General features: G+C 40.2%; 50 protein-coding genes, 1 tRNA gene and 1 pseudogene (1 of these 52 running past the window's edge). 18 read left to right on the top strand and 34 right to left on the bottom strand.

From position 1 onward, the window contains the following. The 4 genes from xerD to thrC form a co-directional block, all read left to right on the top strand. Nucleotides 1–33, top strand: the 3' portion of a protein-coding gene (xerD, locus tag IMO47_RS09950; protein WP_196077018.1) for a site-specific tyrosine recombinase XerD. The gene continues 885 nt to the left of window position 1, outside the view; 33 of the gene's 918 nt are visible here — the last part of the coding sequence; its start codon lies off the left edge, out of view; the stop codon is at nt 31–33. 125 nt (nt 34–158) lie between these two features. After that, a complete protein-coding gene (locus IMO47_RS09945; protein WP_196077017.1) occupies nt 159–971 on the top strand; it encodes a DsbC family protein in 813 nt (270 codons plus the stop codon). Nucleotides 972–1,096: 125 nt separating this feature from the next. Then, nucleotides 1,097–2,401, top strand: a complete 1,305-nt coding sequence (locus IMO47_RS09940) for a homoserine dehydrogenase (RefSeq protein ID WP_196077016.1) — start codon at nt 1,097–1,099, stop codon at nt 2,399–2,401. 154 nt (nt 2,402–2,555) lie between these two features. Beyond that, on the top strand, nt 2,556–3,695 hold the full coding sequence (gene thrC / locus IMO47_RS09935; protein WP_196077015.1) for a threonine synthase: 1,140 nt from the start codon (nt 2,556–2,558) through the stop codon (nt 3,693–3,695). Between the two features lie 225 nt (nt 3,696–3,920). Here the strand turns inward: thrC and pbpG are convergent, their stop codons facing one another. Continuing rightward, nucleotides 3,921–4,973 carry a D-alanyl-D-alanine endopeptidase PBP7/8 gene (gene pbpG, locus IMO47_RS09930; RefSeq protein WP_196077014.1) on the bottom strand — a complete coding sequence of 351 codons (1,053 nt, stop codon included), beginning with the start codon at nt 4,971–4,973 and terminating at the stop codon, nt 3,921–3,923. A gap of 232 nt (nt 4,974–5,205) precedes the next feature. Here pbpG and IMO47_RS09925 point away from each other — a divergent pair, with 232 nt between their 5' ends. The 3 genes from IMO47_RS09925 to IMO47_RS09915 are packed head-to-tail and all read left to right on the top strand — an operon-like array spanning nt 5,206 to nt 8,879. Beyond that, nucleotides 5,206–5,841, top strand: coding sequence for a response regulator (locus IMO47_RS09925; RefSeq protein ID WP_004718392.1), 636 nt, complete (start codon nt 5,206–5,208; stop codon nt 5,839–5,841). Between the two features lie 36 nt (nt 5,842–5,877). Beyond that, a complete protein-coding gene (locus IMO47_RS09920; RefSeq protein ID WP_196077013.1) occupies nt 5,878–7,446 on the top strand; it encodes an ATP-binding protein in 1,569 nt (522 codons plus the stop codon). A 17-nt stretch (nt 7,447–7,463) separates the two neighbouring features. Beyond that, entirely contained in the window at nt 7,464–8,879 is a 1,416-nt protein-coding gene (locus tag IMO47_RS09915; RefSeq protein ID WP_196077012.1) for a sigma-54 dependent transcriptional regulator, read from the top strand. Nucleotides 8,880–9,041: 162 nt separating this feature from the next. Here IMO47_RS09915 and IMO47_RS09910 read toward each other — a convergent pair whose 3' ends face one another. The 4 genes from IMO47_RS09910 to lptF all read right to left on the bottom strand — a co-directional run bounded on the left by IMO47_RS09910 (nt 9,042) and on the right by lptF (nt 14,116). Further along, on the bottom strand, nt 9,042–10,214 hold the full coding sequence (locus IMO47_RS09910; RefSeq protein WP_196077011.1) for a S41 family peptidase: 1,173 nt from the start codon (nt 10,212–10,214) through the stop codon (nt 9,042–9,044). Between the two features lie 28 nt (nt 10,215–10,242). Beyond that, nucleotides 10,243–11,790: a 2,3-bisphosphoglycerate-independent phosphoglycerate mutase gene (gene gpmI, locus IMO47_RS09905; protein WP_196077010.1), complete on the bottom strand. Its 1,548-nt coding sequence runs from the start codon at nt 11,788–11,790 to the stop codon at nt 10,243–10,245. A gap of 155 nt (nt 11,791–11,945) precedes the next feature. Next, nucleotides 11,946–13,016, bottom strand: coding sequence for an LPS export ABC transporter permease LptG (lptG, locus tag IMO47_RS09900; protein WP_196077009.1), 1,071 nt, complete (start codon nt 13,014–13,016; stop codon nt 11,946–11,948). Continuing rightward, nucleotides 13,016–14,116 carry an LPS export ABC transporter permease LptF gene (gene lptF, locus IMO47_RS09895; RefSeq protein WP_196077008.1) on the bottom strand — a complete coding sequence of 367 codons (1,101 nt, stop codon included), beginning with the start codon at nt 14,114–14,116 and terminating at the stop codon, nt 13,016–13,018. The genes lptG and lptF overlap by 1 nt, the downstream gene beginning before the upstream one ends. Before the next feature lie 144 nt (nt 14,117–14,260). On the opposite strand from lptF, the gene IMO47_RS09890 reads away from it, so the two are divergent. The 4 genes from IMO47_RS09890 to IMO47_RS09875 all read left to right on the top strand — a co-directional run bounded on the left by IMO47_RS09890 (nt 14,261) and on the right by IMO47_RS09875 (nt 17,169). Continuing rightward, nucleotides 14,261–15,709, top strand: a complete 1,449-nt coding sequence (locus IMO47_RS09890) for a leucyl aminopeptidase (protein ID WP_196077007.1) — start codon at nt 14,261–14,263, stop codon at nt 15,707–15,709. Next, nucleotides 15,702–16,109 (top strand): DNA polymerase III subunit chi, encoded by a 408-nt coding sequence (locus IMO47_RS09885; protein WP_196077006.1) that lies wholly within the window; start codon nt 15,702–15,704, stop codon nt 16,107–16,109. Before IMO47_RS09890 ends, IMO47_RS09885 begins: the two co-directional genes overlap by 8 nt. Nucleotides 16,110–16,139: 30 nt before the next feature. Further along, nucleotides 16,140–16,763, top strand: coding sequence for a hypothetical protein (locus tag IMO47_RS09880; RefSeq protein WP_196077005.1), 624 nt, complete (start codon nt 16,140–16,142; stop codon nt 16,761–16,763). A 187-nt stretch (nt 16,764–16,950) separates the two neighbouring features. After that, complete coding sequence (locus IMO47_RS09875; RefSeq protein ID WP_196077004.1) at nt 16,951–17,169, top strand: hypothetical protein; 219 nt, start codon at nt 16,951–16,953, stop codon at nt 17,167–17,169. Between the two features lie 259 nt (nt 17,170–17,428). Here the strand turns inward: IMO47_RS09875 and IMO47_RS09870 are convergent, their stop codons facing one another. The 7 genes from IMO47_RS09870 to lpxO all read right to left on the bottom strand — a co-directional run bounded on the left by IMO47_RS09870 (nt 17,429) and on the right by lpxO (nt 24,780). Beyond that, nucleotides 17,429–18,589 carry a hypothetical protein gene (locus IMO47_RS09870; RefSeq protein ID WP_196077003.1) on the bottom strand — a complete coding sequence of 387 codons (1,161 nt, stop codon included), beginning with the start codon at nt 18,587–18,589 and terminating at the stop codon, nt 17,429–17,431. A gap of 291 nt (nt 18,590–18,880) precedes the next feature. After that, the gene (pgsA, locus tag IMO47_RS09865; RefSeq protein ID WP_196077002.1) at nt 18,881–19,468 is read right to left on the bottom strand and encodes a CDP-diacylglycerol--glycerol-3-phosphate 3-phosphatidyltransferase; all 588 of its coding nucleotides are present in this window, start codon (nt 19,466–19,468) and stop codon (nt 18,881–18,883) included. Between the two features lie 106 nt (nt 19,469–19,574). Next, complete coding sequence (locus IMO47_RS09860) at nt 19,575–20,369, bottom strand: thioesterase family protein (RefSeq protein ID WP_196077001.1); 795 nt, start codon at nt 20,367–20,369, stop codon at nt 19,575–19,577. Nucleotides 20,370–20,491: 122 nt separating this feature from the next. Further along, complete coding sequence (gene uvrC / locus IMO47_RS09855) at nt 20,492–22,291, bottom strand: excinuclease ABC subunit UvrC (protein ID WP_196077000.1); 1,800 nt, start codon at nt 22,289–22,291, stop codon at nt 20,492–20,494. Nucleotides 22,292–22,421: 130 nt separating this feature from the next. Beyond that, on the bottom strand, nt 22,422–23,012 hold the full coding sequence (locus IMO47_RS09850) for a hypothetical protein (protein ID WP_242052638.1): 591 nt from the start codon (nt 23,010–23,012) through the stop codon (nt 22,422–22,424). Nucleotides 23,013–23,312: 300 nt separating this feature from the next. Then, a complete protein-coding gene (locus IMO47_RS09845; protein WP_196077034.1) occupies nt 23,313–23,732 on the bottom strand; it encodes a PH domain-containing protein in 420 nt (139 codons plus the stop codon). Nucleotides 23,733–23,835: 103 nt separating this feature from the next. After that, nucleotides 23,836–24,780 (bottom strand): lipid A hydroxylase LpxO, encoded by a 945-nt coding sequence (lpxO, locus tag IMO47_RS09840; protein ID WP_196076998.1) that lies wholly within the window; start codon nt 24,778–24,780, stop codon nt 23,836–23,838. Between the two features lie 587 nt (nt 24,781–25,367). On the opposite strand from lpxO, the gene fadB reads away from it, so the two are divergent. Both fadB and fadA read left to right on the top strand, forming a co-directional pair. After that, entirely contained in the window at nt 25,368–27,521 is a 2,154-nt protein-coding gene (gene fadB / locus IMO47_RS09835) for a fatty acid oxidation complex subunit alpha FadB (protein ID WP_196076997.1), read from the top strand. A 12-nt stretch (nt 27,522–27,533) separates the two neighbouring features. Next, on the top strand, nt 27,534–28,706 hold the full coding sequence (gene fadA / locus IMO47_RS09830) for an acetyl-CoA C-acyltransferase FadA (RefSeq protein WP_196076996.1): 1,173 nt from the start codon (nt 27,534–27,536) through the stop codon (nt 28,704–28,706). A 137-nt stretch (nt 28,707–28,843) separates the two neighbouring features. On the opposite strand, the gene IMO47_RS09825 is transcribed toward fadA, so the two are convergent. Together IMO47_RS09825 and IMO47_RS09820 are read right to left on the bottom strand one after the other, a co-directional pair. After that, nucleotides 28,844–29,353, bottom strand: a complete 510-nt coding sequence (locus tag IMO47_RS09825) for a hypothetical protein (protein WP_196076995.1) — start codon at nt 29,351–29,353, stop codon at nt 28,844–28,846. A 417-nt stretch (nt 29,354–29,770) separates the two neighbouring features. Further along, nucleotides 29,771–30,223 (bottom strand): nuclear transport factor 2 family protein, encoded by a 453-nt coding sequence (locus IMO47_RS09820; RefSeq protein ID WP_242052632.1) that lies wholly within the window; start codon nt 30,221–30,223, stop codon nt 29,771–29,773. Between the two features lie 49 nt (nt 30,224–30,272). On the opposite strand from IMO47_RS09820, the gene IMO47_RS09815 reads away from it, so the two are divergent. Continuing rightward, nucleotides 30,273–30,626, top strand: coding sequence for a MerR family transcriptional regulator (locus tag IMO47_RS09815; RefSeq protein WP_196075506.1), 354 nt, complete (start codon nt 30,273–30,275; stop codon nt 30,624–30,626). Nucleotides 30,627–30,793: 167 nt separating this feature from the next. Here IMO47_RS09815 and IMO47_RS09810 read toward each other — a convergent pair whose 3' ends face one another. Next, entirely contained in the window at nt 30,794–31,414 is a 621-nt protein-coding gene (locus IMO47_RS09810) for a hypothetical protein (RefSeq protein WP_227552258.1), read from the bottom strand. Nucleotides 31,415–31,498: 84 nt separating this feature from the next. Beyond that, on the bottom strand, nt 31,499–32,248 hold the full coding sequence (locus tag IMO47_RS09805) for a hypothetical protein (protein WP_196075505.1): 750 nt from the start codon (nt 32,246–32,248) through the stop codon (nt 31,499–31,501). 191 nt (nt 32,249–32,439) lie between these two features. On the opposite strand from IMO47_RS09805, the gene IMO47_RS09800 reads away from it, so the two are divergent. Together IMO47_RS09800 and IMO47_RS09795 are read left to right on the top strand one after the other, a co-directional pair. Then, nucleotides 32,440–33,141 carry a DsbA family oxidoreductase gene (locus IMO47_RS09800; RefSeq protein ID WP_196075504.1) on the top strand — a complete coding sequence of 234 codons (702 nt, stop codon included), beginning with the start codon at nt 32,440–32,442 and terminating at the stop codon, nt 33,139–33,141. Nucleotides 33,142–33,791: 650 nt separating this feature from the next. Next, nucleotides 33,792–34,943, top strand: coding sequence for a hypothetical protein (locus IMO47_RS09795; RefSeq protein WP_196075503.1), 1,152 nt, complete (start codon nt 33,792–33,794; stop codon nt 34,941–34,943). Nucleotides 34,944–35,023: 80 nt separating this feature from the next. Here IMO47_RS09795 and IMO47_RS09790 read toward each other — a convergent pair whose 3' ends face one another. The 6 genes from IMO47_RS09790 to IMO47_RS09765 form a co-directional block, all read right to left on the bottom strand. Further along, the gene (locus IMO47_RS09790) at nt 35,024–35,326 is read right to left on the bottom strand and encodes a hypothetical protein (protein ID WP_196075502.1); all 303 of its coding nucleotides are present in this window, start codon (nt 35,324–35,326) and stop codon (nt 35,024–35,026) included. 60 nt (nt 35,327–35,386) lie between these two features. Further along, nucleotides 35,387–37,318, bottom strand: a complete 1,932-nt coding sequence (gene htpG / locus IMO47_RS09785) for a molecular chaperone HtpG (protein WP_196075501.1) — start codon at nt 37,316–37,318, stop codon at nt 35,387–35,389. A 93-nt stretch (nt 37,319–37,411) separates the two neighbouring features. Beyond that, complete coding sequence (locus tag IMO47_RS09780) at nt 37,412–37,753, bottom strand: hypothetical protein (RefSeq protein ID WP_196075500.1); 342 nt, start codon at nt 37,751–37,753, stop codon at nt 37,412–37,414. 163 nt (nt 37,754–37,916) lie between these two features. Beyond that, a complete protein-coding gene (locus tag IMO47_RS09775) occupies nt 37,917–38,528 on the bottom strand; it encodes an OmpW family outer membrane protein (RefSeq protein ID WP_196075325.1) in 612 nt (203 codons plus the stop codon). A 380-nt stretch (nt 38,529–38,908) separates the two neighbouring features. Next, nucleotides 38,909–40,324, bottom strand: a complete 1,416-nt coding sequence (locus IMO47_RS09770; protein ID WP_196074548.1) for a Na+/H+ antiporter NhaC family protein — start codon at nt 40,322–40,324, stop codon at nt 38,909–38,911. Nucleotides 40,325–40,454: 130 nt separating this feature from the next. Then, complete coding sequence (locus IMO47_RS09765) at nt 40,455–41,324, bottom strand: alpha/beta fold hydrolase (RefSeq protein ID WP_196074549.1); 870 nt, start codon at nt 41,322–41,324, stop codon at nt 40,455–40,457. Nucleotides 41,325–41,444: 120 nt separating this feature from the next. Between IMO47_RS09765 and IMO47_RS09760 the strand changes: the two genes are divergently transcribed. Then, on the top strand, nt 41,445–41,933 hold the full coding sequence (locus tag IMO47_RS09760; protein ID WP_004826250.1) for a DUF4442 domain-containing protein: 489 nt from the start codon (nt 41,445–41,447) through the stop codon (nt 41,931–41,933). A 450-nt stretch (nt 41,934–42,383) separates the two neighbouring features. Here the strand turns inward: IMO47_RS09760 and IMO47_RS09755 are convergent, their stop codons facing one another. Then, the gene (locus IMO47_RS09755; RefSeq protein ID WP_009584442.1) at nt 42,384–42,740 is read right to left on the bottom strand and encodes a hypothetical protein; all 357 of its coding nucleotides are present in this window, start codon (nt 42,738–42,740) and stop codon (nt 42,384–42,386) included. 267 nt (nt 42,741–43,007) lie between these two features. On the opposite strand from IMO47_RS09755, the gene IMO47_RS09750 reads away from it, so the two are divergent. Continuing rightward, a complete protein-coding gene (locus tag IMO47_RS09750) occupies nt 43,008–44,372 on the top strand; it encodes an amino acid permease (protein WP_196074550.1) in 1,365 nt (454 codons plus the stop codon). Between the two features lie 96 nt (nt 44,373–44,468). Here the strand turns inward: IMO47_RS09750 and IMO47_RS09745 are convergent, their stop codons facing one another. From IMO47_RS09745 to IMO47_RS09695, 11 genes and pseudogenes are all read right to left on the bottom strand, one after another. Next, a complete protein-coding gene (locus tag IMO47_RS09745) occupies nt 44,469–45,026 on the bottom strand; it encodes a hypothetical protein (protein WP_196074551.1) in 558 nt (185 codons plus the stop codon). A gap of 84 nt (nt 45,027–45,110) precedes the next feature. Further along, nucleotides 45,111–49,304, bottom strand: coding sequence for a DNA-directed RNA polymerase subunit beta' (gene rpoC, locus IMO47_RS09740; RefSeq protein WP_196074552.1), 4,194 nt, complete (start codon nt 49,302–49,304; stop codon nt 45,111–45,113). 157 nt (nt 49,305–49,461) lie between these two features. Continuing rightward, entirely contained in the window at nt 49,462–53,550 is a 4,089-nt protein-coding gene (gene rpoB / locus IMO47_RS09735; RefSeq protein ID WP_196074553.1) for a DNA-directed RNA polymerase subunit beta, read from the bottom strand. Between the two features lie 307 nt (nt 53,551–53,857). After that, a complete protein-coding gene (gene rplL, locus IMO47_RS09730; RefSeq protein ID WP_004826239.1) occupies nt 53,858–54,229 on the bottom strand; it encodes a 50S ribosomal protein L7/L12 in 372 nt (123 codons plus the stop codon). 48 nt (nt 54,230–54,277) lie between these two features. Beyond that, nucleotides 54,278–54,784: a 50S ribosomal protein L10 gene (gene rplJ / locus IMO47_RS09725; protein WP_196074554.1), complete on the bottom strand. Its 507-nt coding sequence runs from the start codon at nt 54,782–54,784 to the stop codon at nt 54,278–54,280. 365 nt (nt 54,785–55,149) lie between these two features. After that, the gene (gene rplA / locus IMO47_RS09720; RefSeq protein WP_004826236.1) at nt 55,150–55,845 is read right to left on the bottom strand and encodes a 50S ribosomal protein L1; all 696 of its coding nucleotides are present in this window, start codon (nt 55,843–55,845) and stop codon (nt 55,150–55,152) included. A 3-nt stretch (nt 55,846–55,848) separates the two neighbouring features. Further along, the gene (rplK, locus tag IMO47_RS09715) at nt 55,849–56,277 is read right to left on the bottom strand and encodes a 50S ribosomal protein L11 (RefSeq protein WP_001074682.1); all 429 of its coding nucleotides are present in this window, start codon (nt 56,275–56,277) and stop codon (nt 55,849–55,851) included. A 118-nt stretch (nt 56,278–56,395) separates the two neighbouring features. Further along, nucleotides 56,396–56,929 carry a transcription termination/antitermination protein NusG gene (nusG, locus tag IMO47_RS09710; protein ID WP_004718486.1) on the bottom strand — a complete coding sequence of 178 codons (534 nt, stop codon included), beginning with the start codon at nt 56,927–56,929 and terminating at the stop codon, nt 56,396–56,398. Between the two features lie 7 nt (nt 56,930–56,936). Further along, nucleotides 56,937–57,377 carry a preprotein translocase subunit SecE gene (gene secE / locus IMO47_RS09705; RefSeq protein WP_196074555.1) on the bottom strand — a complete coding sequence of 147 codons (441 nt, stop codon included), beginning with the start codon at nt 57,375–57,377 and terminating at the stop codon, nt 56,937–56,939. Between the two features lie 74 nt (nt 57,378–57,451). Continuing rightward, nucleotides 57,452–57,527: transfer RNA gene (locus tag IMO47_RS09700), tRNA-Trp, on the bottom strand. A 51-nt stretch (nt 57,528–57,578) separates the two neighbouring features. After that, a pseudogene (locus IMO47_RS09695) lies at nt 57,579–57,671 on the bottom strand (elongation factor Tu); the annotation flags it as partial.

Raw genomic sequence — 57,671 nt, 5'->3', positions numbered from 1 at the left:
CAATTGCATGAAAAATATCACCCACGTGCTTGAGATTTTCAAATTAAAGCCATACTGATAATTTACATCCCTTAATCAAGTTTTAAAGTATGGCTTTCATTTTTTTGCTATGCTAATTCCCCACACAATAATGCTGAAGAAACATAAAAGAGTTATTTATGCAATTGAATCGTTCAAAATTGATGTTGGCTTGTCTGATTGCAAGCACGATGGCAGTGAGTGCTTGTTCAAAAACGCCAGACTCAAAAAAAGATGACACTTTGACTGCAACAGCACCCGCAACTGGTGAGGCATCAAATTTAACTGAACGTGACGCTAAACAACGCCTCATCCAAACACTCCAAGCCAATTTCAAGAAAGCCGGTGTAAATGCCAAAATCTTGGATGCCAAACCGACTGAAATGCCAAATCTGTATTGGATCAGCATGGAAGGAATGAGCTCTGTTTATGCAACTGCTGACGGTAAATTCCTGATCCAAGGCGATGTCATTCGTTTAGGGGGTGAAAAACTCAGTAGTATTGGTGACAAACTTCAAGCGGCTGAAAATAAAAAACACTTTGCAGATTTAAATGTTAAGGACCTCCTGGTTTATCCGGCACAAGGTAAAGTTAAACATGTGATTTATGTGTTTACCGATGCGAGTTGCCCGTATTGCCATAAACTTCATGAACATATTGGTGAAATCACGGCAAAAGGCATTGAAATTCGCTATATCCCTTGGCCTCGTGGTGAACAGTTTATTCCAACCATGGAAAGTATTTGGTGTAGTGCGGATCGCCATAGTGCCTTCAATCAAGCTATTGCAGGTACAGCACTTCCACCTGCAACATGTAAAAATCCAGTTCGTGATCTCTACGCTTTAGGCTTAAGAATGGGCGTAAACGGTACCCCTGCAATCTACAATGCAGAGGGTGAATATCTGGGCGGTTATATGACAGCTGATGAAATTGAAAGCCGTTTAAATAAATAATTTTTATCAGTAAATTTACTATTATTTATAGCTCAATATAAAGATGCGCCAGACTCTAGAGTCTGGCGCATTTTTTAGCTATGATCTAAGCTTAATACAATTTATATGCATAATTGGAGTGTGACGTGAAACCAGTTCGTCTGGCAATACTCGGTCTAGGAACCGTAGGCGGTGGAGCCCTTAAACTACTACAAGAAAACGCTGCTGAAATTAGACGTCGCACCGGTCGAGAAATTGAAATTACCCACGTAGGCACCCGTCGTCCACGTCCAGATCTAAATTTACCTGCAAGTGTGAAGCAAAGTGCAGATCTGCTAGAGATCGTGCGCCAACCTGATGTAGACGTTGTGGTTGAAGTTATGGGCGGGATTCATCCTGCTTATGAAGTGATTATGGAAGCCATCAAACATGGCAAACAAGTGGTTACGGCGAATAAAGCCTTACTGGCTGAACATGGCAACGAACTTTTTAAAGCTGCTGATGATCATCATGTACAGATCGCCTATGAAGCAGCAGTTGCGGGGGGTATCCCGATTATCAAAGTCATTCGTGAAGGCTTGGCTGCCAATAAAATTGAATGGCTAGCAGGAATCATCAATGGTACAGGCAACTTCATCCTCACTGAAATGAGTGAAAAAGGCCGCGCCTTTGCCGATGTCCTTAAAGAAGCACAAGAACTCGGCTATGCAGAAGCTGATCCAACATTTGATGTGGAAGGCATTGATGCAGCACATAAGCTTACGATTCTTGCATCATGCGCATTTGGTATCCCTTTACAGTTTGACAAGGTCTATACTGAAGGAATTACCAAAGTAACCGCACAAGATGTTAAATATGCAGAAGAACTTGGTTATAAAATCAAGCATCTGGGGATAGCACGTCGTTCAGCAAAAGGCATTGAATTGCGTGTTCATCCAACGCTGATCCCTGAAGAAGAACTTATTGCCAATGTCAATGGTGTAAAAAATGCAGTACTGGTACAAGCCAATGCCGTAGGTCCAACACTTTATTATGGTGCAGGTGCTGGTGCTGGTCCAACTGCCTCTGCTGTTGTTGCAGATGTTGTGGATATTGTCCGTGACATCATCTATACAGAAGATGGTTCAGGGACAATTCCACAATTGGCTTTTGAAGCACTTTCAGACTTGCCTATTTTATCCAGCGATGAAATGACCACAGGCTACTATTTGCGTTTAAATGCTGAAGACCAAACTGGTGTACTTGCAGATGTCACTACCATCTTGAGCCGTGCAGGAATCAGTATTGATGCAATCATGCAGCAGCCGCGCTTAAAAGATTTGATCCCGATTGTGATTTTGACTGATCCAATCGTAGAATCAAAAATGAATGAAGCAATTGCTCAGATTCAAGCCTTACCTGCTATTCATGGCGAAATCGTACGAATTCGTTTAGAATTGCTCGATAACTAATCGGATTTAATCCGCCCCTCATCTGCATCGATAACAAAGATGCAGATATATTCGTCATTTCAAACCGATCAAATGGCGAATTCAGCTTCTCTGATCAGAGGCTAGAGGCGAAAAGAATACCTTTATTTGCTCTACATACAACTGGAACACCATCATGTCTAATGCCAATCGCTATACAGGACTTGTTGATCGCTATCGTGACCGCCTCCCCGTATCTAAAACTACACGTGCTATTTCTTTAAATGAAGGCAATACGCCCCTGATTAAATTAGACAACATTCCACGTCTTATTGGCAAAAATGTTGAAATTTATGTGAAATACGAAGGTTTAAACCCAACGGGTTCATTTAAAGACCGTGGTATGACCATGGCTGTGACCAAAGCAGTTGAAGAAGGTTCTAAAGCGATTATCTGTGCATCTACAGGGAATACCTCTGCAGCCGCTGCTGCTTATGCCGCACGTGCAGGAATCAAAGCATTTGTCTTGATCCCAGAAGGCAAAATTGCCATGGGTAAAATGGCTCAAGCAATGATGTACGGTGCGATTACCATGCAAATCCGTGGTAATTTTGATGACGGTATGCGTCTGGTAAAAGAAGTCGCAGATAAAGCACCTGTGACCATTGTAAACTCGATCAATCCTTACCGTTTGCAAGGTCAGAAAACCATTGCTTATGAGATTGTAGAAGCATTAGGTCGTGCACCTGATTACCACTGCCTGCCGGTAGGTAATGCAGGAAATATCACTGCACACTGGATGGGCTACACTGAAGCAGTTGCAAACCAAACCGTTGAAGAGTTTGAACAAGTGGTTTATGACCCTGAAACTGATCAGTTTACAGGTCCAAATCCTGAAGGTCGTCCTGTAATGGTGGGCTATCAAGCTTCAGGGGCTGCACCATTCCTGCGTGGTGGACCAGTTGAAAATCCAGAGACTGTTGCAACAGCAATCCGTATTGGTAATCCACAAAGCTTTAATCATGCAAAAGCCGTTGTGCGTGATTCAAAGGGTTGGTTTGATGAGTTAACTGATGCTGAAATCTTAGAAGCACAACGTTTGCTGTCTATGTATGAAGGTGTATTTGTTGAGCCAGCGTCGGCTGCATCGATCGGCGGTGCAATCCGTGATATTAAAGCAGGTAAAATCGCTGAAGGTTCTGTAATTGTATGTACTGTGACAGGTAATGGCTTAAAAGATCCAGATACAGCCATCAAACAATGTGAAGATGCCGTGATGTTATCGATTGATGCAACCCTCAATCAAGTCCGTGATTCGATTCTTTCTAATATGTAAGAAATCTTTCTTATGATAAAAGACCAGTTGCTCGCAACTGGTTTTTTATTGCCTCAACTCAACAGTTATTGGCGACCGTTTGTCATCTCCATTTGTCTGCCTGTTTACCATTGACTCATTTTTAAAATAGAAACATATCACTTCACTCATCAAATCCAATATATACGCTTTGTTGAAATACAAAAAAAGCTCTTCATATTGAAGAGCTTTTTAAAATCCAAATACTTAAATACGTTTAGGCAAATTACTTACCCAATTCAACAAGTTGGTTGCATCATTGGTACGCGCCTGCGATGAGCTTGCCCCCAATAAGACAACAACAGCCGGACGACTATTCACAGTAGTATGCATCACTACGCAACGCCCTGCCTCATTGATATATCCTGTTTTGGAAATATTGATATTCCATCCACCATTACGAACCAGTGCATTGGTATTATTTGATTTAAGGATGCGATAGCCCAAATTAAAGTCATAATGTGCTGTGGTAGAGAATTGGCGAATCAGACCATACTGAGCTGCCGCACTTACCAAAATGCCTAAATCACGTGCAGAGGAGACATTGTGTGGATCTAAACCTGTAGACTCGACATAACGTGTAGAGGTCATGCCCAGTTGACGTGCTTTCGCATTCATCGCCGCAATAAATGCTTGACGCCCACCTGGATAGGTACGTGCCAAGGCTGCCGCTGCCGGATTTTCAGACTTCATCAATGCTACAAGTAACATTTCAGCACGATTCATGCTATCGCCAACTTTTAAAGTTGAACTTGAGTTCTTACCACCTGCCCCTGCAAAATCAATCTGTTGAAGTGTAATCTCTTCGGACATATTCAAACGTGCATCTGCCGTAATTACTGCAGTCATCAACTTGGTAATGGAAGCAATTGGCATCGAAGTATTGGTATTTTTACTGTAAAGCACTTCACCCGTTGTTGCATCCATTACCAGCGCAGCACGAGCATTGACTGAAGGTTGACTGTTATAACTATTGGTATCATAAATCTGCACGGACCTATTGGTCAGCGTCGTTGGTGCAGCATTTGATGGACGAATTGTTGTGGTTAAAGTGGTTGAGCCTTTAGGTGAAATGTCTTCACCATCATCATCTACAGAGTCGCCATTTAATAACTGGCTTGCGTCGGAAGATGACCAACTTACACTCGCTTGTCCGCTTCCCCCTGAATTCATGATGATTTCAGCAAAACTTGTTGAACTCAAACTGAGTAGTACTGACAGACTCAGCACATGCATTAACGTTTTTTTTGGTTTTTTCACGATAACTTACTCACCTCAGGGAGGTATTCACAAACTTGCTAATTACCTCAAATATGACTTACATTTACACTCAAACGTGACTATATTAAAACGAATATTTCAATCACAATGTATTGTGCGCAAATATTGAATAGATATTAGGAATAGGATTGCCAATTTTGTTATGTCATTGCAAGTCTTTTTTGCTTTATGTAACAAAAATGTTGATATTGGAAAATTTAAGGAGGTGTAAGTGATTACTGTTTTAGTGGTAGATGACCATGAATTAGTAAGAACAGGCATCTGCAGAATGTTAGAAGATCAGACTGATATTCAAGTCATCGGACAAGCAGAATCTGGTGAAGAAGCCATTACCATTGTAAGGCAGCAACACCCTAATGTCGTTCTTTTAGATGTCAATATGCCCGGTATCGGTGGTGTAGAAACGACACGTCGTTTATTACAGACCGCACCTGATACCAAAGTTTTAGCAGTCAGTGGTTTAGCTGAGGAACCCTATCCGTCTCTGTTACTCAAGGCAGGTGCCCGGGGATATATCACCAAAGGTGCGCCCATTACAGAAATGGTTCGCGCAATCAAAAAAGTCATGCAAGGTGGCAAATACTTTAGTGCGGATATTGCAGAGCAACTTGCCAGCTCATATTTATCAGATACCCAAACTTCACCTTTCGACGCACTTTCAGAACGAGAAATGCAGGTTGCGATGATGGTGGTGAATTGTGTCAGCGCCCAAGAAATTTCAGACAAACTTTTTGTGAGTGTAAAAACGGTCAATACCTATCGCTACCGTATCTTTGAAAAACTGGGACTTGATAGTGATGTCAAACTCACCCATCTTGCCATACGTTATGGTCTGATTAAACCATAAATCTTATCAAACAATGATCTGCCTTTGAGTGTTAGTATGTCGTCTACGGTATCTGTTCCTATTTATCAAACAATTTACCGTCTAGGCACACTCTACTCAGGTTATCGATTGATTATTGCCTTTTGTTTAATCATTATTTTTCTGATTACCTTAGAAAATCAACCTGTTCACTACGAATATCCAAGCCTATATTTTTATTCGATCGCGACCTTTACCATCATTGCAGCACTGCAAATGATGCTGCTGAAATTTTATCCTCATGGCGTTGCTCAGCAGTTTATTGGCTTTTTTATTGTTGATATTCCATTCCTCAGCATTTTGGTATTTGCGCTGAATGGTCCAAACTTAGCCATCAGTATTTTATTTGTGATCGCTGTTTTTACTGCAAATTTTTTACTGAGCAAAAACAAAGCATTATTCATTACTTTAGTGTCTGTCATTGCCATTATCTATCAGCAATTTCTAGGCAGCTATTTTGATTTTTCTAATTTAAATAATATCAGTAACAGTGCCTTATTGGCTTTCCTGTTTTTTATGGTGTACGGAATCGGACAAATTGCAATCAACCGATTTCAGGTTCTTGAGTCCTTAAATACTTACCAGTCTTTAGAGCTTTTTAAGTTACAAAATATCAACCGCTACATTTTAGAACAAATCGAAGTCGGTTATTTGGTACTCGATGAAAAGTGCAAAATTATTGTCAGCAATCCTGCTGCATGTTCGCTTTTAGGGATATCGCCACTGTATGCACATGAGCAATACCACCTGTCCAATTTCCAACCTGATCTGTATGAAATTTTAAAAGATGCCATGTTACGAGATGGTGAACGTTTTCAGTTTGAATCACAGCAATCCTCTTTTACCGTTGATATTCGGGTACAAAAGCTGATCGTTCCACATCAGGCACTCACACTTCTTGTACTTGAAGATGCACAAAAAATTAATCAAAAAGTACAGCAGCTTAAGCTTGCAGCATTGGGGCAATTATCAGCAAGTATTGCCCATGAAATTCGCAACCCACTCGCTGCGATTGCACAGGCAAACGATCTTTTTCTGATGAGTGATGAACAGCAGCAAGCCTTACTCCATCAAATGATTACCAAGCAGACTGTCCGTATTAACAGTATTATCAAAGATACCTTAGATATGGCAAAAAACAAAAAAACCCATACCAGTCAAATCGACTTGCCAGTATTTTTAGATGATTTATTGCGACATGATTTAAGTGATGCTCAAGCTAAAATCAAAACTGAAATTGAAGCTGATCTTTTGATTTATTTTGATGATTCTCAACTTAGGCAAGTCCTTGTCAATCTATTGCGTAATGCATTACGCCATAATGATCAAAATGCGGAATACGTTTTGGTCAAGGCATTTAAAAATGACATGCATATTTGTATAGATGTGATTGATTATGGGAAAGGTGTCACAAAACAAGACCTTTCACAATTATTTCAGCCATTTTTTAGTACCGAAATCAATGGAACTGGTTTAGGATTGTACCTATCGCAAACTATATGCGAAGCAAATCAAGCGAAATTAATTTACGTTGAGCAAAAACAACAAGGGGCATGCTTTCGTATCGAATGCCCACGCATGGATTAGATTAGGTTTTTGGGGATATGACTACACGACAACCATTGGTGTTACTTGTAGATGATGAACAAGATTTATGTATGCTGATGCAAATGAGCTTATCGCGAATGGGCATCAAAACACATATGGCGCATCATTTACAGCAAGCCAAATATTTTTTTAGTGAATATAAATATGATGCCTGTATTACGGATTTAAACCTGCCTGACGGGAGTGGTTTAGATTTGGTCAAACATGTATCTCAACATTATCCGAAAACGCCTATCGCTGTACTCACAGCATATGGCAATATGGAAATCGCAATTGCATCGCTTAAAGCTGGGGCTTTTGATTTTGTCAGTAAACCTATCAATCAATTGCATTTACAACAACTTTTACAAAAAGCCCTGCATGTTCCACAGTTGAATGAAGCAGTCACCAAAGCACCCATTGAAGAATCCATGCTCATTGGCGATTCACAAATCATTCGTAAATTAAGAGAATCGATCAAAAAAATTGCCCGTTCACAAGCGCCTGTATTTATTACTGGCGAGTCTGGCACTGGAAAAGAAGTGGTCGCAAATCTTATTCATTTACTCAGTAACCGCAGTGATAGTCCATTTATTGCAATCAACTGTGGCGCAATCTCTGAAGAATTGATGGAAAGTGAGCTCTTTGGACATAAGAAAGGCTGTTTTTCTGGTGCAACTCAAGATAAACAAGGACTGGTTCAAGCTGCCAATGGTGGCACCCTGTTCTTGGATGAAGTTGCCGAACTGTCTTTAGCCATGCAGGCTAAACTTTTGCGTGCCGTTCAAGAAAAGAAAATTCGCCCTTTGGGCAGCGATACAGAAATTGAGGTTGATTTTCGTATCATCAGTGCAACTCATCAAAATATCGAAGCACTGGTTGAACAAGGCAAATTCCGCCATGACTTGTTTTTTAGAATCCATGTCATGGATATTTCGCTCCCACCATTACGTGATCGTGAACATGATATCTTGATTCTAGCCAATCATTTTATTCAACAAATTTGTACTGAATGGCGAATTCCGAGTAAATCATTTACTGAGGCCGCCAAAGCATTTCTTTTGCAGCAACATTATTCGGGTAATGTTCGTGAACTGCGCAATATTATTGAAAAAGCCATCACGATGTGTGATGAGGATTCTATCGATATTCAGCAACTTCAGCCTGCACCGCAACGGAGTAGCATCAACAAAATCGAATCCCTTGAGTCTTCCCCAACCAATCATACGGCGATTGAACTTCCGAACAGAGCATCCAACATTCCAAAAGAAGGTTTGGAACAATATCTGGAAAATGTTGAAAAAGAAGTTCTATTATCGGCATTAAATCAAACGCATTGGAATCGTACCTTAGCTGCGAAAAAACTGGGTATGACCTTCCGTTCTCTACGTTACCGTTTGAAAAAATTTGGCTTAGATACAGATGATGAATAGTCAAAGCAAAGGGGAAACTTTGCACCTAAAACACTATGGCTTGGCATTTTTACGGCTGTCGAGTCGATAATTCTCTAGATCAGCATTGTCGCTTTACAGAGAAAACAGCATAAAAAAGCTGCGCATTTAAATGCGCAGCTTTTTTATGCCATTCACATCCGATCAGCGATGTTTTAGTAATTGGTCTGCAACATTGTTTAAATAAGTTTCTTCTTTTTGATCCAATGCCCAAGGATATTCCCAGTTCGGACGAATCCCCTGTCCATCAATCATATTGCCATTCGGGGTATAATAATGCGAAACAGTCATCTGTAAAGCTGCACCATTTGGCAATGGAAATAGCTTCTGTACCACGCCTTTGCCATAGCTTTTTTCACCAGCCACCCATGCACGTTGATGCTCTTTCATGGCAGCAGTAAATACTTCAGCAGCTGAAGCAGAACGGCCATTGATCAAAATGCCCAATTTAATATTAGAAAACTCATCACCTGGTAGGGCTTGAAACTGTTGGTTTCCTTCGGAACGACTTTTGGTGGAAACAATAACACCTTGGCTTAAAAACAGATCTGCTGTTTCAACAGCTGCGGAAAGCAAGCCGCCTGGATTATTCCGCAGGTCAAATAAAACTGCTTTAATTTTTTGAGTGCTATATTCTTCAATTAATCGCTTGATTTCATTTGCAGTATCTTGTTGAAAAACTTTAACTTTAAGTACCAAGACCTGATTATGCAACATTACAGGTTCAATATCAGCAACATCAAGCTTACGATTTCTGACCACAGTGATTGCAGGGCTTTTCTCATTCAGCTGTAACTGAAAGGTAGATCCAATCGAACCATGCAGCAAGTCTTCGACTTGTTCAGCATTTAAATTTTTCAGTTCTTGATTTTCAATTTTAAAAATGGTGAATCCATTTTTTAAACCTAATTTAAATGAATCAGCGTTTTCTCGTAAATTCTGAATTTTCCACTGATGAATATGACTATCAAAACCCAATTCAAAGTCAGCTGTTGCAAGATCACTTTCCGTATATTGCATCAATTGTTTATATTCTTCAGGGCTTAAATAGCGCGAATAACGGTCTAAGCCACCGACCAGACCCTTAATGGCTTGTAAGAACAGTACATCATCTGGTTTTTCTTGAACATAATTGTCTTTGACAATGCCGTAAATCTGAACAAATTGTTCAATTGATTCAATCGGAACTTCTGCAATGCTTTCCTCAACATCACCATCAAAATCAAGTGCGGCAGCATTTTCTGCTGCCCAAACGGAATGGCTCCCACAAGTTAATAATCCTGTTAATACAAAAACATACTTCCAAGCTTGAACCATTCCCGCACCTAAATTTTAATAATGATATTTAGACTTTCAATGTAATTAAATTGCGACCTTGCATGTCTTGTGGTACAGGAAGCTGCATTAAAGTTAAGATTGTTGGAGCAACATCTGCAAGCACGCCGCCTTCTGCAATTGTTGCTGAAGTAGGACCAACATAAATAAACGGTACAAGTTCTGTAGTATGTTGAGTATGTACCTGACCACTCACATAGTCCTGCATTTGCTCAACATTGCCATGATCAGCAGTAATCAGCATATGTCCATGTTTTGCCATAACAGCTTCATACAAACGACCCAAACTCACATCGACTGCTTCAACAGCTTTAACTGCTGCATCAAATACACCTGTATGCCCGACCATATCACCATTTGCATAGTTCACGACCAAAAGATCAAACTCACCGGAGTTAATTGCCTCGACAAGTTTGTCGGTCACTTCAGGTGCACTCATTTCTGGTTGTAAATCATAAGTCGCGACTTTAGGTGATGGAATCAAAATACGCTTTTCACCAGGATACTCATCTTCACGCCCACCGCTGAAGAAGAATGTCACATGCGCATATTTTTCTGTTTCCGCGATACGCAATTGAGTTTTACCTAAAGATGAAAGGTACTCACCAATTGAATTTTTTAATTCTTCTGGCATATAAGCCACAGGCGCATCAATAGTTGCCTGATAGCGTGTCAGCATGACAAACTTTGAAAGTTGAGGGACCACTTTGCGCTCAAAGCCAGCAAAATCTTTTTCTACAAAAGCTTTGGTAATTTCACGGGCACGATCCGCACGGAAGTTCATAAAAACAATGCTGTCGCCATCTTGAACTTTTGCGATGTCGCCGATACGCGTTGCTTTTACAAACTCATCATTTTCATTCGCCGCGTAGGCTTGTTCTAAACCTTCAGTTGCTGAATCAACAACGCGCAAAGCTTCACCTTCCGTAATTAAGCGATAAGCTTGCTCTACACGATCCCAACGGTTATCACGATCCATTGCAAAGTAACGACCTATGATTGTCGCAATACGACCTTGTTGAGGGTATTGCGCAAAGATCGCGTCCAATTTTTCTAAAGAAGGTTTTGCACTGCGTGGAGGGGTATCACGACCATCTAAAAATGCATGCAAATAAACTTTTGCACCACGTTTTAAAGCCAACTCACACATTGCAATAATATGATCTTGATGTGAATGTACGCCACCTTCAGACAACAAGCCCATAATGTGGACAGCGCCATTTGCCGCTTTGGCTTTTTCTACGGCATCGACCAATACTTCATGTTCAAAAAAAGCACCCGTACGAATGTCTTTGGTAATGCGAGTGAAGTCTTGGTACAACACACGACCAGCACCCAAATTCATGTGCCCGACTTCTGAGTTACCCATTTGACCGTCTGGCAAACCCACATCTTCACCAGAACCTGAAATTAAACTATGCGGATGCTTTTCTTGCATCATGGTTAGATTTGGCGTTTTTGCTGCTAAAAACGCATTATCTTCGACCGCTTCACGATGACCCACACCATCCATAATCACCAGAACGTGAGGGATTTTGCCAGCAGTTGCATCCGTCATGATTTACACTCTTTTTACTGTTTACAAATTAATCGTCATATCTTACCGTTTTTTTACGGCAGACTCTATCCTCAGACAATGGCAATAACCGCTTGCCACGATCTAAAATTCTTGTCTCATTCGCTGTAGTTTACCCTGCTCTCAGTATCGAGTTATTATCGAGCGCGATACAATAAATAGCTCCCTATACCAAACATAAATACGATCGGTAAAAAGACAAACCATGCTGGTGATGGAGCATAAATCAGACTGGCATAACCTAAAAAGTCCTGTACATAATAGAATGCCAAGCCCACAAATAAGGCGATCACCAAACGGAATCCCATGGATTGCTGACGCAAAGGTCCAAAAATAAATGAACAGGCAATCAAAACCAGTGCCAGCAAGGCAAAAGGCGAACCAACATTTTTCCAGAAAGCCAACAGATAGGTTTTCGGTACTTGGCTGTATTCATGCATATAATCCATAAAACTTAACAACTGACTTGGTGCTAAATCTTCTGGATCAATTGTTACCATATGGACATATTTAGGCTGTAGTGCAAGCGCTAGATTCTGCTGATTTTGATCAATCACCTGTGCTTGACCATTGGCAAGTAAATTGACTTGAGCCGTCTGTTTTAAATTCCATTGCCCTTCTTTTAAAAACTGACCTTCTTCAGAATTGAGCAAAGATTTCATTCGATAGTTTTCATCGAAATCCACCACCTGAACTTGTTTCAACGTCCCTTGTGAATTGGCATAGTCAATATAGATAAATCGTTGCCCTTCACGTGTCCAATAGCCTTTTACTTCACCCAGTGCAGCGACGCTACGATGACTTTTAATACTTTTGGCTTGCTCATTGGTATAAGGAATAACAAATTCACTTAAAGCAAAAGAAAGCACCACCAAAAGCATCGCTGAACGCATCACCCATCCAACAATACGCCATAAGCTAATGCCTGCGGCGCGCATGACGATCAACTCACTATTTGATGCCATAGAGCCTAAACCTAAAACAGCACCGATCAAAGCAGCAATGGGAAGAATTTCATAGAGATAACGAGGTGCGCCCCACAAAACATACTGCAATGCATTCCACGCTGTATAATTGTCTTTTAAGCTACTGAGCTCACCTAAATACGTGAATAAAATCTGCAGAATGGACAGCACAGCTGTTGCGCCTAGCATAGCGAGTACGGTGGTTTTGGTCACATGTTTTGCGACAATTCTACGTGCTAACATTATGATTTCACTCGCTGTATTTGCTTCTTAATCTTAGGTGCCAACTTCTGCTTTCTTGAAAATAAAGCAGCGGCAATCGCATAGAACAAGAGTATTGCAGGATATGCCCAGATCCCGACTTCATCTTTGCTGATCCTTGTTCTAATCGCCATTAACGCCACAATCAAACTGGCAAAAATCAATAAGGCAGGGAAGAGTTTAAGGTAGCGACCCTGACGTGGGCTGACTTCGCATAAGGCTGTTGCCAGCATGAGTGCTACAATCATTGAAAATGGTACAAATAACCGCCACCCCAATTCACTCTGGATGACTGGATCATCTTTATTTTCAAGTAATTTGCCAAAACTTAGTGCTTCAACTTCATCACTTTCAAACTTTGCTTCTTTATTATTTTCTAAACGTAAACGGTAGGTTTGGAATTCCGTTTGACTATATTTCGGTGTTCCTGGATAAATTTCATAGCGTCGACCTAGAACCAAGTCTACAACACTTGCGGTTTCATTGGCCATTTCCACACGTGTCGCTTCTTTCGCTAAAATCATTACATCAGGTTTACCCTCTTTCTCTGCACGCTGATAAAAGAAAATATCTTTGAGGTTTTTTCGATCTTCAGACAGAGAGCCGGCATAAATCGTATATGCGCCCGATGAAATAAATTCTCTGGGTCGAACTAAATCAAATCCGGTTCGCACAGCTTGGGTAGAAACCAATTGCTCATACTGACGAATTCCCCAAGGTGAAATCCAGATCATTAATGCACTTTGTACAAACAAATAAACAATGGTCAATGGAATTAATAATCGAGCAACCTGAATGCGACTGATCCCACTGCCATTGAGCACTGCCATTTCATGATCAACATATAAACGGCCAAAAACCAACATCAGCCCGATAAAGAAACCCAATGGAAGAATTAAGGTCAGGAACTCAGGTAAACGAAATCCAATAATACTCAAGAGAATACTTGGATCTACACGCCCCATTGCAGCACGACCAAATTGCTTAATCAGTTGCCCACCCATCATGATGAGTGTCAATAATGCAACCACCACTAAGGAGGTCGAAACGACTTGTTTGACAAGGTAGCGTCGAATAATCAAATTAATCTTCCAAATAAGGGTAGTATCATGACGTAGCGCTAGTTTACCCGAAGTTAAAATTATAAAACTAGATTGAAATTCTACCATTTGAAGTGGTTCAATGGTTTAATGATTTGAAATGTACAACAGGCACAAAGACAACATATGAAACTTACGATCAATACGTCATTTTCAGCGTCTACATCTCGCCAGGCGTTATTCATTCTGGTGGATTCTGAAAACTTAAAACAGGTCCAAAAAACATATAAAATCAATGATTTAAATACATTGATTGACAGCATTCAATATAAAGCAAGCTTGAATGAAACTTTACCACTTATCGGAAAGCTGACTCAAGTTGCACAATGCACCTTAATTGGTTTAGACAAAGCATCTGAAATCAAAGTTGCAAAATTAGCAAAAATCGCACAAACCATTATCAAAGCGTCACAAAAAAAATTCCAGCAAATCAGTATTGATATCTCTGCTCTCCCTTCAGAATTGCACTATTTATTTGCATTAAGTTTAACTCAAGCCGCTTATGGTTATGATGAGTATAAATCTAAAAAAAATGAATTTAGTCTAGAAAGCATTGAATTTATTGCGACACAATCAGATTTAAATACTGAAAAACTGCATTTGATCTCTGCTGTGCAAAAAGGTCAAAACTATACGCGTGACCTGGGTAATTGCCCGCCAAATATTTGCTTCCCAGAATATTTAGCAGAACAAGCCCGTGCTTTAGCTGCTGAATTTCCAGATTTACTAAAAGTCACTGTACTCGAAGAACAGCAGTTGGCTGATTTAGGCATGAATGCTTTTCTTGCCGTGAGCAAAGGTTCTGACCGACCTGGACGTGTGATCACACTTGAATATAAGGCGGATATAGAGCAAGCACCAATTGTATTGGTTGGTAAGGGCGTTACTTTTGATACCGGGGGCATATCACTGAAACCAGGCTTAGGCATGGATGAAATGAAATTTGATATGTGTGGCTCAGCATCGGTCTTGGGTACCATCCGTGCCTTATGTGAAGCTCAATTACCGATTCATGTGGTTGGTGCCATTGCTGCTGCTGAAAACATGCCATCAGGTCATGCAACACGCCCAGGTGATATTGTCACCACCATGAGTGGACAAACCGTTGAAATCTTAAACACAGATGCAGAAGGTCGTTTGGTACTTTGCGATACATTAACCTATATCAAGCGTTTCAACCCTGCTTTGGTGATCGATATTGCAACATTAACGGGTGCCTGTGTAGTCGCATTGGGCTCGGTGGTTTCAGGCTTATTTACACCTGATGATGAACTTGCAGAAGAAATCACTGCGGCAGGACATACATCATTTGACCGTGTATGGCGCATGCCAGTGTATGATGACTATCAAGAGCAACTTGACTCACCATTTGCTGATATCGCCAATATTGGTGGTCCTAAAGCAGGTGCAGTCACCGCAGCGTGTTTCTTGGAACGCTTTACTCGTGACTACCGTTGGGCACACCTGGATATTGCGGGTACAGCTTGGAACTCTGGCGCAAACAAAGGCGCTACTGGTCGTCCAGTACCATTACTCATGCAATTCATTGCCAATCGTGTAACGACGAATGGCTAAAATTAGCTTTTATTTGTTCGAAAAAAGCCCTGAACGACAAGTGGAGAGTGCTTGTCGTTTATGTCGTAAAATTCTACGAAATGCAGCTAAAATCTGGCTGCATTGCCCTGACACAGACATGCAACAACAACTGGATGAATATTTGTGGTGTTTTGATCCCGGCAGTTTTCTGGCACATGGTATTGATCAAGTCGACGCACCGATCTGTATTTCATCCAAACTTCCCGAATCATCTGAATGGATTGTGTTTAATTTTAACAGTCAAGCACTTGAACAAGTGACACAATTTAGTCACATTATAGAAATCATCGAAAATGATGAGTTTGCAAAGCAAGTTGGTCGAGAGAAATACAAGGCCTATAGAAACATGGGTACTCTGCCTCAAACTTATAAGTTATAAATTTTAAATATTTTCCCAAGGAGATATGCGGTGACATTAAATGTCGGTCAAGATTTTAAAAAGCGTTGGCTAGATACGCCTGAGGCTGTACGCCAAACTTTTGTAGATGACCTTAATCGCATCTGTGATCTTCTCAGTCCAAAAACGGATGTACAAAATTGGTTAAGCAACGACCAACGTGAAATGCAAGTTGCTCAACTCAAAGTAGAACAAGCTTATGCAGATTTAAAGGCGCAATTGATTGAAGAAGCACGTATCCGTAAACAATTGGCGTTAGAAAAGTCTTTGGCTGAAAAGCGCGCACGACAGGACGCCTATAACCTGGCATTACAAAAAGATGAAATTCAACAGTTTGAACATCAAACACTAAATTTACAAAATTTACGTCAACACATTGATCGTGAAATTTCAATGTATAGTGAAAAATACAGTAAAAATCCAGATACCCCTGCAATTGACTATGCCAATGGACAATTTGGTATTGCTGATACACAGATCATTTCTGAATTAGAAAGTGTCCGGTTACGCCTTGAACTAGAAGCCGAAACATTGATAGAACAAGCAGTAAGCTCGTTCCGCAGCAAGCTTCAAACTGCTGCAAAAGATGAAATTGAATATATTTTGGCAAATTCGAATTTTTCAGCAGATAAATAGAAAAGCCCATTTATTTCTAAATGCTTGCTTGATTGTCACTAAACTGCAATATCCATGTCACAAAATGGTCATGTCCGATCAGCTTGATCGGCAACTTCCCAACCATTAGGACAAAATACTTAATGTGATCAATACGATTGTTTAATGATAGAGCAAAGTATGTATCACATTCATCAGGATGAATAAAATGGATCTGCTCAAGCAAATTTCGAACCGAATTGCTCAACTGCGTTCAGGAGAAAAATGGACACTGTCTATACAGGATTTATTCGTCAGTCGCGCAGATTTTCAATCAATATCGGTATTTCTTTGTAGAGAATCAGAAAAAGGGCAATTTTCACTTAAACACACAGATCAGCTTACAGCAGGATTTGATGGCACATCGCTCACCATTGTCAAAAACTGATGTGTTTTGGATGAGTCATCAATAAGTATTTAACCATTGCATGACTTATTCAGTGAAGCCTCAATACTCCTTGTATGATGAAGCATCCTGTGGATAAAACCCTTTAAAGACAAAAGTATGACTGTTTGTAATGGCAGAAGTTACAAGTTAATCAAGCTGAATCACATTGAAAAGTCATGGCTAAGCTCACTTTCGCAACAATGCTCAATACGAAAAAGGTAAAGCCAAACACTTTCTTCACTTCAAAATCATTAATTAATCAACAGATAATCTTTGAAATCAGTTTAGCTTCTATCCTTAAATGCTCATTTTGATTTGCATCAATTTCTATGAGATATTTTCCATTAGAATAAAAAATACTGTTGTCTTTTAAAGCGAAGCTCATCACTCCTCGCTTTAATGTGCGCATTTCCCCGTCAGGTGACATTTTAACCAGCTCCCAAGAGTTTGGAATCATGCCAGGATATTTTTCTCCAGACTTCTGATTACGCTCCAAATTTTGTTGCGCTTTGATGAGATTGCCTTCAACAAATAATTCTTCTTCTGATTTTTGTTGAGACTTTGCAGGATTGTTGCCCGATGTTGTTTTTAACGATTCGCCAGTATATCGTTGAGTAAAAAAGTCCAACCAGCCAACAATTGCCCGAATAATTTTGAACGGTGCAAAAATAATATCTTTCATTGTGGTCACTGGCGAGTGATGACTGCCATCACGTGAATAAGGTCGTTTAATAAAATATAAATTTCCTAAACCATCCATTTTGGGTTTAAAAAAATCAAATTTAGGATCCGATACCACCGTTTGTAACTCACCTGTTCCCATATCTAAATGGTAGATTTCTTTTGGGCTATAGGCGATGCGATGCTCACCATAAGCCAGACCACAGGAGTCATAATAAAGTTGCATAGGGTCTCTAGAGTCAAAACATGGATTCGAGTCCTGACAGTCGCCTTCTGTTAAATACTGTGTCCGATTGGCATCTAAGGGTAAAATACAAATATGGCGTTCATACCCATTTGAATGGACAGACAGTGCTAAACGCTGGTTGGCTTCATCATATGCCATGTCCTGAACCACAAAATCATTTTTTCTGAGGATCAAGCCTTCGGTTTCTTGCAAATCTTTGAGAGATTTAATATTAATTGATGTACCTTCTTGCAAACATGCGGTATAAATCAGTTTATCATCCGATGTTAAAACCACATCCGTCGGAAAAATATGATTTAAATCAACTTGCTCATCTTGTGAAAAATTTCCCATAAACTGAGCACCGGTACCTTTGGTTTTCCACTCTTTACGCTGCTGAATCTCAACTAGATTTTTCTTATATTGATCAATCGCTTGGCAGGGTACATTTAGACTTTTATTTCCGTCTAATAAATATAAGTTTTGATTTGATAAATAAAGCAATGATGACATAAATATTCCTGATTTCGACTGAGAACGGCGTACTTATCAATCTTCCCGTTACAGTATTATTTTGATCTTATGTTGCAACAATATAGCATAAGATAGCCATCAATCTCTTATCTGGGCATTGGGCAGTTAAAAAAACAGGTCATTCAACCAGATAAAATTCAGACGAAGATTTTAATTAAAACAAGTGAGTCTGACAGGAACCAGAAATGATTTGCGTTTTGATTCATGGCATAGCGGTAAAATACTCAAATTTCCCACTCTGCCAAATTTTCAAATAAAAAGAGAGGCATATCAAGGCTGCTTTAAATAAGGCCAAGCTGCTTTGAGGTAAATGAACATAGACCATAGTGTCAGAATAACGGCTGTATATAGTAATGCATAAGCCAACATTTCAAGAGGTTGCCAATTCAATAGAAATACCGTGATCGCAATCATTTGAAATGCCGTTTTATACTTACCTACAGTGGATACTGCAACATTGGTACGCGCACCTAGTTCAGCCATCCACTCTCGTAATGCTGAAACCGTAATCTCACGTGAAATAATGACAATTGCAGCAAACGCCATTGCAATGCTAGGTTGCCATTGCACCAATACAATTAAAGCTGCCGCAACCATCAATTTATCTGCAACAGGATCCAGAAAGCGACCAAATGCTGACGTCTGGTTCAAGGTTCGAGCCAGATAACCATCAAACCAGTCCGTCACTGCTGCAATCACAAAAATTGCAGTCAAAATAATATGTCGTGTCATGCCACCAGTATGTCCACCTACTCCAATTGCAGGTGGCCAATAGGCGATGATTAAAAAAACTGGAATTAACGCAATCCGAGCAAGCGTCAAGATATTTGGAATATTCAGGATACGACCTGTAGTCATAGACACCGCCAGTGAGTCCCCTATTTACCCAATTTAATGGTAAATAATCATGTAGAGTAAAGCTCTATTTGATTCATACTTTATACGATTCATATAAAACTGTCGACTAGGCAAATACAGTAACTGTCTGTCTTGCAATCGCAATGAGGCGATTTTGCTCGTCCCATAAATAGGCATGCTCCGTTGCGTAGCCATGTTCAGCAAAGTCTGTGATCACTTGATATTTAAACCAATCATTCAATTGATTGTTCAGTGGATGAATCAAAGTGACATGCCAAGTCAATGAACTGGCAGGCGCAGGCATTTTAAACATGGGCAATACCCCCGGTGGCCAAACATCCATCAGCGTCATCAGATCTGCAACTTGCATTTCACGATTACGATGAAGCTCGGGATCAAAACGACAGCGCCCTGCAAAATCAGGCTGTTTACTGCCTGTCATGGGATAATGACCTTCCGTCCATCCCAGTTGAAAATTCTTTACACATTCAGGAAAAGGTAAGTACTTCGGGACAATATTCATTTGCTCAATTGAAGGAAAGTCAGGAATTTGAGGCTCTTTTGCGACCTGGATTTTTGAATCACGTTGACTTCCGAAACTGGCAATCAGAATACTCTGCACAGCTTCATTTTGCCACAGTCGAACTTCAATTGTCGTCACCGACTTGCCTTGACGAAGAATTTCGGCAGTTAATTTAACTGGTGCTTCTTCAACAGGACCTACAAAAGTAATGCTACAGCTGAGTAGCTTTTTCTCAGTATCAGCGATCGTGGTGATGGCTTTATGAATCAACATACCCGCGACAAGACCGCCAAAAATTGTACGTCCCTGTAACCATCCTTGAGGAATATCAATCCATTGCTTTTGCTCAATCTGCTGAAACAGCGATTCTAATGACATGATCTGTCCAATTTTTTGACCTTTGCGGTACTGTTCCACATTTGAAGCAAGATGAAAATGATCAATGACTCATGCGTCAATGGTCGTTTTGGCAAATACATCAGATAATTGAAAACAACAGCTTACTCATGCAGTACTTTATAAATCATACGCGCCATGACCTCACCAAGCCCCGGAACATTTTTTAAATCATGTTCTGATGCTTTGAGGACGCCTTGAATACCACCAAAATGCGTAAGTAAATCACGGCGACGCTTTGGTCCTAAACCGGGAATTGCTTCAAGCACCGAACCACCACGACGCTTATCACGCTTAGCGCGATGTTTTGTGATGGCAAAACGATGTGCTTCATCGCGAACTTGTTGAATCAAATGCAGGGCTTTGTGGTCTTCTGGAAGTTGTATTTTAGTACCGTCGGTAAAATGTAAGGTTTCTAAACCTGGTTTTCGACCCTCACCTTTAGACACTCCCACCATAAATGCCTCCAAGCCCAATTCTTGCATCACTTCCATCGCCATATGTAACTGGCCTTTGCCCCCATCGATCAGCAATAAATCAGGCAACATGGCTTTTTTATAACGTCGAGTCAGTGCTTGGCGCATTGCAGCATAATCATCACCACCCGTAATGTCTTCAATGGAGAATTGGCGGTAATCGCGCTTACGAGCCCCACCTGCATCGAATACCACACATGAAGCAATCGTTGCCTCACCCATCGTGTGGGAGATATCAAAACATTCAATGCTGTCAATTGGGCGACCGCAGACTTGTTCAAGCTGATGAAAACGTTCATTTAATTCCAAATGATTGGCGAGTTTACCTTTGATGGCATGCTGAACATTCATTTCAGCCAACTCCAGCCATTCAGCACGTGTTTCCCGAACCTTGTGTTTGATCTGGATTTTCTTTTCAAATTGCTGGTGTAGTGCCGCTTCTAATTCTTTGCGATCCGAAACCTCAACATTCACAATCAGTTCAACAGGGATTTCATCGGCCACCTGGAAATAGAAATTGGCAATAAAATCTGCCAGCATTTGCCCCAGATCATCACCGAGCATATCGGGGAAATAGCTTTTCCCACCCAGCATTTTACCATTGCGAACATGCATGATCTGTACACAGGTCACGCCCGCCTGATAGGCAATTGCCAAGATATCAGCCTCGCCTTTGACTTTATATATGGCCTGTTGCGCCTGCACATCTCTGAGTAAAGCCATACGATCACGATAAAATACTGCTTTTTCAAATTCTAGATTCTCGGCAGCCTGTTCCATTTTCTGAATCAATTCCTGATTCAGCTCTTTGGTATCACCATTGAGAAAGCGAATCGAATTCTGAACGTCTTCATGGTAGGCTTCTGGACTAATCAGTCCGACACAAGGTGCTGTACAGCGTTTGATTTGATACTGTAGACAAGGGCGTTTACGCTGAGAAAAATAGCTGTTTTCACACTGACGCACATTAAATAGTTTCTGTAAAACCAGCAGCGTATCCCGCGCATTATACGCACTGGGATAAGGTCCAAAAAATTTACCCACCTGATGCTTCCCTTTGCCTCGTCCTGAAGCAATACGCGGGTAAGGCTTATCTGCGGATACAAAGATATAAACATATGACTTGTCATCACGCAGCATAATGTTATAAGGCGGACGATGCAGCTTGATTAGATTTTGCTCAAGCAATAGTGCTTCGGTTTCGGAACGAACCACCAAGGTTTCAATATTATAGATTCGTGCAACCAATGCTTGAGTTTTGGGATGTTCAATGGTTTTGACAAAATAACTTGATACACGATTTTTTAGATTTTTGGCTTTTCCCACATATAACAATTCACCATCTTTTCCCAGCATTTTATAGACACCGGGTAAGGTGGTCATATTGGCTAAAATCTTTTCAATATTTGTTCGTGCGTTTTCGTTCACATTAAACCTGTTGTTCCGCTCTACACCTCATAATGTGATGCTTTTAAGTCTATTTTCAAGCATTTTAATTGTATTTAATTCTGAAACTGTTTTTTAAAAATAAGTCTTTAATGCCTTAAAACAGCCAATTTTAAATTATTGCAGCATTCGTTACCTCGCTCATTCGTTCTTCATCATATAATTTTGTTTGTGGATAAGGGCGATCGACATAGATTGGCGGAGCGGAAAAACAGCCTCTAAACAGCCATTGTTTTGGATCAAAACGTTCCTTTTCAAGTGTATACCAGTCTTCACTGGTATAATCTTTATCAGGATAGTAACCAGAATTCACTGTATATTGTGCGATTTGATCTTTTTTACAATGTCTTGAAGTATGGACAGAATCTATTTTAAATTCACCTTGACCATCCGGAATGTAAACAGGTGAAATATCTTGATCTTTTGAAAGTTCAATTAAAAACTCATGATCTGAGTCGACTTTAATCGCATTCGCCCAGACACCTGCAATATATACAGGCTGTTGAAAACGTGCTTGCTCAAGCCCCGAAAGTGTTAAATAACGATAACGTTCACCATCGTCATGTACATTATATGCGTTGATCAATGTTCCTTGGGGAAATACAAAACCATCATAGACATAATCCACTGGCAATATAAAACGTTTGCGTTTTTCTTTATTTTCCATCGAAAGACTGACCTCATCACTGACTTGCGCTGACACAATATACAGATAGATATTCCAACTATTCAAAGCTGCAAAGCACACTAAAAAACATTTTACTTTCAGTGACAGGAAACGCTGATGGGGAACCTTATTGATAAATTTTTGAATGCAATAATTCAGTCCCAAGACAATCAAGATGATGCATGAAACTACCCCTAATATTGGGCAGATAAATAACAAAAAGAATTGTAGAAAGCTGAAAGTACCAATAGGGATCATTATTGTTCTCGATGGTTCATGTCTAATTTAATGCTTAAGCCGCGTTTTCTGATGCCTATACTGAAGTAGATTCAATCGTTATTTGAGAGCTTGTTGTTTCTCTACAGCCGCAATAAAGGCATGCTGATTTCTTGGAGAAATCAAAACCTGCTTAATTTCACCCTCTTTCTCATATTCAATTTTCAACCGATCTAAAGATAAAGCTGGCGATGCAATCGAATGATGAGTGGGAGTAATCTTTTGAATGCTTGCCAATGGAATATGCCATTTTAAAAATAAGCAAGAAATACTCAATGTTCCATCTTGAATCATATAACGGGTATTGAATACAGGCCACCAAATCACAGCAATCGTTAGAATATAAACAGTGGTGTGCTCTGGATATTCGACCATTGTTCCTTTGGCATACATGGTAAACAGCAATTGAACCAGTAAACCCGTCATGGCAATTAAAAAACCTAGCACCCACCAATCAATTTTAGTATGAAATTTTTGCATCACGTTCTTTATCATTTGTTTTACAAAATAATATTCTAGCTGAAATAAGCTTGTTGAATCATTTATTTATACAATAAAAAACGCCCAAAACGGGCGCTTTAAATCAGATTAACTTTTGAATAAAAGCAATGATCTGTGACATATAAGGGCGAATAAAAATCAGGAAGAAAATACCTAACATCAAGAACCATTTTAAAAAATAGTACAATGTGCGATTGGATTTTTTCAGCGCTTTCGCCTTGATACGAATTTGATAAACATAACCAAAAACTTTGTTTAAGCCACCAGTTTGGTCACCTGCTTCATTTGGCGAGCTGGCAGCCGTCATGACTTTTTTACCAAACCAATGGTTAAAGCGCTCCATTAACTTGGTTTTTAAAGGACGTTCAACATCGGCAAAGAAAATAATACGATTTTGATTGGTGGTATTTTCAGCATAATGAATATAGGTTTCATCAAAAACCACACTTTCACCATCACGCCATGAATAACGTTGTCCATCCACATCAATAAAGCAACGATCGTCATTCGGTGTAATCAATCCCAAATGGTAACGCAAAGATCCTGCATAAGGATCACGATGACGCACTAAACGGCTATCAGGGGCAAGTTCAGTAAACATTGCTGCCTTGATCGTCGGTAAGGTTTTCAATAGTGCTGTAGTTTTCGGACAAAGTCCCGCTGCCGATGGATGTGCAGAATCATACCATTTTAAATAAAAACGCTTCCAACCTGTCTTAAAAAATGAGTTAAAACCTAAGTCATCATATGTACTTGAGGCTTTAATTCCGCCTTTAGCATATAAAGCTCGCGCTTCATCGCGAATCATTTCCCAGTTTTCATCCAATACTTTTAAATCTTTAAAATATTGCGTGTCGATATAAGGCTGATTCGGCACTTTTGAAAACATATACATGAGAAAGTTAATCGGTGCGAGTATCGTTGAATGATCAAAAAATTGACGATAAAACGAATGTCGTACTTTACCGCGATTTTGGATATACAAAGCAGAAATCACAAAAATCGCCAATATGATCCATTTAATCATATAGCACTCTTTTAAAAAAAACGGGATGTTCTACATAATTGTGAACATTAAAATTAGGTAGCGTAAATTTTATTATATCAAATCTACAAATCAAAAAAACAAAAACCAAACAACCTTATGTTTTTATTGATTTTATGATTTATTTTTATATTAAGATGGCGATTTAAAATCTTATAAGTTGGTGGTTTCAGTCATTTCGCGTTCAACAAAAGAATGATCATTTGGTTGATAGATGACTGAAAATATCGATTCAAATCATATTTATTGACTTAAATGACAGAAAAAACACACCTAATTTAGTGTTGCATTTCAGTGCTTCTATCTCACAGCTCGCCATAAAATATAAATTAAATTGATAAAATATAAATACTTATACAGAAATCCACTACATCTCTTAAAATTCAATAGGTTAAATCAATATGATATCCAAAAAAAATTGATGACCCTTGCGTCACGGCTTGATACAACTTGTTAGGTTATTTTTAGATATAGTTATCGTAAGATTAGTGAAGTCGAAATGTGTGCGGGAAAAGCATACACACTTCAGAACATCAACTTAGAAGTCCTCCAAAAAAGGAGATCAGGGCATGATCCACGCTGGCAATGCCATTACCGTCCAATTGCTTTCGGACGGAATTGCAGAATTCCGCTTTGACTTACAAGGTGAGTCGGTTAACAAATTCAACCGTGCAACGATTGAAGACTTTAAAGCTGCTATTGAAGCTGTAAAAAATAACAGTGAAGTGAAAGGCTTAATCGTTACTTCTGGTAAATCTACATTCATCGTTGGTGCCGACATCACTGAGTTCGGTGATAACTTTAAGCAAGGCGAAAGTGCAATTGTAGAATGGGCAATGCCTGTTCACGATATCTTCAATGCTTTTGAAGACTTAGAAATTCCTAAAGTTGCTGCGATTAATGGTATTGCTTTAGGTGGCGGTTTTGAAATGTGTTTGGTATGTGACTACCGTGTCATGTCAACTGCTGCAACTGTAGGCTTACCTGAAGTTAAGTTGGGAATCATTCCTGGTTTTGGTGGTACAGTTCGTTTAAGCCGTGTGATCGGTATTGATAATGCTGTAGAGTGGATTGCAACGTCTGCTAGCAAACGCCCGGAAGCTGCACTTAAAGATGGTGCAGTAGATGCTGTTGTCGCTGCTGACAAATTACAAGAAGCTGCGATTGACCTGGTTAAGCAAGCAATCTCTGGCCGTCTGGACTGGAAAGCCAAACGTCAAGAAAAATTAGAGCCTGTTAAATTAGACATGCTTGAACAGATGATGGCATTTAACTCATCTAAAGGTGTGGTGCTTGCTAAAGCAAATCCAGCTCAATATCCTGCGCCAAAACTTCTACTTGATTCACTTCAAGCAGGCGTTAGCCAGAAACGTGATGCTGCTTTAAAAATTGAAGCTGAAGCATTTGCTAAAGCGGCGATTACACCGCAGGCAGGTGCGTTGATTGGCTTATTCATCAACGATCAAGTGGTGAAAAAAGCATCTAAAAAGCATGAAAAAGGTGCTCATCCAGTTAATCAGGCAGCTGTTTTAGGTGCAGGTATCATGGGTGGTGGTATTGCTTACCAAGCGGCAAGCAAAGGCACACCGATCATCATGAAAGACATTGGTAACCCTCAACTTGCATTGGGTATGTCTGAAGCGAACAAATTGTTGACCAAACAAGTTGAACGCAAAAAGATGACCCCTGCGAAAATGGGTGAGACACTTGCGCGTATCCGTCCAACTTTAAGCTATGACGAGTTTAAAGAGGTCGATATCGTCATTGAAGCAGTAACTGAAAATCCAAAAATCAAAGAAGCAGTATTGAAAGATACTGAAGCGAAAGTGCGTGAAAATACCATCATTGCATCTAACACTTCAACGATTTCAATTACACGTCTTGCCAATGCATTGACACGTCCTGAAAATTTTGTCGGTATGCACTTCTTTAACCCTGTTCACATGATGCCATTGGTTGAAGTGATTCGTGGTGAGAAAACTTCTGAAGAAGCGATTGCAACAACTGTGGTGCTTGCTCAGAAAATGGGTAAAACGCCGATCGTTGTAAATGACTGCCCTGGCTTCCTCGTTAACCGTGTATTGTTCCCTTACTTTGGTGCGTTTGACCTTCTACTTAAAGATGGTGCCGACTTCCAGCAAGTGGATAAAGTCATGGAAAAATTCGGCTGGCCAATGGGTCCTGCATACCTCATCGATGTTGTCGGAATCGACACAGGTGTGCATGGTGCTGAAGTAATGGCGGAAGGTTTCCCAGACCGTATGAAGCCTGACTACAAAGGTGCTATCGAAATCATGTATGAAAACAAACGTCTTGGTCAAAAGAACGACGTTGGTTTCTATAAATATGAACTTGATCGTAAAGGCAAGAAAGCCAAAACTGTTGATCCAACTGCATATGATCTTGTTGCAACAATGGCAACAACTGAAAAACATGAGTTTGATCCACAAGAAATCATTGACCGTATGATGCTTGCATTCTGTAACGAAACTGTTCGTTGCTTAGAAGACAACATCGTTGCAACTGCTTCTGAAGCAGATATGGCGATGATCATGGGTGTTGGTTTCCCTCCATTCCGTGGTGGTCCTGCGCGTTACATCGACCAGACAGGTGTAGCTGAATATGTAGCACTTTGCGATAAATATGCACACTTAGGTAAAGCTTATGAAGCGCCACAATTGTTGCGTGACATGGCTGCTAACAACAAAAAATTCTACGGTTAAGGAGCAACGTGAATGGCTACTTTAAATCCACGTGACGTTGTCATCGTTGATGGCGTACGTTCTGCAATGGGTAAAACCAAAAACGGTATGTTCCGTAATGTGCGTGCAGACAGCTTGTCAGCTGAACTAGTACGTGCTTTAGTTGCTCGTAACCAGTTTGATGTCAATGAAGTTGAAGATGTAATTTGGGGATGTGTGAACCAAACTCTAGAGCAAGGTATGAACATTGCTCGTAACATCGTACTTTTGGCTGATTTACCAAAAACTGTTGGCGGTCAAACTGTTAACCGTCTTTGCGGTTCTTCTATGCAGTCTATTCATACTGCTGCGGCTCAAATTGCAACCAACCAAGGTGATATCTTTATCATTGGTGGTGTGGAGCATATGGGTCATGTAGGCATGATGCATGGCATCGACCTCAACCCTGAAGCATCTAAACATTATGCAAAAGCATCAAACATGATGGGTTTGACTGCTGAAATGCTGGGTCGTATGAACGGCATTAGCCGTGAAGAACAAGATGCATTTGGTGTTGAATCCCACCGTCGTGCTTGGGCTGCAACCCAGGAAGGTCGTTTTAAAAACGAAATCGTCGGTGTTGAAGGTCATGATGCGAATGGCTTTAAAATTCTATGTGACATCGACGAAGTGATTCGTCCAGATGCAAACCTTGAAGCATTTAAAGCATTGCGTCCTGTATTTGATCCTAAAGGCGGTACTGTAACTGCTGCGACATCTTCTGCGTTGTCTGACGGCGCGTCTGCAATGTTGTTGATGTCTGCGGAACGTGCTCAAGCTTTAGGACTTAAACCGCGTGCTGTGATTCGCTCTATGGCGATTGCAGGCTGTGATGCTGCGATCATGGGTTATGGTCCTGTTCCTGCAACTCAAAAAGCGCTTAAACGTGCTGGCTTGACGATGGATGACATCCAAACCATCGAGTTAAATGAAGCATTTGCTGCTCAAGGTCTTGCCGTGATGAAAGGCTTGAACATCTATGACAAGCAAGACAAGATCAACTTAAATGGCGGTGCGATTGCACTCGGTCACCCATTGGGTTGTTCCGGTGCGCGTATCACCACAACATTGTTGAATGTGATGGAACAACAAGATACACAAATCGGTCTTGCAACCATGTGTATTGGTCTTGGTCAAGGTATCGCGACAATTATCGAACGTGTTTAATTTTTAATTAAAATACCAAGATAAAAAATCCCCGCTATATGCGGGGATTTTTATCATTGAACGTTATTGATTATGAAAAATGATTTATAGCAAAACTCATCAAGATTAAACATATAAAAAGATAATTTAAAAACTTGTTACTTTGGTAAGCCACTTTGCCACTTATCACCCAACATCAAGTCTAAACGTGCTTTATCAAAATTCAACTGAAACGTTCCATTGCGAACCGCTTCTAAGGCTTTATCACGATTCATACCCATCGAAAGTGGTTCCATCATGGTAAACAAACCTGTAGTCGGGTCAGAAGACTGTAAACCGCTTGCAACAGCCAACACATATTCTCTGAGTAATGCTGAGGGAATTTGATTAAAATTAGGTTCAGGCGCTTTAGGCTGAATATCCAATACACCGATATTATCGCCAATACTATAGTTTTGAATTTCGTTTTCTTTTTTAATCACTTGATGCTGCAATGCTCTACGCACAGCTTTGTCTTCTTGATAAGGCGTAACACCGACCGCTTCTTGACGCAGCTCCGAATCTGCCATCACTTTAATGGTTGGCAATGACGCAACTTCTTCTGCCTGTGCGACGGGTAACCACACAGACAATACTGTTGCGATTATAGAAACTTTGATAAAGTTCATATATTTCACCTGAAAAATTAAATCAATTTATCTGTACAATAAAATGATTTTGAATCTATTGAATATTGTCTATTAAATAGGCTATAACAAATTAAATATAGATTCAGCAAAGCTCAGATAAACGGTAATAACGCTTAATTTTCTTATTAAAAATCATATATATTTTATTACTGAACATACTAAATAAAAACAGCCATTATTTATATTCTAATGAAAGATGTTTCATTTTTTGACATCTTTAAAATTGTCAAATTTTCATTTTCAAGTGATCAATCAACCAAAAATATTCAATAGCCGTATGTTTATAATCTTCATTAATCGGCTTTTATACACTTCTTGGCTTAATCTACCTTTATAAATCATCTCAAAAGCCTGCTTTGGCAAACTCTCTTGATGGCTTTGCTTTAAAGAGATTGATTAAACGGATGCTATTGCCAAAGCTTTAATCCTTGCATCATCTTGACTTGGAAAATCAGGATCAACATAAATTCGAACAGAACAAATCAATTCATCTCTGAATTCAAATATGTTACAAAAAAGTCCCTGTGATATTTTTCCGTCAGGAAATTGTGTTCCATCCGACATTTCGCCCCATTCCCTCCCTTCAACAACCACGGTTTCTCCAGCATCTAGAAATCTTAAATGATCAATATCATGTTTTAGATAGTTCAACATTTTGGATAATCGTTCAGCAAATATTTTAATGGAGGCTTTTCCATGATGCCGTCCAAATTTAGGAAAAAGTAGTTCAACATCTTCTGTATAAAGCTCCAGCACTCTTGAATCTCGATCATCAATATACTGAAAACATTTTCTGATCAGTTCTTTCTTTTGTTCAAAGTCCATAATTCCCTCTGCTTGTTTAGCCACTAGATTGACTATAAACTCAAACAGCACTGTGACAGTCAAGAGGTAAATGATGAACCTTGCTAAAGTTGCTGCACTGACTCAAGTCAGCCCTCGCATGCTCCGTTATTATGAAGAATTAGGATTAATTCATCCTCTACGAACAGCAAATCATTATCGTTTTTACAATCAACAAGATATTGAAAATATTCGCAAAATTAAAGTACTCAATCATGCTGGAATGCATTTAAAAGACATTAAACGATTACTGCCATGTTTCGACTTGGGAGAGGAGAAATTTACTTTATGCCCTGTTGCCAAACAAGCACTGAACATGGAGTTGAAGAATATCTCAGAGAAAATATCTAAGCTAAAACAATCACAAGACTTATTAAAATCTTTTCTAATTATGGGAAAGGGGGAATAAAAATATAGTTGATATTAAATAGAGTCGTTTTCAAAGAGTATGACGATATTGAATGGTCAATCCTATATGACATCATGATGATGAATCTGATTGAAACGCTTGAACCTGTTCTCTTTCTTCGGCATTCAGGTTATGCCATGATTTTCGCTCATTATAAAACCAATAGCCTATTTATCCTTGGCTACACATCCTGCATCTGACTTCGTTTTAAAAGTCGCGTAATCAGCATCTTCCAAAATAGAAGAATTACTACTCTCCAGCATGTCAAAATAAAGATAGACATGCTCTTTATCTTTATATAAATTCGTAGAATGCAATTGCTGAAAGGTGACTGCATCTAATATTTCAGTCAATGAATGTTCACTTTCTTCACCAAAACTCAAATGGATATAAAAACGATTATTGGAGATAGATAAACTCTGATCCACTTGAATGTTGTCCGATAAAAACATGCTGCAGCGGTTTGCATAAGGAAGTTTTAAAGCCAATTGATGCTGGGCATTGATATACAAATTATCCCGTATGCGTTGCCACTGTTGATTTTCCTGTGTTGTTTTTTTTAAAGCTGCTTGTTTCTCCTGCATAACACATTGGTCATATTCAATTTGTTCAGCACATAAAACAGGATCAAAGCCCAGAAAATGCTTCCATCCATAAATCTGTTTATAGCTATGAGCACCCGAAATAAATGCCTGATCAATTTGATAAACGCCAAAATGATAGCGATACAGAGGCTTATTCGTACAAGCGTGTTGAGTCAAAAGTGGCGTCTGGTAGACATAATTCATTCCAGCAACCAATAACAGTATAGTCCAGTGCAATAAATATCCATATTTTTATATTTTTCATTCATCTCATTCTATTCATTAAATTTACAGCGCCTCTTGTAACACCTCAGCATTCTGTTCTTTTTTCTGATTAATCTGACTATTTAATTTAAGTACGTCTTGATACAATTGATTAAACTGTTTGACTTGGGCATCCTCTTTAAACAGGATTTGATTGCCTTGTTTCTGCCATTGATATTTTTTAAGCATGTCAAACATGGTTTCAGCTTTTCCTAAGATTTGTAATTCATTTAAAATTAACGCATTTTCAGGATCAAGCTGTGCACTTTGTTCGAGTTTATCTTGTAAAGGTTTCTTAAGGTCTTTGCGTAAGGTCGATCTTTTTAATTCCTCCAGCGCTTCGTTTTTATTTTTCATATTGTTCTGTTGGTATTTTTGCATGGCTTGACGCACGGTCACCAGCATCTGAGTAGTTTCAACATAATTCTGTTTACGGTCAGCATCCAAACGGTTCACATCTAGAAAATGATCCCACTTAGCGGCAGCAAGCTGATTTAAATAAGCATTTCGTGTATCAATATTCTTGATCCAATATTTAAGTAAAAACTCTGACAAAATTTTATAGTCACCTTTTAATCGAGCATCATGAATCTCAATATTGACAGGTTTAGAACGGTCTTGTGCCTGTTCCGAAAGTTGTCGCATTTTATCAGTCATGACTAAATCAAATGCTTGGCGATTTGCTTTTTCATTTTTAATTGATGTATGGTCGTAGTAGAAAAACCCAATAACTGACAGAAAAATGATACTGAGTACGATCAATATTCGACGCATATCAGTCTCCAAACAATGTCATAGATTATCTAGAATATCCTAAGCAACTCTTTTTTGTATATTATTTATGCAGAATAACGACAAATCTCCTGATTAAGATTTAGCTTTGTCTAGGTCATGATCAAAATTCGACTTTAAATTTATCTCAATCAACCCCATCATAATCAACATTTAGATTGTAGAGATTTCCCATGCGCGTAGATATTTGGTCAGATGTAGTTTGCCCATTCTGTTACATCGGTAAAAAACGTTTAGAAGCAGCAGCAGAACAAGCAGGTATCGAGCTTGAAGTCCATTGGCATAGTTTTGAACTTGATCCTGATGCACCACCACGCCAGGAAGTTTCAAACTCAGAACGACTTGCGCAAAAATATGGTCGTACTATTGCAGAAGTAGAAGACATGCAACGTAATATTGCAGCCATGGCTCTTGAAGAAGGGATTCAATTTAATTGGGAAAATGCCAACTCAGGCAATACGTTTAATGCCCATCGCATCATTCATCTTGCACAAAGTAAAGGGCTTGGTTCAGAAGCTGAAGAGGCTTTTTTCTATAGCTATATGACACAGGGCTTACCGATTGGTGAACGCGAAACCATTGAAGATGTGGCTTCTCGAATTGGTTTGAATCCTGTAGAAGTCGATGATGTATTAGACTCGGAAGAATATGCCGACTTTGTAAAATTTGATGAACAAGTTGCCCATGAGCAATTGAAAGTCACGGGTGTACCATTCTTTGTATTTGATCAACGTGTTGCACTAGCAGGTGCTCAACCTCGAGAAGTATTTGTTCAGGTCTTGCAAAAAGCATTGGAAACAGCAAGCGATGGAGACGTTGAGCAACAAGATGCACCTGTTTGCAATGATGATGCTTGTGATGTACCGAATAAATAAAGCGTCATATTAAAAATTGAAGGACTCGTCAGATAGAGTTCTTCAATATATTTAAATTAAAGTTGAATGTTCATGATTTGAAAAGTAGAATAAATTCTCTTCAGAAAAAACAATATTATCAAATATTTCGATTATTTATTTTGAATTGACTTTTTAGCTATATTTACGTGTCATTTTTGCAATACAGCGTTGCATAAAAGCAACTATTCAGACTTTTTTTCTTAGATTATGATCAGCACATATTTTTCGTTTCCACGAAATTCTTGCGCTGTAAGTTTCTTATTTTTTCTTATTTTATAAGACAGAAGAGCCTCCCTTTGGGAGGCTTTTTTGTGTTTGACTTGATAAAACATCCGTTGAGGATAAAAACAAAGTTATCCACAATTCAGCATGATTTTTATGCAATGCGATGATTTTTGCTGATGTGGAATATATTTAAAATAACTCCTTAATTTTTAATTAATAATCACTTTTGGTGATGAAATGTGCATTTAACACGGTTATTCACTTTGTTTTATGCATTTCATTGTTCAATACTTTATGTTTTTTGTACCTATTCTCTGTATTGAATTGAAATTTACTGTTTTTTTCAGGCATAGTTATATTGAAAATTAAAAACTGAATGACTCAACGTTTAAGAAAGTATGCATATGAAGAAAATTTCATCGTTAATTTTCTCAAAATTACCTTATGCCTTATTGTTAGGTGGTCTTTTGGGGAACTCTGCTTTTGCAGAGCTAAATGGTAGTCTCGATACCAATGTCGAAACAAAAAAAGCTGAGTCAAGCAAATCATTATCTTCGACTGAGACCGAAGAAAAGGGCTTACTCAACTATATTCCAAAAATCGTGGACTCAACCCCAACGATTTTTCCAGAACAGTCTGATCAAGTGATTGTGCCTCCAACACAGACCACAGAAGATCAGACATGGGCGGATAAGAAACAAAAGAAACTGAGTGATTGGGTCGATCGTACAGCCAATAAAATGGATGGATGGTTTGGAGAAACTGATCCGGCACGACCGGCAACAGCAACACTGCGTATCCTTGTCGACAACCAGTGGAATAAACATGATGGCTATGATGTAAACCCACGTATCCGAGGTAAGATTAAACTACCTACCTTAGAAAATCGTTTGAGTGTCGTTTTTGGTGATGATTCATTAGATGATGAAATTGCCAATAATATTGCAATTTCAAATAAGCATTCAGATGGTGATCCAAACAAAAGAATCGATGGTAAACAAATCAGAGATGATAATAGTTCGATCGCACTGCGTTGGTCTCAACTTTCCAAACGTTTGCCGTTTGATTTAGATGCCGACCTAGGTATTCGTTCAGGCGATGATGTTTATGCTCGCTTAAAAGCACAAAGGGACTGGTCTTTGGGGAATGATTTTACTTTTCATGCTGAACAGATTTATCGTTATGGAATCGACAGTGAGAATTACCTCAGAACCAACCTGGAGTTGACCCATGCACGTCCGAATCAACCCTTCATTTCCAATCAATTTTATCTGACCTATGCAGATGAACAGGATGATGATCTGACTTGGGACAACCGTACATATCGTCAGCATCAATTCTTTAAAAATAACCGCTTTAACTACGGTATCTATACAGGTGGTTATTATAATAATAATGACCTCAAACTGAACAGTTGGGGACCTTTTGTTTCTTGGCGACAACCTGTTTGGCGTGAATGGTTCTATGTACAAGGTGATTTAAATTACTTTAATGATCGTCGTGAAGACCGTAGCCACTTCCCGAGTGCATTGGTCCGCCTAGAAGCATTATTTTAATTTTAGCTCAATCATTAAACGCAACTGTGGATAAGTTGCTACTTATCCACTGAGTTTTATATTTACTTTTTTTATATGCCTTAACGTAGAGGATGGATGGAATAAAGTTCTAATTTAAAATGATATAAAGTTCCCCCTGAATGGGGCATCGACATTGTTTCATATGCCATACGTCCAACCGCCCTAACCTCTCGGTCGACTAAATCATCTTCTATTTTTAGGCTAGGGTGAAGGTCTAAAGAAAATGCAGCACCTCTCTGACCGTCTGTGGTATCCGCCCGCCGGTCTTCCACAGCGGGAAGCTCATACGCGTATACAGGTGCTGTCAGTACACAGCACAGCAGCAAACAATTTATAGCTTGAATTCTTTGAATCTTGGTCATTTTATAGTTTTCAGCAAAAAAGCCTATCTTAAAGATAGGCTTTTTGAAAAACAACAATGATTATTTCAACAATAAATTATTTATACGTTTTACATATTCAGCAGGATCATCCGGTAACCCACCTTCCGCAATCACTGCTTGATCGAAAATCACATTGGCTAAATCATCAAACTGTGCAGAACCCTCCAATTTTTTCACCAAAGGATGCTCTGGATTGATTTCCAAAATTGGTTTAGATTCCGGGACAGCTTGACCTGCCTGTTTTAACATACGAATCAATTGCGGCGAAAGTTCACCATCACCCGTCACTAAACATGCAGGAGAATCAACCAAACGTGTGGTCACACGTACTTCTTTGGTTTTAGCTTTCAATGAATCAGATAATTTTTCAACGACTGGCTTGAATTGCTCAGCTGCTGCTTCCAGTGCCTTTTTCTCTTCAGCGTCTTGTAGATCGCCTAAATCAACCGCACCTTTGGCAACGTTTTGCATTGGTGTACCATCAAACTCATGTACAAATTCCATTGCCCATTCATCAACACGGTCCGCCATAAGCAGAACTTCGATGTCTTTTTTACGGAACAACTCTAATTGTGGAGAGTTTTTGGCAGCAGCTAGACTATCCGCAGTCACATAATAAATTGCCTTTTGGCCCTCTTTCATACGTGCCTTATAGGCTTCCAATGAAGTAGAAACATCATCATTGTTCGATGTAGAGAAGCGTAAAAGTTTAAGAATTCGTTCGCGATTGGCAAAGTCTTCACCTAAACCTTCTTTGATCACTGAGCCAAATTCAGCATAGAAAGTTTTGAATTTTTCTTGATCTGCTTGATCTTCAGATTTTGCCAAAGCATCCAAGGTGGTCAATACACGGCGTGTATTGCCTTCACGAATGGTTTTCACATCGCGACTTTCCTGTAAAAGCTCACGGCTCACATTTAATGGAAGGTCTGCGCTGTCCACCACCCCTTGTACAAAACGAAGATAGTTTGGAATCAGATTGTCCGCATCATCCATAATAAACACGCGTTTCACATACAATTTGATGCCGGCTTTTGCTTCACGGGTAAAAATATTGCTTGGTGCTTTACTTGGAATGTAAAGTAGTTGGGTATATTCCGTACTCCCTTCAACACGATTATGTGCCCATGCAAGCGGAGCTTCGAAATCGTGTGTCAGATTCTTATAGAACTCAACATACTGTTCTTCAGTGATATCGCCTTTACTGCGTGTCCACAAAGCACTTGCAGAGTTAATTGCTTCCCACTCATCAGTTTTAACATATTGACCAGGCTTTTTCTCTTCACCTTCAACTGCTTCTTCTTCCTGCCAAACTTCTTTCTGCATTTCAATTGGCAAGCTGATATGGTCAGAATATTTATTGATAATCTGTTTTACTTTATAAGCTTCTAAATAGTCCAGAGCATCATCACGTAAATGCAAGATAATATCTGTTCCACGTGAAGCCTTATCGATTTGCGTGACTTCAAAATCACCTGTTCCACCACTGATCCAACGCACACCCTCGGATGCATCTAAACCTGCACGGCGAGATTCAACTGTGATTTTGTCTGCAACAATAAAGCCTGAATAAAAGCCAACCCCGAATTGACCAATTAACTGTGCATCGGCTTTTTGATCACCGGACAATTTCGACATAAAGTCTTTGGTTCCAGACTTGGCAATCGTACCAAGATTATCAATAGCTTCTTGTTGGCTTAAACCAATTCCATTGTCTGAAATCGTAATGGTTTTCGCATCTTTGTCTAGACTGACTCGAACGTGTAGATTTGGATCATTTTCATAAAATTCTGGATGATTAATCCCTTCAAAACGCAATTTATCACATGCATCAGAAGCATTAGAAATCAATTCGCGTAGGAAAATTTCAGGATTTGAATACAGTGAATGCGTCACTAAATGTAAAAGCTGAGCCACTTCTGCTTGGAAGCTGTGCTTTTTTGAATTTTGTTGTGCGTTCTGTTCGCTCATAAAATCACTCCGTAAATTCATAACGCTTTTTTATCGAATGTTGTATGAAATGGAGTGGTTTAAGTATTTTTCAATAGTAAAATTCAATTTTTTTTAAAATGGACCCTGCTCATAGACCCGATTCATATAAGTCTCAAGTTTTTGTTGTCGCATTTGATATGCATCGGTTAAACAACGTACATTATCCTGACATTGATTGCGCAGTTGTAACCATTTCACTTGTTGGTCTTGAATGACTCCTCGTGTTCCCATAGGGACTAATTTTCGAATAATATTGTAGGTTGTCGCCATTTTAACATCTGCATCATTTAAACTGCGTTGTTCACAGATACGATGCTCTGTTTTGGTTTGGGCATGATCACAGTTAAAACTGGCTGCCTGACTGATTGAAATGCCACAGCTCAGTAAAAATATAATTGGAATTCGTAATTTCATATTCATTCAAAAAAATAAAGTCATGAGTTCTAGATTAAATTGATTTTGTGCATTGTTATATAGTCAAAAATGACTATTTTTTATGGTTTCTTGTTTCAAAAAAATTGATCATTTTAAAAATAAAAAGCTCGGTATATGTACCGAGCTTTTTATATCAGTCTACTTAGAATCTATAGCTATAACCTAAAGTATAAATAACCGGATCGATATCTAAGTCAAATTTTGCAGCAGTTGCTCCACCGGCAGTTACTTTCACTTCTGGGCTGAGTTGCGCATAGCGTGCATCAAAGAAAACACCCCAGTTTTTTGCATCGGCTGGCTGGAAATTAAAGCCAATTTGACCCGCAAAACCAAAATCGTCTTTCACTTTTACTTTGGTGCCTGATAATGCACCTGTTGACTCTTCATCCCACGCAACAAATGCTGTACCACCTAAACCGATATATGGTGTAAAACGAGTTGAGTTTTTAAAGTTATATTTAAAAGTAACAGTAGGCGGCAAATGTTTAAGTTTAACTGCTTTTTGACCATCCAAATTTACATCATGGCTGATCGGTGCAGCTAACAAAAGCTCAGCTGAAAATGGTGTTTCACCAAAGAAATATTCTACTGAAGGTGTAAAAGCATATTCATGATCAGCTTTCACAGTCCCCACACCTGCAACATTGATGTCTTGAGTAGGTGAAATCACCGAACCACCCACTTTGACTTGCCAATCTGCAAATGAAGCAGAAGAAATTCCCATTAATGTAATAAGAGCAAGTTGCTTCAACATTATAAAATACCCCGCGTTGTTATTAATTAACATTAAACATAGGTATTAATTATTTTGCAACATTTATTTAAATGCAAAAAACTTATTTATTTTTAAGTACTTGTTATATATATAAATTTATTTTAATCTTATCAAAATGGTTGGTTTTAAAAACCAACCAAATTAATCAAGATTATTAAGGGTTTTTATAATAAAACCAGATTTTATTATAAATTAATAATGCAAATAAAATACATTTTATATTTATTAAAACATAAGCATGATTAAATTTCTTTGCACTGGTTAAAAGATTAAGCTATGAATAATCAAATACTTTTATAAGCATAAAAAAGGCTGTCTAGATATCATCATAAACAGCCTTCAATATGACCAATGTGAATCTACAGGACCATTGCCGCAATCCAGCCAAAGACCAATAAAGGAATATTAAAATGGATAAATGTAGGAACGACCGTATCCCAAATATGATCATGCTGCCCATCCACTCCTAAACCAGCTGTAGGTCCAAGTGTAGAGTCTGAAGCAGGAGAACCCGCGTCACCAAGTGCTGCTGCTGTCCCAATCAATGCAACTGTTGCCAATGGAGAAAAGCCAAACTGCACACACAAAGGGACGTAAATAACAGCAAGTACAGGTACACTAGAGAAAGATGAGCCAATCCCAATCGTCACAAACAAACCAATGAACAGCATTAAAAATGCCGCCAAAGCTTTATTGTCACCAATCAAATGCACCACACCATTGACCAGATGATTGATATCCCCCGTATGCGTCATCACCGAGGCAAATCCGGCAGCAGAAATCATGATAAAACCAACCAATGCCATCATGCGCATGCCTTGCACAAAGACGTCATCTGCTTCTTGCCATTTAAAAATTCCTGCCGCAGAGAGCACGGCAAAACCGACCAAGCCACCCAAGATCATTGAACCTGAATACAGCTGCGAGACCAACGTTAAAGCAATTGCCAGCAAAGCCATCAAAATGGTTTTCTTGGCAATCACAGGCGCTTGTTTGGCTTCTTGTTCCAAAGCCAGACCATCTGCTTTCAGCTCTTCAACATTGACCGCCCTGAGTGGCTTATCTAAATCAATTGTTGTAATGGGTGCAACGTTACGATCCACGTAGATACGAGGCTTACGATAACTGATGAATACAGCGACGAGAGTCCCTACCACCATACCAAGCACGGGAATAGCCATTCCCATCGGCATCATGCTCCGTTCAACATGCAGATGATACGCTGCTCCAATTTTGTTGATATTTCCCATTAAAATTTGCTCTAGGAAAATTGCACCAAAACCGACAGGAAGAAAAATATAGGTTCCAACCAATCCCAATGTCAGTACGCATGCTGCTGCACGACGGTCAAGCTTCAAATGGTTCATCACCTTTAATAACGGTGGGACAAGCACTGGAATAAAAGCAATATGCACGGGAATTAAGTTCTGAGAACAAATTGCGGCTATCAGCAATATTCCCAACAATAAGAATTTTACTTTTGTTGCTTGCTTTTGAGTCGCTTCCATCCCCAATAAGCCAATCAACTTATAAGCCAATAAATCAGGTAAACCCGATTTAGACAATGCCAAGGCAAAAGCACCCAATACGGCATAGGCCAGTGCAACTTCAGCACCATCCCCCAACCCCGCATTAAATGCTTCAACAGTATCTGCCAAACTTAAACCAGCGACCAACCCACCTATAATTGCTGAAATAACCAATGTTAAAACAACAGAAACTCGTGCCAGTGACAGAATAAACATCACGGCAATCGCAATAACGACAGCATTCATAGAGAAATTTACGAAAATTTGAAAGGCGATACTTTAGCAGATTCATGGCAATGAAGCTGCAATTTCATCCAACTGATCATTCAATAGCGAGGTGATAAATACACATCACCTCGCTACGACAAACAAAATTTTAATTATTTTTCAATGCAAACTCTTGAATATATTGTGCAATTTCTTGAGGTCGACTGAGTACAGCCCAATGATTTGCATCAACCTCGACACGCTCAAATTGAGTTGCCCACTTTGGAACTTCATCAATTAATTCTGGACTCACAAACTTATCTCTTAAAAGTACAACCGCCTGTACTGGGCAAACAGCAAAGCGCTGACGCGGACGAGTTAAACGTGGCAGGAAATTAGCACGATATAACCCAATACCATGCTCACCATCTTTCGCAATATTTGAGTTTAAAGGCAGATCTTTTGTTTTTTCTAATTGAGTTAAAATTGCCCCCCAACGCTGCGGACTAAAAAAATGCCAGACGGTAGGTGCAAGAATCGGCAGTTGAAAAGCAACGATGTACCAAGATTTCAATAATTGTTTAAAAAATTTAGGTTTTTCATGTAAAAACTGCTCACGCATCCAAAATGCGGCATGATCTAAACATGGTCCTGACATGGTGGTATAAGACAAAATACGATTTTTAAATTTTGTTTCAGTAACCGATTCCCAAGATTGAATTGACCCCCAATCATGGGCAGCTAAATGAAACTGACGTTCGGGCAGTAATTCATTGACCACACATTCCAAATCTAGCGATAACCGCGGTAAAGCATAATCACGGATACGTTTTGGAATAGAGGATTGCCCTGCACCACGAACATCATAGGTCACAATATAAAATTGTGAAATCAATTGCTCTATAATCGGTTCCCAAACTTCCTGATTATCAGGATAACCATGCACCAAGACCAACGCGGGGTTTTCAGCATTCCCCCATGTTTTTGCATAAAGTTTTTGCTTATCCTGTGTCGAGATCCAATAAGTTTGCGCTTGCATTGAGTCACCTTTTATTGTTTTCACCATTGGCTATGATTTCGCTCTAGAGGGCATTTCGATCAATGCCACTTTGCTTTGAGTTCTTTATTATGGTTGAAAAATAGATAACTAGAATTGACCATGAATGTGCTAATCAAGAAACTACAGACAATTCCATTTGTATCTAGATTTATGTTGAATCATTTTTCTCCATACAAAGGTGCAGGAATTGAAATCGAAAAAATTGATCTGAAAAACTATCATATTCGGGTCAAAATGCCACTGACACGCAACAATCAAAACATTGTTGGGGTTCACTTTGGTGGCAGTTTATATTCGATGGTCGACCCATTTTATATGCTGCTTTTGATGCATCACCTTGGTCCTAAATACATGGTGTGGGACAAAGCTGCGAGCATTAATTTTCTATCACCGGGCCGCAGTACCGTTTATGCCGATATTCGATTGGATGCTGCTGAAATCGAACATGTTAAAGATCTGGCACAGAACTATAAGCCTGTGTATCGTAACTACACTTTAAATATTTTTGATGATTCAGGGTTACGAATTGCTGAAGTACAAAAAACCGTTTATATCCGTCGTAAGAATCCACATCCGTTAAAACGTTAATGACTTTAGTAGACGACATTCAATATCGTTTAAACATACTTAATGGTCTACTAAATAACGTGAGTTCGATGCAACCACATATTTAACTTATTGAAAAACATTAAGTCTCGGCGGAGTCTTGCTGAGTTTTCACCCAATTTCAGGATCAGCCTGCGGCTCGCCATACTTTTGTTTTGGCATGAGGAGCGAAGCTCCGCAAGGGCAACCATCTTGCGCAGCGGTATCGCTGCTCACCGCAAAACTCGTCAACCACTAGCAACATATTTAATCAGTCTCAGAAACAATACCTTGTAGAAGTAGTCCTGCCTCAAACAGTAGCGGATGACGTTTCCGAGTATCATATTTCATCAAGAGTTTTTATCGAACTCAGGTTAAATATAAACGATAGAAATAAAAAAAACGCTATGCTGAATCAATACAACATAGCGTTTTTATCGTTCATTGAGTGACTTATTTGTTTTGCTCAATGGCTGCACCTGCGCCACCACCGATTGCACCACCAATCGCAGCACCTGCATCACCACCTAGAATACCTTTACCAATCACTGAACCAATACCCGCACCAACACCACTGTAAGTTGCATTGCGATTTGACCCATTACTTGCCTTGCTTCCTACAGCCGCACCACCACCTGCACCAACAGCCGCACCGATACCATTACCTGCATGATTACCCAAGCCACCACCAACAGCACCACCCAGCGCTGCGGAACCGATACGCTTATCATTTGCAGACATGTTTTCACAACCTGTAAGCATCACGATAGGTAAAGCCACACACATTATGGTCATTATTTGCTTTTTCATGCCCTTATTCCTTCTGTTATTACAACAAGTCAATCAAACATTTTTTCCACTTGAAATTATCTCATGGAAAGTAAAGATAAATTCGTGAGGAAATGATTGCTTTATTGCATCCATTTGTAACTTTGTTTAACACAGGGCAATGAATTGATGTTCTGATTCACCGCCTGCAAATGATGTATTCGTGCACGGTAAATCGCTTATTTTATGGATAAAAGCATGAACTCGCTAGCAAGCTCCTATAAACTATAGATAAGACTGGAGCTTATCATGTCACAAACTTCCACTTTAAAACGGGGACTCAATACCCGTCACATCCGTTTCCTGGCTTTAGGTTCTGCTATTGGCACAGGTTTATTCTACGGTTCAGCCTCAGCCATACAGCAAGCAGGTCCATCGGTACTACTGGCTTATATGATCGCCGGGATTGCGATTTACATCGTGATGCGTGCTTTAGGAGAGATGGCTGTTCATCATCCTGTTTCAGATTCATTTAGTCATTATGCGTCTGAGTATATTAGTCCATTTGCAGGTTTTACCACAGGTTGGACCTATGTTTTTGAGATGGTGATTGTTGCAATCGCAGACGTCACCGCTTTTGGAATATACATGGGTTTCTGGTTTCCTGATGTGGCGCGTTGGGTCTGGATTTTGTCACTGATTTTCTTTTTGGGTGCAATTAACCTGATCCATGTCAAAGTCTATGGTGAGCTGGAATTCTGGTTATCCATCGTTAAGGTCACTGCCATTATTGCCATGATTTTGGGTGGTTTTGGCATCATGCTCTACGGTTTGCATATTCCACATACTGAATTTAGTTCAGGTATATCGAACCTTTGGACACATGGTGGTTTCTTTCCCAATGGTATTGCTGGTTTTATTGCCTGTTTTTCTGTGGTTGTTTTTGCATTTGGTGGAATTGAAATCATTGGTGTAACCGCTGGAGAGACCAAAGATCCTAAAGTCGCAATTCCTCAAGCCATCAATGCAGTTCCTTTTCGAATTATCCTGTTCTATGTACTGACGATTTTTGTACTGATGTCGATTTTCCCTTGGAATCAAATCGGTTCGCATGGCAGTCCATTTGTACAAATATTTGAAAGTTTAGGAATCAAATCCGCTGCTGCAATCCTGAATATTGTGGTGATTACGGCTGCTGTTTCTGCGATTAACAGTGATGTTTTTGGTGCCGGGCGGATGATGTATGGCATGGCAATTAAAGGCAAAGCACCGGCAAGTTTTGCTAAAACATCAAGAAATGGTGTGCCATTTATGACCGTCATTGTGATGGCAAGCGTGCTTTTGGTTGGAGTCCTTTTAAATTACCTGATTCCTGAAAATGTTTTTGAAATCATTGCTTCGATTGCAACTTTTGCAACTGTTTATGTATGGTTAATGATTTTATTGGCACAGTTTGGTATGCGAAAAAAACTCAGTGCGAAAGAAATTAAAGCGCTCGATTTTCCTGTAATCGGATGGCCGATTGCACCGATTTTAGCCACAGCATTTATGATCTTTGTGATTGCCATGATCGGTTATTTCCCTGCATCACGTCCCGCCCTTTATGTGGGTGCGGTTTGGCTTGCCTTATTGGCTGTTGCCTATCAACTCTGGGTAAAACCTCGACACGCTTAAACTTAATGATCGATTCACATCGACTATAAAGCCGCTGAACTTCAGCGGCTTTATTATATTTTAATCCGTCTCCTTCTTTCTAAAGCCTGAAACGCATCATTTTTGTTTTTTAAAAAATTGCTGATGAATATTGATGATCACCGCAGTAATAAAGCCCAATAGCCCCAATAACGCAATAAGTAAAATAGCAAAGTAAAACAGCTCAGCCAAAATAATCCCTAGTTTATATTCATACAGTATTCTAAATAAAAAACTATTTTTAACCCGTATAGACACCCATGAAGGGTTTAAGTGCCATAGGCTTAACGTTATTGCAAAGCCGATACAAAAGCAAAAAAAGCTCAAAACAATCACTGCATCAAGAGGCTTAAACTGATTGGGCTTAGGTATTTCATCCGATTCATCTTTAACAATTAAATAAATGATCAACACGGCCCAAAATGGACAAAGCAAGGTTAGATAGCTTTTAACAAAAAAACTAAAATACTCAAGCTCACCTGTGCTGGTACTTTGGATTTTTAATGACTGATTGATCCATTGCGCCATATCAACTTGCCAGCTCTGCTCGATTGCAGGTGCAGGCAACAGGATCAACAGCAATAATGGGCAAATCGACAGCAACGCTAAAGCCATCACAACAGGATTTATTTTCATTGTGGATCAATTTTAATTTCTATTTTTTGATTATATAAAAAAAGACGCCCTTGGGCGTCTTCTTCATTTCAAAAGCTGTTTAACTTAGAAAGAATCTTCGTTTAAAGCTTGAGAGAATGCTTGATCAACTTCAGAGAAGTCATTTACAAGCTCATGCTCTGCAGCTTCTGCTTCTTGACGACGACGCTCTAGGTGGTATGCAAGACCAGTACCTGCTGGAATCAAGCGACCCACAACAACGTTTTCTTTCAAGCCACGTAAATCATCTTCTTTACCTGTTACAGCCGCTTCAGTTAACACACGTGTGGTTTCCTGGAACGATGCAGCAGAGATGAACGAGTCTGTAGAAAGCGATGCTTTGGTAATACCCATCAATTGACGTTCATACTTCGCAGGGAACTTGTTCTGAGCCAATACCGCTTGGTTTTCGCCCACAACGCGGATGTAATCCACTTGTTCACCTTTGATGAAGCTTGTATCGCCGCCATCAGTAATGTCAACTTTACGCAACATTTGACGCACGATCACTTCGATATGCTTATCGTTGATTTTTACACCCTGTAAGCGGTAAACGTCTTGAACTTCGTTCACGATGTAGTTGGTTAATGCAACTTCACCTTTCAAACGCAAGATGTCATGCGGGTTCTGTGGACCATCAGAAATGGTTTCACCACGGTTCACATGCTCACCTTCAAACACGTTAATGGTACGCCATTTTGGAATCAACTCTTCATAAATTTCTGAGCCATCATCTGGTGTAATCACTAAACGGTTCTTACCTTTGGTCTCTTTACCAAAGCTTACAACACCTGAAATTTCAGCAAGGATTGCATGCTCTTTCGGCTTACGCGCTTCGAACAAGTCAGCTACACGCGGCAGACCACCGGTAATATCACGGGTACGTGAAGTTTCTTGTGGTACACGACCGATAACATCACCGACACCAATCGTTTCGCCATCACGAACAGTCACGATTGTGTTTTGTGGCAAGAAGTAGAACTGTTCGCCGCCATCGGTTGTATCCAACACAATTGCAGGACGTAAATCTTTACCAGACGCAGGACGTGCTGTTACCGGCAAGATTTCAACAGTCGTCATACCTGTTGCATCATCAGTTTTCGATGTTGCAGTTACACCATCAGCAATTTGGCTGAAGCGTGCTTTACCCGCAACTTCTGTTACCAATGGATGTGTATGCGGATCCCAAGTTGCAACAATACCGCCGCCTTCTACTGGTTGACCATCTTTGATCAAGATAGACGCACCGTATGGAAGTTTATAGCGTTCACGTTCACGACCTAAGTCATCCGCAATACCGATTTCACCTGAACGTGAAACAGATACCAAGTGACCTTTGGCATGTTGAACAGTTTTAACGTTATGGAAACGAACTGTACCCTTGTTACGTACTTGAACGCTGTTAGCAGCAGAAGTTCGGCTTGCAGCACCACCCACGTGGAATGTACGCATGGTTAACTGTGTACCAGGTTCACCAATTGATTGTGCAGCCATTACCCCGACAGATTCACCTGGGTTCACCAAGTGACCACGAGCCAAGTCACGACCGTAACATTTCGCACATACACCGAATGTTGAAGCACAGTTTACTACTGAACGTACTTTAACTTCATCAACACCGTTATCTTCAAGGAACGTTGCAAGTTTCTCGTCGATCAATGTGTTACGCGGAAGAAGGACATCATCTGTACCTGGTTTCTTCACATCTTCAGCAAGTACACGACCCAATACTCGAGCACCTAAGTTCTCGATCACATCGCCACCTTGAATGAACGGAGTCATTACAAGACCATCATAGGTACCACAATCTGGCTCAGTAATCACCAAATCTTGTGCTACATCGACAAGACGACGTGTTAGGTAACCAGAGTTCGCAGTTTTAAGTGCCGTATCTGCCAAACCTTTACGTGCACCGTGTGTTGAAATGAAGTACTGGAGTACTGTCAAACCTTCACGGAAGTTTGCTTTAATTGGGGTTTCAATGATCGAACCATCTGGTTTCGCCATCAAGCCACGCATACCTGCAAGCTGACGAATCTGAGCAGCCGAACCACGGGCACCAGAGTCAGACATCATGTAGATACTGTTGAATGATTTTTGCTTCTCGTCTTCACCCTGTTTGTTTTTAACAGTAGTGAATGACAAGTTATCCATCATCGCTTTTGCAACTTGGTCGTTTGTACGCGCCCAAATATCGACAACTTTGTTATAACGTTCACCAGCAGTTACGAAACCTTGCTCGAATTGTTGTTCAATTTCACGAACTTCAACTTCAGCTTTTTCGATGATTGCTTGCTTTTGTGGTGGAATCAACATGTCTTCCATACCCACAGAAACACCTGAACGTGTTGCTTGACGGAAGCCCAGGTACATCAATTGGTCAGCAAAGATAACAGTATCTTTCAAACCTAATTTACGGTAGCAAGAGTTAATCAATTTAGAGATGTTTTTCTTGGTCATCTCAACGTTGATTTGTTGGAAATCCATACCTTCAGGAACAACTTCCCAAAGTAAGCAACGACCTGGTGTCGTATCTACAACAATGGTTTGATGTTCACGGTTACCGTTGTCATCAATTACTGTTTGGTGTACACGTGCTTTTACACGTGCATGTAGATCAACCTGGCCTGTTGCAAGCGCACGGTTAACTTCATGCGTGTCCGCAAACACCATGCCTTCACCTTTGGCATTGATTGCATCACGCGTGATGTAATACAAGCCCAATACAACGTCCTGAGAAGGTACGATGATTGGTTCACCGTTTGCAGGTGACAAGATGTTGTTGGTCGACATCATTAACGCACGAGCTTCTAGTTGAGCTTCAAGTGTTAATGGTACGTGAACCGCCATTTGGTCACCATCGAAGTCGGCGTTAAACGCAGCACAAACGAGTGGATGCAAACGAATCGCTTTACCTTCGATCAGGATAGGTTCAAATGCTTGAAGACCTAAACGGTGAAGGGTTGGCGCACGGTTCAACATAACAGGATGCTGACGAATTACAGATGCAAGAACGTCCCATACTTCTGGTGTTTCACGCTCAACCATTTTCTTCGCAGCTTTAATGGTTGTTGCTTGACCTGAAGCTTGTAGTTTCGCAAAGATGAATGGTTTGAATAATTCAAGTGCCATTTTCTTTGGAAGACCACATTGGTGTAAACGTAATGATGGACCTACGGTAATTACCGAACGGCCCGAATAGTCAACACGCTTACCGAGTAAGTTTTGACGGAAACGACCTTGCTTACCTTTGATCATATCAGCCAAAGATTTAAGCGGACGTTTGTTCGAACCTGTAATCGCACGACCACGACGACCGTTGTCCAACAATGCATCTACAGACTCTTGTAACATACGTTTTTCATTACGTACGATAATGTCTGGTGCAGCAAGATCAAGAAGACGCTTTAAACGGTTGTTACGGTTGATTACACGACGGTAAAGATCGTTCAGGTCAGAAGTCGCAAAACGACCGCCTTCAAGCGGAACCAATGGACGAAGATCTGGCGGAAGTACTGGAAGTACATTCATCACCATCCATTCTGGTTTGTTGTTTGACTCTTTGAACGCTTCCATCAACTTCAAACGTTTAGACGCTTTTTTCAGCTTAGTTTCTGAAGTTGTATTTGGAATTTCTTCACGTAAACGAGAAATTTCAGCTTCAAGATCAATGTCTTTCAACAAATCCTGAACTGCTTCGGCACCCATTTTAGCGCTGAATTCATCACCGTGTTCTTCTAACGCAGTAAAGTATTCTTCATCGTTAAGAAGTTGGTACTTTTCCATTGGCGTCATGCCAGGATCAGTCACCACATAAGATTCGAAATACAATACACGTTCGATATCACGCAACGTCATATCAAGCAGTAAACCGATACGGCTTGGTAATGATTTCAAGAACCAAATATGAGCAACAGGAGAAGCCAATTCGATGTGACCCATACGCTCACGACGAACTTTCGCAGTTGTTACTTCAACGCCACATTTTTCACAAATGACGCCTTTGTATTTCATACGCTTGTATTTACCACACAAGCATTCATAATCTTTTACTGGACCAAAGATTTTGGCACAGAACAAACCATCACGTTCTGGTTTAAAGGTACGGTAGTTAATGGTTTCTGGCTTTTTAACTTCACCGTGAGACCATGACTTAATCATTTCTGGTGACGCAAGACCAATACGGATGCGATCAAACTCTACTGGAGCATGACCGTCTGAGTCCGTCTTTTTGCGCATGATATCGAGCAAGTCTTTCAATTTTTTTCTCCGTGTGCCGAAGAGGCTTTCTCTCTACGGCTGGGTCACAAATATTGTTTTTTCACTGAGATTGGGAATCTCGAAATCCCCCTGAGTCCTGCTTTACTAAAGAAGGACTTCTCCCCCTCTTTGTTAAAGAGGAAGCGGGGGAGATTTCTTAGTCACCATTTTTCAGTTCAATGTTGATACCTAAAGAACGGATCTCTTTGGTCAATACGTTGAACGATTCAGGCATACCCGGATCCATATAATGGTTACCATCTACAATATTCTTATAGATGCGAGTACGACCTTCAACGTCATCCGATTTCACAGTTAACATTTCTTGAAGTGTATAAGCAGCACCATAAGCCTCAAGTGCCCAAACTTCCATCTCACCGAAACGCTGACCACCGAATTGAGCTTTACCACCAAGCGGTTGTTGCGTCACAAGTGAGTAAGAGCCTGTAGAACGTGCATGCATCTTGTCGTCAACCAAGTGGTTCAACTTGAGCATGTACATATAACCGACAGTTACTGGGCGATCAAAACGCTCACCTGTACGTCCATCATACAATACTGTCTGACCTGTACGTGAAATACCACCAAGTTCAAGCAACTCTTTGATTTGTCCTTCTTCCGCACCATCAAATACTGGTGTAGCTAAAGGAACACCCTTACGCAAGTTACCTGATAACACCAAGATTTCTTCATCAGTCAAGCTATCAAGATCTTCTTGCTCGCCACCGACTTTGTTATAAATCTTGTCTAAGAATTCACGAAGTTCAAGAACAGTACGTTGTTCTTTCATCATCTTGTCGATCTTGTCGCCAAGACCTTTCGCTGCCATACCCAAGTGAGTTTCAAGAATCTGACCCACGTTCATACGTGATGGTACACCGAGCGGGTTAAGTACCACATCTACTGGAACACCATGGATGTCATGCGGCATGTCTTCCACAGGCAAGATGTTTGATACAACACCCTTGTTACCGTGACGACCCGCCATCTTATCACCAGGCTGGATACGACGTTTAACAGCAAGATAGACTTTAACAACTTTCAATACACCAGTTGTCAGTTCATCACCTGTTGAAAGTTTACGTTTTTTCTCAGCAAACTTCTCATCGATCTCGTGGCTCTTCTCTTTCAAGAACACTTGAATCTGAGTTAAACGTTCAGCAATGCCTTCGTCTGCCGGTTGAACTTCTAACAGATCAACAAGCTCTAAGTTAGACAATACGTCTTCTGTTAGCTTGTCACCACGTTTAGTTGTACCACCACCATTTGACTCTTGACCTTTCAATAAACGCACAATACGTTCACGAGCAGCTTCTTCAAAGATTTTGAACTCTTCTTTCAAGTCTTTACGATAAGCATCAAGTTGCGCTTTTTCAATTGCTTGAGCACGCTCGTCTTTCTCGATACCGTCACGTGTAAACACTTGAACGTCAATTACCGTACCTTTTACGCTTGAAGAAACACGTAAAGAAGAGTCTTTTACATCAGCAGCTTTTTCACCGAAAATTGCACGAAGTAATTTTTCTTCCGGCGTTAACTGTGTTTCACCTTTAGGCGTTACCTTACCAACAAGGATGTCACCTGCTGAAACTTCAGCACCGATATAAACAATACCTGATTCATCAAGTTTAGAGAGCGCTGCTTCACCCACGTTAGGAATATCGGCAGTAATTTCTTCTGCACCTAACTTTGTATCACGCGCTACACATGACAACTCTTGGATGTGAATCGAAGTCAAACGGTCTTCTTGAAGTACACGCTCAGATAACAAGATCGAGTCTTCGTAGTTATAACCATTCCACGTCATGAACGCGACACGCATGTTTTGACCAAGCGCCAATTCACCACCGTCAGTCGATGGACCATCAGCAAGAACGTCACCACGTCCCACTTTATCACCCAAGCTCACCAGAACTTTTTGGTTAATACAAGTGTTTTGGTTTGAACGCGTGTATTTGATCAAGTTGTAGATATCTACACCAGCTTCACCCGCGATCATTTCATCTTCATTGACACGAATAACAACACGAGAAGCATCAACGAACTCAATACGTCCACCACGTTTTGCAATGACGCACACACCAGAGTCATGCGCTACGTTTGCTTCCATGCCTGTACCAACAAGTGGCTTGTCAGCAAGCAATGTAGGAACAGCCTGACGTTGCATGTTTGAACCCATCAATGCACGGTTCGCATCATCGTGTTCAAGGAACGGAATAAGTGATGCAGCAACAGAAACAACCTGCTGAGCAGATACATCCATATGCGTCACTTTTTCTGGCGGCATACGAACGAATTCACCCTGATGACGTACAGAAACAAATTCTTCAGTCAGGTTGCCGTCTTTATCTACGCCAGAATCGGCCTGTGCAATCACAGTGCCTACTTCTTCAATTGCAGATAAATACTCTACATCATCCGTTACACGACCCTCTACAACTTTACGGTATGGTGTTTCCAAGAAACCGAAGTTGTTGGCTTTTGCATATACGGAAAGCGAGTTGATCAAACCAATGTTTGGACCTTCAGGTGTCTCAATTGGACATACACGACCATAGTGAGTTTGATGTACGTCACGTACTTCAAAGCCTGCACGTTCACGTGTCAAACCACCTGGACCAAGTGCTGAAACACGACGTTTGTGTGTAATTTCAGACAATGGGTTGTTTTGATCCATAAACTGAGACAATTGGCTTGAACCAAAGAATTCTTTGATTGCAGCAGCCACAGGTTTCGCATTGATCAAATCTTGTGGAGACAGGTTGTCTGTTTCAGCTTGGTTTAAACGTTCTTTTACAGCACGCTCAACACGAACCAAACCAACACGGAATTGGTTTTCTGTCATTTCACCGACAGAACGTACACGACGGTTACCCAAGTGATCGATATCGTCGACTTCGCCTTTACCGTTACGGATTTCTACCAAAGTTTTCAATACGTCAATGATGTCATCGTTAGAAAGAATACCTTCTACTTCACGAGACTTCTGATCTGTACCAACTTCATAAGGACGACCCAAACGACGGTTAAACTTCATACGACCTACAGGAGACAAGTCATAACGCTCTGTAGAGAAGAATAAGTTATTGAATAGGTTTTCAGCCGCTTCTTTTGTTGGTGGCTCACCCGGACGCATCACTTTATAGATTTCTACAAGCGCTTCTTCACGACCTGTTGTTGTATCCGCACGTAAAGTATCTGCAACGAAAGAACCACGGTCGATGTCATTGGTGAACAAGATGTTAAACTGTTTAACACCACCTTCAGCAATTTTAACCAAGACTTCATGGCTTAAAATGGTATTTGCAGCGATCACTTCGCCATCACGCAAAGTAATATCTTCAGCTGTAATACGCTCATACAGGTATTCATCTGGAACTGAAAGTTTAGTTAAACCCGCAGCTTCCATTTGACGAACATGGCGTGCGTTAATACGCTTACCTTGTTCAACAATCGCTTTGCCATCATTGTCTACGATATCAAATTGCGCCATTTCACCGCGAAGACGTTCTGGCACAAGGTCAATTTGATAGCTACCCATATCAAGATATACAGGTACTTTCTCATAGAACATGTCAAGAATTTGTTCATTGCTGTAGTTCAATGCACGTAGAATTACAGTCGCCAATAATTTACGACGACGGTCAATACGAACAAATACTAAGTCTTTAGCATCAAATTCAAAATCCAACCATGAACCACGGTAAGGAATGATACGTGCTGAATAAAGCACTTTACCACTTGAATGGGTTTTACCTTTATCGTGATCAAAGAAAACGCCTGGAGAACGGTGTAATTGAGATACGATTACACGCTCGGTACCATTGATCACAAAAGTACCATTCTCAGTCATGAGCGGCATTTCACCCATGTACACTTCTTGTTCACGTACGTCTTTGATAGATTTCGTTTCACGATCTTTGATGATCAAACGAATTTTAACGCGCATTGGTGCCGCAAAGGTTGAACCGCGAAGGATACATTCGCGAACATCAAACTCTGGTTTACCAAGACTATACTCAACGAATTCTAAAGCAGCATTGCCAGAATAACTTTCAATAGGAAAAACTGAACGAAATGCAGCTTGGAGACCGATATCTTCGCGATTTTTTGGAGTTTTGCCATCTTGCAAGAATGTTCTGTACGAGTCGACTTGAATCGCGAGCAAGTACGGAGCATGCATGACTTGGGGCAATTTACCAAAATTCTTACGGATCCGTTTCTTTTCGGTATATGAGTATGCCATCTGGAGTCCTCGGAAAGTAAACTAAGCCCGCCTGCAGAACGAACTTAGAAGGAATTACGCAGGTCGATATGACCACCACTTTTATACAAATGCTGCAAATTTCAGTGGTACAAAACGCTTAACAATATTTTTAAAGCTGAAAAATATTGGTAAGCGTTTGATTTTGTTTATTTGTTTTAAAAATTGATGATTTTTATATCAATCAATCTAAAATCGAGCCGATTATTGTAACGCAAAAAGGCTGATGACCCAAGAGCCATCAGCCAATTTGTGGAGCCGATTATAAAAAAATCGACTCCCCTTAAGATTACTTAAGTGTAACTGTAGCACCAGCTTCTTCAAGTTTCTTCTTAAGTTCTTCGCCTTCTTCTTTAGAAACCGCTTCTTTAACAACTGAAGGAGCGCCTTCAACAAGATCTTTAGCTTCTTTAAGACCAAGACCAGTTGCTTCACGAACTGCTTTAATTACAGCAACTTTGTTAGCACCGAAAGAAGTCAACTCAACGTTGAATTCAGATTGCTCTTCAGCAGCAGCAGCGCCAGCACCTGGAGCAGCAGCTACAGCTACAGCAGCTGCAGATACGTTGAATTTTTCTTCGAAAGCAGAAATAAGTTCAACAAGTTCAAGAACAGTTTTTTCAGCAACTGCGTTTAAGATTTCTTCGTTAGTTAAAGCCATGAGAATAACTCCAAATGGATATTGAATGGTGTGTGAAAATTTTTAAGCTTAAGCTGCTTCTGACTCGTTTTTCTCTTTGAGCGCTGTAATAAGGCGACCCAATTTCGAAATAGGAGCTTGAAGAACATTGGCAAGCATCGTAAGTGCTTTTTCTTGGTTTGGAAGATTTGCAATAACGCTAACATCAGCACCTTGATAAACTTTGCCATCAAATGCAGCAGCTTTAAGTTCAAATGCTTTGTTAGTTTTAGCAAAATCTTCAAACAAGCGAGCAGCTGCGCCCATGTCGTCTTCAGAAGTTGAAAAAGCTAGAATAGTTGGACCAACAAGGTTCTCATCCAAGATAGAGAATTGAGTACCTTCAAGTGCACGCTTAGCTAAAGTGTTACGCACGATACGTGTTTTAACACCTAACTTACGAGCTTCTACGCGAAGAGTAGTCAATTGTTCTACTGTTAAACCTTGATAGTCAGCAACAACAGCAGCAAACGCTGAAGAAGCAACTTCATTTACTTCAGCAACGATCTGTTTTTTGTCTTCGATAAGAAGAGCCATTGTAAAACCTCCTAACGGTGATTTATGCAATCCACAAATGGACTGCACTCCCAATTCGCAAGTCAATTTCTCAACTTACACGCGGAGGAGGAATCAATCACACCACCGCGTCTACTCAGACTGGTATTTTAAGAAGCAAATCCTAAGACCTGCCTCGCCTGAGGTCTTTGACGCTGATAAACTTACATCTATCAATTCAAAGTCCGCCTGAGAACCCATCAGCAAGTCAACCTTGCCAACTCACAAGATGAGAGAAAACCTCTGCTGAAGTCTCCCCCACTTTGCGCAAAATTTAAAAACCTTGTTTTAAATTTCACTCAGGACTTTAAAATTCTTTCATTGCAAATAATTATTTATAAAAATAATTACTTAGTAACGTTCTGTACGTCTACAACAAGACCAGGACCCATTGTTGAGCTCAAAGTGATCTTTTGAATGTAGATACCTTTAGAAGTCGCAGGTTTTGCTTTCTTAAGGTCAGCAATAAGTGCTTCAACGTTTGAACGAACAGCTTCAGCTGTGAAACCTACTTGACCGATCGCAGCGTGAATGATACCCGCTTTGTCTACACGGTAACGTGCTTGACCTGCTTTTGCATTTTTAACTGCAGTTGCAACGTCAGGAGTTACAGTACCCACTTTAGGGTTTGGCATTAAACCACGTGGACCAAGAATCGTACCCAACTTACCTACAACGCGCATTGCATCTGGAGCAGCAATCACAACATCAAAGTCTAAGTTACCCGCTTGAATGCTTTCAGCTAGATCATCAAAACCAACAACGTCCGCGCCTTCAGCTTTAGCAGCTTCAGCAGCAGCGCCTTGAGCAAACACAGCTACACGTACAGTTTTACCAGTACCTGCAGGAAGCGTAGTCGCGCCACGAACAACTTGGTCAGATTTACGAGGATCAACACCTAGGTTTACCGCAACATCCAAAGATTCTTTGAATTTTGCAGCAGGAAGGCTGCTAAGAACTTGTACTGCTTCTTCCAAAGTATAAACTTTGTTTGCTTCTACAGCTGCAGCAATGGCTTTTTGACGTTTAGTTAACTTTGCCATGTCTTATAGCTCCACTTCCAAGCCCATAGAACGCGCAGAACCAGCAATGGTACGTACACGTGCGTCTAAATCAGCACCAGTTAAGTCTGGTTCTTTAGTAGTCGCAATTTCTTCTAATTGAGCACGAGTCAACTTACCAACTTTAGTTTTGTTTGGTACAGATGAACCCTTCTGGATACCAGCAGCTTTCTTAAGAAGAATAGATGCAGGTGGAGTTTTCATGATGAATGTGAACGACTTATCGTTGTACACAGTGATCACTACAGGAATTGGAAGACCTGGTTCAACTTTTTGTGTAGCAGCATTGAATTCTTTACAGAATGCCATGATGTTCACACCACGTTGACCTAGTGCAGGACCGATTGGTGGAGATGGATTCGCTTTACCAGCTGGAACTTGCAGCTTGATATAGCCGTCAATCTTCTTAGCCATTTCAAATTACCTCTGGGTACAAACGCCTTTTAGAGCTCCCCAAGTTTTCAAGTAACGATACCGTTACAACAACAATGCCCGATCCATAACAAATCGAGCGCTTTTTGAACAATTCAAATTAAATTGTTTTTTCGACTTGACGAAATTCCAATTCAACTTGAGTTGGTCGATTAAATACGTTAATCGTCAACGTTAAACGCGATTTTTCGTACTGAACTTCTTCCACCACACCCTTAAAGTCTGTGAATGGACCGTCAGTCACAAGTAATTCTTCACCCGGCTCGAACATCGTCTTAGGACGAGGTGCTTCACCTTTGTTGTGTACACGTGCAAGAATCGCATCAGCTTCTTTTTGCGTAATTGGCGCTGGTTTTTCAGCAGTACCACCGATGAAACCCAATACTTTTGGACATTCTTTAACAATGTGCCAAGTTTCATCATTCATTTCCATTTCGACCAATACGTAGCCTGGAAAGAATTTACGCTCTGATTTACGTTTCTTACCATCCTTCATTTCTACCACTTCTTCGGTAGGAACAAGGACTTCACCAAAACTATCAGCAACAGCGCTACGCTGGATTCGATCATTAAGTGAACGCATCACTTGTTTTTCATAGCCTGAATAGGCATGAATAATGTACCAACGTTTCATAGCTCTCTTACCCGATAATAAACTTCATAAACCAACCGATGATATAGTCAAAACACCACAAAATAATTGCGGCAACTACAACAACGAGGAGAACCTGCCATGAAGTGGTTACTGTTTCATGTTTCGTAGGCCAAGTGACTCGACGCAGTTCGATACGCGAATCTTTAAGCAAACGAACAAAGCCTTTGCCTTGATGGGTGGCGTATAATAAACCTAAAGCTACGATGATACAAGCTAAAATTACCCCAATACGCACCCAGATGCTATTTGCTGGTGCCCAATACGCTGGAAGATATTGATTTGTCATCAAAGCACAGCCAAATAAAGCCAATGCAATGATCCACAAAATAAAATCAAACGAAGAACTTGTCTTCACCATTTCAGCTGAATTGTTGCTTTGAGGAATTGCCGCGCCGCCTGTTGCGTCACGTGATTTATCGTTCGACATTTTTGTACTCGTCGTAGGTTTCGCGACTTATTATATGACCAGTTTAGCCGACATCAAGTTTTTTATTTAAAAACTGGCAGGTCAGGAGGGACTCGAACCCCCAACATTCGGTTTTGGAGACCGACGCTCTACCAATTGAACTACTGACCTAATAAGCAAACCGAGAGCCGCAACTCTCGGTAAGAATAAACATTTTAGCGATTATGCAGTTACTTTAGCAACTACACCAGCACCAACTGTACGACCACCTTCACGGATCGCAAAACGTAGACCTGGGTCCATTGCGATTGGGTG

The organism is Acinetobacter sp. Res13-Abat-PEC15-P4-01, assembly GCF_015676285.1.
GTDB lineage: Bacteria > Pseudomonadota > Gammaproteobacteria > Pseudomonadales > Moraxellaceae > Acinetobacter > Acinetobacter nematophilus.
The sequence above is the reverse complement of the archived record's forward strand: the minus strand, read 5'-3'. Positions and strand labels throughout refer to the sequence as shown.

Coding starts and splice junctions, on each gene's coding strand:
- IMO47_RS09945 (WP_196077017.1), top strand. CDS start 159: ATGCAATTGAATCGTTCAAAATTGATGTTGGCTTGTCTGATTGCAAGC.
- thrC (WP_196077015.1), top strand. CDS start 2,556: ATGTCTAATGCCAATCGCTATACAGGACTTGTTGATCGCTATCGTGAC.
- IMO47_RS09920 (WP_196077013.1), top strand. CDS start 5,878: ATGTCGTCTACGGTATCTGTTCCTATTTATCAAACAATTTACCGTCTA.
- IMO47_RS09915 (WP_196077012.1), top strand. CDS start 7,464: ATGACTACACGACAACCATTGGTGTTACTTGTAGATGATGAACAAGAT.
- IMO47_RS09910 (WP_196077011.1), bottom strand. CDS start 10,214: ATGGTTCAAGCTTGGAAGTATGTTTTTGTATTAACAGGATTATTAACT.
- gpmI (WP_196077010.1), bottom strand. CDS start 11,790: ATGACGGATGCAACTGCTGGCAAAATCCCTCACGTTCTGGTGATTATG.
- lptG (WP_196077009.1), bottom strand. CDS start 13,016: ATGTTAGCACGTAGAATTGTCGCAAAACATGTGACCAAAACCACCGTA.
- IMO47_RS09890 (WP_196077007.1), top strand. CDS start 14,261: ATGAAACTTACGATCAATACGTCATTTTCAGCGTCTACATCTCGCCAG.
- IMO47_RS09885 (WP_196077006.1), top strand. CDS start 15,702: ATGGCTAAAATTAGCTTTTATTTGTTCGAAAAAAGCCCTGAACGACAA.
- IMO47_RS09875 (WP_196077004.1), top strand. CDS start 16,951: ATGGATCTGCTCAAGCAAATTTCGAACCGAATTGCTCAACTGCGTTCA.
- IMO47_RS09870 (WP_196077003.1), bottom strand. CDS start 18,589: ATGTCATCATTGCTTTATTTATCAAATCAAAACTTATATTTATTAGAC.
- pgsA (WP_196077002.1), bottom strand. CDS start 19,468: ATGACTACAGGTCGTATCCTGAATATTCCAAATATCTTGACGCTTGCT.
- IMO47_RS09860 (WP_196077001.1), bottom strand. CDS start 20,369: ATGTCATTAGAATCGCTGTTTCAGCAGATTGAGCAAAAGCAATGGATT.
- IMO47_RS09845 (WP_196077034.1), bottom strand. CDS start 23,732: ATGCAAAAATTTCATACTAAAATTGATTGGTGGGTGCTAGGTTTTTTA.
- lpxO (WP_196076998.1), bottom strand. CDS start 24,780: ATGATTAAATGGATCATATTGGCGATTTTTGTGATTTCTGCTTTGTAT.
- fadB (WP_196076997.1), top strand. CDS start 25,368: ATGATCCACGCTGGCAATGCCATTACCGTCCAATTGCTTTCGGACGGA.
- fadA (WP_196076996.1), top strand. CDS start 27,534: ATGGCTACTTTAAATCCACGTGACGTTGTCATCGTTGATGGCGTACGT.
- IMO47_RS09825 (WP_196076995.1), bottom strand. CDS start 29,353: ATGAACTTTATCAAAGTTTCTATAATCGCAACAGTATTGTCTGTGTGG.
- IMO47_RS09815 (WP_196075506.1), top strand. CDS start 30,273: ATGAACCTTGCTAAAGTTGCTGCACTGACTCAAGTCAGCCCTCGCATG.
- IMO47_RS09810 (WP_227552258.1), bottom strand. CDS start 31,414: ATGAATTATGTCTACCAGACGCCACTTTTGACTCAACACGCTTGTACG.
- IMO47_RS09805 (WP_196075505.1), bottom strand. CDS start 32,248: ATGCGTCGAATATTGATCGTACTCAGTATCATTTTTCTGTCAGTTATT.
- IMO47_RS09800 (WP_196075504.1), top strand. CDS start 32,440: ATGCGCGTAGATATTTGGTCAGATGTAGTTTGCCCATTCTGTTACATC.
- IMO47_RS09795 (WP_196075503.1), top strand. CDS start 33,792: ATGAAGAAAATTTCATCGTTAATTTTCTCAAAATTACCTTATGCCTTA.
- IMO47_RS09790 (WP_196075502.1), bottom strand. CDS start 35,326: ATGACCAAGATTCAAAGAATTCAAGCTATAAATTGTTTGCTGCTGTGC.
- htpG (WP_196075501.1), bottom strand. CDS start 37,318: ATGAGCGAACAGAACGCACAACAAAATTCAAAAAAGCACAGCTTCCAA.
- IMO47_RS09780 (WP_196075500.1), bottom strand. CDS start 37,753: ATGAAATTACGAATTCCAATTATATTTTTACTGAGCTGTGGCATTTCA.
- IMO47_RS09775 (WP_196075325.1), bottom strand. CDS start 38,528: ATGTTGAAGCAACTTGCTCTTATTACATTAATGGGAATTTCTTCTGCT.
- IMO47_RS09770 (WP_196074548.1), bottom strand. CDS start 40,324: ATGAATGCTGTCGTTATTGCGATTGCCGTGATGTTTATTCTGTCACTG.
- IMO47_RS09765 (WP_196074549.1), bottom strand. CDS start 41,324: ATGCAAGCGCAAACTTATTGGATCTCGACACAGGATAAGCAAAAACTT.
- IMO47_RS09760 (WP_004826250.1), top strand. CDS start 41,445: ATGAATGTGCTAATCAAGAAACTACAGACAATTCCATTTGTATCTAGA.
- IMO47_RS09755 (WP_009584442.1), bottom strand. CDS start 42,740: ATGAAAAAGCAAATAATGACCATAATGTGTGTGGCTTTACCTATCGTG.
- IMO47_RS09750 (WP_196074550.1), top strand. CDS start 43,008: ATGTCACAAACTTCCACTTTAAAACGGGGACTCAATACCCGTCACATC.
- IMO47_RS09745 (WP_196074551.1), bottom strand. CDS start 45,026: ATGAAAATAAATCCTGTTGTGATGGCTTTAGCGTTGCTGTCGATTTGC.
- rpoB (WP_196074553.1), bottom strand. CDS start 53,550: ATGGCATACTCATATACCGAAAAGAAACGGATCCGTAAGAATTTTGGT.
- rplL (WP_004826239.1), bottom strand. CDS start 54,229: ATGGCTTTAACTAACGAAGAAATCTTAAACGCAGTTGCTGAAAAAACT.
- rplJ (WP_196074554.1), bottom strand. CDS start 54,784: ATGGCTCTTCTTATCGAAGACAAAAAACAGATCGTTGCTGAAGTAAAT.
- rplA (WP_004826236.1), bottom strand. CDS start 55,845: ATGGCAAAGTTAACTAAACGTCAAAAAGCCATTGCTGCAGCTGTAGAA.
- rplK (WP_001074682.1), bottom strand. CDS start 56,277: ATGGCTAAGAAGATTGACGGCTATATCAAGCTGCAAGTTCCAGCTGGT.
- nusG (WP_004718486.1), bottom strand. CDS start 56,929: ATGAAACGTTGGTACATTATTCATGCCTATTCAGGCTATGAAAAACAA.
- secE (WP_196074555.1), bottom strand. CDS start 57,377: ATGTCGAACGATAAATCACGTGACGCAACAGGCGGCGCGGCAATTCCT.